This is a genomic window from Synechococcus sp. BDU 130192 (assembly GCF_963876085.1).
Lineage (GTDB): Bacteria > Cyanobacteriota > Cyanobacteriia > Cyanobacteriales > MRBY01 > MRBY01.
This window is the reverse complement of the sequence record NZ_CAWNNO010000055.1, coordinates 114556-172226: the sequence shown is the minus strand read 5'-3', so window position 1 is coordinate 172226 and position 57671 is coordinate 114556. Positions and strand designations below refer to the sequence as shown.

Below are 57671 nucleotides of genomic sequence, written 5' to 3'. Positions count from 1 at the left end.
GATCGCCATTTGCAGATGTTGCTGGCTAGACTGCTCCAAAAGGAGCTGATTTAACCGGGGCAAAATAATCTCTAGATCTGCATCCGGTTCGCTAAAGCTTTCAATTAGTTCCGTCAGCATTGCTTGGAGTGGCGGCGTGCTTTCGGCCAGGAGCGATCGCCAGGGGGTTGCTAAGGCCCCTAAAGTGACAGGCGCACCAGGGGGATCGGCCAATAATTCCATCAGTCGGAGTCGCCAACCATCGACCCGGATATTTTCTAACGGCAAAAGGCTAGTGCCCATGGCCACGGCTGCCAAATCTTCCCAGAGATCGAGCATTTGCCACAGCCAATTTAACTGTTGCAGGGGAGAAGCATCGGCCCAGACCGATCCTAGGGCAGGCAGCAGTTCCCCTTGATTGTTAATTGGGATGTTGTCGAGGAGTAAAATTTCCCCTTCCGGAAGAGACAAAATATCGTAAATGCGGGGCAGGTGCAGTTGACGGGAATATAATTTGCCATAGCGTTGGGCCAGGTCATTGGGGGCTGTGCAGTCCGGTGGTGCTTCGGGCTTGGTGTCTTGCCAAATTTGCGGCGCAACCACCCAGTAGCGATCGCCAACAAGATCCGCTGCCTGAAAGGTTAACGCCAAGGAACCCGATGCTCGGAGATAAGGAAGAGTAATAGACATAAACTTTAGAAAACAGTACAGCGCACAAACAGCCCAGGCCCAGTAGTCAAGCTATGATGAAGTCAGCGGTCAATGGTGCTGACCCACGGAGGCCATCCCTGATCGAATTATATGGCGAAAAATCCCCAGTATTAGGGTCTCGGTGAATGCTCAATCCTTTAATGATCTGGTTAATTATTGGCGCGGTGCTTTGCTCCCTAGAGTTTATTTTTCCCACCGCCTTCATGGAGTTTATGCTAGGGCTTGGGGCCGTGGCCGTGGCTGTCATTGTGTATCTCATTCCGAGCCTGAATCCGAATATACAAATTTTTCTATGGCTGCTGTTTTCGACCATCGCCATTGTGAGTTCCCGCCGTTTTTTTACCCCCAAAACTTCCATGCGGACCCTCAGTGATGCTGCCGATGCCGAAACCCTAACGGCGATCGCCCCCGGTGAAGCTGGCCGCGTTTTGTACGAAGGCAACTCCTGGCGCGCCCGCTGCGCCGACGAAACCGTCACCATTGATCCCCATCAGACCGTTTATGTGCTACGTCGGGAAGGCACAACCTTGATTGTCATGCCCCGGCATCTCCTTGAACCCTAGGCCCATGTCCCCAACTCAAAAGAGGTTTAGTTAAGCTCAGTTAACCTGTAAGCAATTCTATAATTTGAGAAGTTTTTCACCGATAAAATACATTTAGATTGCAGCTTTTTTCCGACACCATTTCTTACCGCTCTAGCCATATCTATGTACCAGTCCCTTGCTGCCCTATGTGCCGCTTTGATGTTAACGGGCATTGTCTATGTCCTCGTAAAACATGATCAAAAAATCGCGATGCGGCAACAGGACTATCGCTACATTATTTTTGGTTGCATCCTGTTAGCTTTAGGACGTTGGTTATCTTTTTTGCAATTCTCTCAATACCTCGCCGCCCAGTGGCAATCTTTAGGAACGGTCTGGCAGTTCGGTGAGCGATTTATTAGTGAAGGTGTTGGGCTGATCTTCGTTGGCGTTGGACTGGTGCGGTGGTTGCCAACTTTAACGACGTTCCAGCGTCGAGCCTCTGCCTACAGACAGACCAGTGAAGCCTTAGAATCCGAACGCAATATTCTCCAAGGATTATTTAATAGCCTCCAAGGCGCGTTGTTCGTCTGTGATGGTGCGGGCAACTTTATCCGTTGGAATCGTTTTTATCAAGAAGTGCTCGGTTTTAGTGATGCAGAAATGTCTCACCTCAAGGCGATCGAGACGGTTGTGCCTGAAGATCGAGAGTTTGTGCAGCAACAGTTACTAGAAGTTTTTAGTCAAGGCTATGCAGAAGGGGAATTTCGAGTCCGGACAAAACAGGGTAAAACCTTAAGACTATATGGATTTGCGTCGCGGGTTGAACTTGATCTCGATCAAAATGCTTCGGGATTTACGGGCATTGCCATTGATATTTCTGCCCTCAAACAGGTCGAAGCGGAACTGCGACGTTCCCAACGGTCTTTGCAGATGCATAATTGCTTCTTGACCTTGGCCCATGCCCTTACCCAGCGTTTACATGGCTCCCTAGAAATTGAAGATATCGCCCGGGAAACCACGACAACGCTACATCAATATTATGGGGAAACTTGTATTGGTTTTTATTTATTAGAAGGTGCAACTTTTGAGGATGGCCTACTCAAGCTCCAGAGCCATGCGGGTTTTTCGTCGGAAAGGCGCGTTGCCCTCAATCAACTCACCGCCAGCCATCGTCTTTTTCGCTATGCTTTGCAGGATAAAACGCTCCAAATTTTAGACGCTGCGGAATTAGCTTGTTTTTGTGATGATCTCAGTCCCCAAAGTGTTGCCCTGAGCAATGCGGCGAAGGTTTTAACGATTCCTTTGGTTTTCCATGAACAACAGTTTGGCTTGCTGTTGATGCTATTCCAAGAGGATAAAACCTTAGCTTCCTATGAAATTGATACCCTCCGCGCCCTGGGTCAGTCGATTTCTTTGGCGATCGCCAATGCGCACCATTTCAAAGAACTGCGCTACCAAGCCCGCTACGATAGTTTGACGACCATCGGCAATCGCAATCTATTCCATGACACGATTCAGGAGTGGTTAAATGCGCCCTCCTTGGGGTACGAATTAATCATTGTGATGCTCATTGACCTAGACCGTTTTAAGGATCTCAATGACACCCTGGGTCATAAGCTTGGGAATACCTTTCTGCAACAGATTGCCCTGCGCTTACTCTCGGCCCTCAGTCCCTACCAGGGGATTGTCTGTCGTTTGGGGGGAGACGAATTTGCCGTTGCCTGTCCGATGATGCACAGTGAATGGGAAGAAGCCTGCCAGCATGCGGTGGAATTGGCCGATATTTTGCAGGCGGCAATCCAGCAACCCTTTGTCACGGCGGGCAATGTGATTCATATTACGGCGAGCCTGGGGATTGCGATGTTCCCCAACCACGGGACAGATAGCCACGCCGCCCTCCGCAGTGCCGAAGTGGCGATGTATGCGGCAAAGCAAAAACGCACGGCCTACGAGATTTACCACGAAGATATTGACCACTACACCCCGCGTCGCCTCGCCATTCTCTCTAGCCTCGGAAAGCCGAGCGCCCGCCAACAATTCTTTTTATGCTACCAACCGAAGTTTGATCTCCGGCAAAAAAGACTGATTGGCGTAGAGGCTTTAGCCCGTTGGCACCACCCCACGTTTGGGCTTATTTCCCCCGCCGAATTTGTCCCCCTCGCGGAACAAAGCGATGCAATCCACGCGCTGACCTACTGGATTTGGGAAGAAGCTTTCCAACAAAAAAAAGCCTGGCAAAACCAAGGTCTTGATTTGGCGATCGCCCTTAATCTATCGGCCTGTAGCTTGTTAGATCCAAACTGCCTGACCACCTTTGAGTCGCTCCTCCAGCAATATGAAATCATCCCTGCACAGGTTGAACTCGAAATTACAGAAACCGCCCTCATGAGTGACCCGCGCTATGCCCTAGAGCTATTACAATGCTTCGCTAATCTGGGGGTGCATTTATCCATTGATGACTTTGGTACCGGGTATTCTTCCCTGAGTTATTTACAGCGGTTTCCGGTTCATGCCCTAAAAATTGATCAATCCTTTGTGGTGGATATGCTCACCAACGAACAAAGCCTGGTGATTGTCCGCTCGACGATTAATTTAGCCCATAGCCTCGGCCTAGAAGTGGTGGCAGAAGGGGTCGAGAATCAGGCCATCCTGGATTTACTCAAAGAAATGGGGTGTGACATAGCCCAAGGATATTTTCTCGGGCGTCCTCAAAGGGCCGAACAGGTCCATCGCTTCTCCGCTGAAGGCCTCAAGCGAGTTGTTTAGAAAGACACTACTTGGGCTTGCCGAAAACCTGAAAAATAAAGTGGTGAAATGTAAACTTTTTCGACTTTCTTGTAGCCACCACGACAGGCACGCCGTCCCAAAGAGATATATTGTTACAATAACTTAAAGAAAATACCAGTAAATTTAATTTGTATCAGCTATGGGTCGTGTTGGGGTCTTATTACTTAACCTAGGTGGGCCAGACAAATTAGAGGATGTCCGTCCTTTTTTATTTAATTTGTTTGCTGACCCCGAAATTATTCGTTTACCCGCGCCATGGATGCAAAAGCCGCTTGCTTGGCTCATTTCCACGCTCCGGGCCGGCAAATCCCAAGAAAACTATAAAGAAATTGGCGGTGGTTCGCCCCTCCGACAAATCACCGAAGCCCAGGGGACAGCCCTCGCCCAAAAGTTAGCGGAGTGGGGTCAAGAGGTCAAAGTTTATGTGGGGATGCGCTACTGGCACCCCTTTACTGAAGAGGCGATCGCCGAAATCAAAAAAGACGACCTTGATCAGCTTGTGGTATTGCCACTCTATCCCCAGTTTTCCATCAGCACTAGCGGGTCTAGCTTCCGGGTGCTCGAAGAAATGTGGCGCACCGACAAAGACCTCAATCAACTCGATTACACCCTCATTCCCTCCTGGTATGACCATCCCCAATACATTGCTGCGATGGTCGATCTCATTCGCCAAGAGCTGGATCAATTTGATAACCCAGACCAGGCCCATATTTTCTTTAGTGCCCATGGCGTCCCCCAAAGCTATGTCGAAGAAGCAGGAGATCCCTACCAGCGAGAAATCGAAGAATGCACCAAATTAATCATGGAAGCCCTTGGTCGTCCCAATGACTACACCCTGGCCTACCAAAGTCGTGTTGGCCCCGTAGAATGGCTCCAACCCTACACCGAAGATTCCCTCATTGCCCTGGGCGAAAAAGGCGTGAAGGATTTGGTGGTGATTCCCATTAGTTTCGTGTCTGAGCACATCGAAACCCTCCAGGAAATCGATATTGAGTATCGGGAAGTTGCCGAGGAAGCTGGCATTGAAAATTTCCGCCGCGTTCCGGCTCTGAATACTCATCCATTGTTCATCGAATCCTTGGCGAACTTGGTCACCGATTCCCTCGAACAATGTCCTCGCACCTTTGGTCAGGTCACCCACCCCAAAGAAAATATGAAAATGTATCCCCAAGAATTGTCCTGGGGCATGAATACCAGCGCCGAGGTTTTAAATGGCCGCCTCGCCATGATCGGCTTTTTGGCGTTGTTGTTGGAGTTGATTAGTGGCCAAGGCCCGCTCCATTTTGTTGGCATTATGTAAATAACATCCCCCTAGCTCCCCCTGCGGAAGGGGGACTTTGTTTATATTTAGATGACGCGCTCGTTGCCGCCATCAAGGGGAATTTGGGCGGCGGTTGTTTTAGCGAATAGATCACTGCAAAGGGTTACGGCACATTCGGCGACGTCCTGGCTAGTGATTTCCACCTGGAGGAGATTGTTTTTCTTGTAATCTTCAATGGTCAGGCCGTAGGCTTTGGCGCGTTTTTCGAGGACTTCGGGTGTCCAAATTCCTGTATCGAAAACGGCATTGGGATGGACGGTATTGATCCGAATCCCGTCTGAACCCCATTCGAGAGCGGCCACCCGTGCCAGTTGGTTGAGGGCCGCTTTGGAAACGGAATAGGCGGCGACCCCTTGACCTGGAGCAGCAACATTTTTCGAGCCAATGAGCGCAACCCGACCCCCTTTCGGTGCCAGTTTCAGGAAAGGATGGCATTCCCGCAACAGAACCAAATTGCTGTCGAGATTAATGCCGAGTACCTGTCGCCAGTGGTCGGTGGGAAGATTGGCGATCGCCTGACTGGGGGGGAAAATACCGGCATTGAGGATTACCATGTCCAGACCACCAAAATATTGGACTGCTTGCTCTAAGGCGTTTTTAATTTGGATTTCGTCCGTCAGGTCACAGGTCAGGCCAAGAAAATCAGGGCGATCGCAGAGGGTTTCGATGGCGGGGTTAATATCCAGAGCTACCACTGCAGCACCCCGTTTGAGGAGAGATTCAACGCAGGCTTTACCAATGCCAGAGGCAGCTCCTGTCACCAGGGCAATCTCGCCGGTAAATTCTGGTGGATTGCCCCCTTTTTTCAGTTTGGCCTGCTCTAGATCCCAATATTCCATATCAAAAATATCTTTTTGGGACAGGGCTTGGTAGCGACTGAGCCGTTCAGCACGGGTAATAATCTCGATGGTGTGGCGATAGATATCTGCGACAATGTTGGCGGATTTGGCGGTTTGGCCGACGGTAATTAAACCCAATTCCGGATCGAGGATCACCCTGGGGGCTGGATCAAGCATGGTTTTGGGTTCCTTGGCCTGGGGCGCTTGGTTGGTGAAATAGGCTTTGTAAGCGGCGGCGAATCCTTGCACATCGCGGCCAATTAGGGGCACAGGTTTGGTGCGGATTACATGGTCAGGGGTGGCGGGATTTTGTTGGGAAATGCGCCCTAAGTCTTCCCGTTGGGTAAAGTTTAAAATTTCCGGGCGGTGATCGCCTTTAAGAATCACGGGGAAACCTGCCACCTGGGAAACGTCGTAACGGAGTTGGGCTAGGGTTTTCGCGATGGGAGTGTCACTGGTTTTTACAGAACGTTGGGGAATCTGCCAAGCCCCTTGCTGCTGGAGATAGGTTTCTGCTTCCTGGACAAGGGCAATCATCCGCTCATAGGATTCTTTAGCCGTCGCCCCAAAGGAGAAAATCCCGTGGTTTAACAAAATCATCCCTTCGGTTTGGCCATGGGCGGCGGCGGCGAATTTTTCGGCACAGAGGCGGGCCAGGTCAAACCCCGGCATGATGTAGGGAATGATCACCAGGCGATCGCCATAAATTTCCTTGATTCGCTCCAGTCCCTCCGGTGTGTTCGTAATCGTCACAATCGCATCGGCGTGGGTGTGATCGACATATTTGTAGGGCAAAATCGCGTGCAAAATCGTTTCTACCGAAGGGGTCGGGGCGGTGGCGACGGTCATTTGGGTCTTTAGTTCGTTGACCATCTGGGGGTCACTTAGGCTGGGTAATTGAGCCAATTTCAACAAATGCTGCAGCCGCACCGGGGCAAAACCCGCCGCCTCGATGGTTGCCAAATCCCAACCGCTCCCTTTGACGTAGAGGATTTCTTCTGTTTCGCCAACTAGGTTCGTTTCCGTGACTTTGACGGAGGTATTACCACCGCCATGGAGTACCAAAGAGGGATCTCGCCCTAACAAACGCGACGTGTAAACCCGCAGGGCCAAATCCCCCTGGTAGGTGGCTGCTTCTTGATCATTCCAAAGGCTTTTCATGTACTGACTTTCCGTGAATCTGCTCAGTACAAATCTTAGGCCGCTTCGGGTTGCAGAGCTAAAATTTACGGCGCTAAGCGTTGCCGTTGCCAGGTGCGATCGCCTTGTAAGGTAAACACAAGCCGGTCATGGAGCCGACTGGGACGTCCTTGCCAAAATTCAATTTTTTCGGGCTTCACCAAAAAGCCGCCCCAATGGTCTGGCCGGGGAATCTCTTTATCGGCGTACTCGGCTTCGAGGTCTTTGAAGCGTTGTTCGAGGACTTCCCGATTGGCGATCGCCTGGCTTTGGGCAGAGGCCCAGGCCCCAATTTGGGATTTACGGGGGCGGCTGGCGAAATATTCATCGGAGCGTTCAGGAGGCAGTTTTTCGACGGTGCCTTCGATGCGTACTTGTCTTTCTAGGGGTTCCCACCAAAAGACCAAGGCTGCGTATTGGGTTCCTGTTAGTTCCAAACCCTTTTGGCTGGTGTAGTTCGTAAAAAATGTAAACCCTGCTTCACTAAAATCCTTTAGGAGCACAACCCGTGAACTCGGTTTCCTATCAGGGCCGACGGAGCTAAGTACCATCGCATTGGGTTCACGAATTTCATCAATTTCCGCTGCCTGTTGGAACCAAGTGGCAAATTGCACCATGGGGTCATCGCTCACATCATCTTCATGGAGACCCGCTTTGGTGTAATTTTGGCGGAGATTGGCAACGTGCATAATCATCGGCGGCACCAACGAACTAACGGTAATGGACTCAAAGGACAGAACAAAAGTCGCTTTGTATTGTAGTGGAATTTTTTCCAGCGGGTGGTGCGCTCAAAAAATTAACCACCACTGACGGGAGGAATCAGAACCACCTCATCGCCCTCCTGGAGCACTGTTTCCGGGGAGACAAATTCTAAATTCACGCCAAAGCGGGTGACGGCCTGCCATTCTGCCAAACTGGGATGTTCACTGAGAATGCGCTGGAAAACGTCCATAACCGTGCTGCCAGGGGCAACTTGCCAATGTAAAACTTCGGTGCCGTAGGTTTCTTGGTAGATTGCGAAGAGCTTAATGGTGATTTGGAGCGGAGCAGACATTAAATGTTTTCGGGTGAGGGGGAGTTGTGAGGACATTTTCAGAGGATCATAGCGGTGTTGTTGGGGTTTCGCCAAAGGAATCACGCTGACAGGATTTTTTTGGGGTATCCTTGGGTTAAATTTCGCCTCCTTCCAGATAACAACCATCGATGAATCTCCTTGAGTGCTACAAAATTTTAGGGTTACGGGTTGATGCAGAGCTGGAAGCAGTAAAGGCGGCCTATCGTCGTTTGGCGCGGCAATGTCACCCGGATGTAAATCGTGGCGATCGCCAAGCGGAATACAAATTCATCCAGATTACCCAAGCCTACAAAGTCCTGGCCGAAATCCACCGTTCTCCGGACAAACAAACTTGGCTCCCATCCCCAGAACCACAGCAGCCCACGGGGAGGGCGATCCTTTCTCCTTTAGATCAGCGGCTGAAGTGGCAGAGCTACCAACGGCTCCAGGACTGCTTACAACAACAACGCTATGCTAGGGCGATCGCCTTAATGGAAGGTCTAGCCCAGCGGCTCCCCCAAGATCTAGAGGTGCGCCAATGGCAAGGGATTACCTACCTCAGTTGGGGCCGCCATTTACTCCAACAGGGGCAACACCACAAAGCCCGCACCTATCTCCACAAAGCACTCCTGGCTGACCCCCACAACCGCAAGCTCCGCCAACGGGTAGAGGAACTTTTGCAAACTATTTTGATTCCCGCCATCTGAAAACTGGCCTGGTTGGTTAGGTTTCAACATATTGGGCGATCGCCTTCAGGAAGCGCACCGGGTGAAATGGTTTTGTGAAGTAATCATTGGCACCGAGATCCTGGGCTTTCTGACGGTGGAGATCATTATCGCGGGAGGTGAGCATTACGAAGGGTAAGTGATCCCATTGGCTTTGGCCCCGCACCATTTGCAAGAGGGTAAAGCCATCATAACCAGGCATTTCCAGGTCACAAATTGCGAGATCAAAGGTCTGTTTTGAGCGGTTGAGGAGGTTCCAGGCCTCTTTACCATCCCGGCACTGCTGCACTTGATAGCCGACTTGACTCAACAGTTTATTGAGGGTACGGCGGACAGCAACAGAATCATCAATGACCAAAATTGTCGGTTGGCGCTTGGGTTGCTCAGGGGCGGGGCTGGGAGCTTGGGGTTGGTCTGGGCTGGCCAAGAGTTGATCAAAGGCATCGGGCAAAAGCACCGGAATCACCTCCCCAGAACCCAAAACGGTACACCCTGCAACGTAGGGAGGATAGGCCACGGTATTGTCCAGGGATTTCAGCACCAGTTCCCGTTCCCCAAGGATTTCGTCCACGGCGATCGCCAAAGATTTTTTCCCCTGACGCACGATCAGACCGATGGTGGGGGCTGGCCGCTGTTCCGGGGGCAAGAGGAGATTGCTTTGGGGATAGGGCAGTAGTTGATCGAGGGCATGGAGTTTAAGGGGGGTGCCCTGCCAATCAAGAAATTCTGGATACTCTAAATTGTCTTTGTTAACCAGCGAGAGCACAGCCTGGACAGTCACCGAAGGAAAGGCGATCGCCTGTTGCTGGCAGCGGCAGAGGAGCAACGGCAAAATATTAAAGCTCAGGGGAATGCGGATCGTAAATTGTGTGCCCTGGTGCCGCTCACTACTGGCGGTAATGGTGCCCTTGAGTTGGGCCAGTTCGAGGCGGACAATATCAAGACCCAAACCCCGACCAGAGAGATCGCTGACGGTGTCCCTCGTCGAAAAGCCTGGGGCAAATAGATATTCAAGGATTTCGGCTTCGGTCGGTTGGTGATTAGGCGCACAAAGTCCCTTGGCGATCGCCTTTTGTTGCACCCGGTTTAGATCAATGCCCCGGCCATCATCCTGCACCAAAATTTCCACCATATTGCCCCGCAATTGCGCACTGAGGCGAATGGTTCCCGTCTTGGTTTTTTGGGCTTGGCGGCGTTCCTTGGGCGGTTCAATGCCATGGTCAAAAGCATTCCGGATTAGGTGGGTCAGGGGCGTACGCAATTGTTCCAGAATTGCTTGATCCACCAAAACCTGTTCCCCCTCAATCACGAGCTGTGCCATCTGGGGATAGCGTTTGCTTAAGGTCTCCAAGGACTGACGGAAACGGCGTGCCAAGTTGCCAAAGGGCATCAGGCGCGATTGGGTCAGATCCTGGTTGAGATACTCTAGCTGTTGCCGCACTCCTTCTAAAGATTCTTGGAACTCCCACCGCATTAGTTCCAAATCTTCCTGGATCTCCTGCACCTGCACCATTAGTTCTTGGAACTGCTGGAGTTGGGAATGGGCCTGGGTGTATTGGTCAAAGTGGAGGGTGTCAAATTCCGTATGGGTCGCAGTGGCCAATTCTAAGGACGGTTTCTGGCTGCCACCATTTTGGCCAGAACCAGCGGTAGCCACAGCCAATTTATCGTAGAGGGCTGTCACTTCATCGCGGATCGGGTTGAGTTGCTGGGTTCTTTTTTTAAGATTGCGGCTGGCCCGGAGGAGTTGATCTTGGTGCCGGGTGAGCTTTTCGTAGCCAATAAACAGTTCCCCAACGGCATTCCCCATGCGGTTGAGTTGCTGGATCGGCATCCGAATTTGCAGGCTAGAGGTTTGTTTGGGAGCAGGTTTTGGCGTGGCATTAACCGGCGTGGCAGGAACTGGATCGGGACTGGGGTCAGCCTCGGCTGGGATCTCAAGTTTTGGTGGCTCTGGAACGCTTAGGAGAGCTTGGAATGATTCGCTAATCTTGGCCTCATCAGGGTTGGCTAGGTATGCCTGGGTCAGACGACGGATTTCAGCGATCGCCCCTTGGCTGAGGGTAACAGAATCAATGGCCGCACTATCTAGGGCCGTTTGGATCAGGGTGGCAATGGCCTTCAGCCAGGGAACCCCAAGGGCATCCCCTAGGAGGCGGCATTCTTCTTCGAGGGTTTTGAGTTGGCGGGCGGCACTGCGGGGGGTCGGATCGTGGGTGAGGAGTTTTTCGAGGCGCTGCACACAGGCTTCGAGGTCCACCTTAAGGGCGGTGGCGACAAATTTACTGGGGGCATTACCAGCAGGAGCAATGGCTTCGGGTGCAGGGGTCTGGGCCTGACCGAGAAATTCTTGGAGGGCGATCGCCATTTGTGCGGCCCCCGGACTGTCCCCTGGGTGATCGTCGTCCCGGGCTGCCAAGTCGAGGCAATGTTGCACCTCCTCCATGGCGAGGCTGATCAAATCGAGTGCAGTCTGTTCTTCTTTAATCCGGCCGGCGGCGATCGCCTCTAAGAGATCCTCCATCTGGTGGGCTAGGTTGTGCAGGGTCGATAATTCTGCGATGCCAGCGCCCCCTTTGATGGAATGGGCAGCGCGCACCAGATCTTGGTATAGCTTTGCCTGATCGTGGCCTGCGGGTTGTTGGAGTTCTGCTTGCAACAGCCCCATACTTTGATGGAACAACTCAACAAAATCCGGGGCATCTTCCAGCAAAAAGCAGTGGCGGGCTTCGAGGGCGATCGCCTTTAAACTAGCAGCATCCAACATGGCAAAGATAGTAAAAGAACATTAAAACAGCCGAAAAATACAAACGTTACTCAATCTCAAAGCGGGACGAAGAATCCTTCAGGGCGATCGCCACCTGGGTTAGCGCATCCAACTGACCAGACATCGTTTGGGATTCTGCCGCCGTCTTTTGGGCCACCTCCGCCGCCGATTGCATAATTTTCGTGACCTTCCCAGACACATCCCGCTGGGAGACCATTGCCTTCGAGATCCGCGCCAGCACTTTGTCAATTTCCTCACTAATGCGGGACACACTCTGGAGCGTCGTTTTTGTCTTTTTCACCAATTCTGTTCCCGTGACTACTTGGGAAGTACTTTCCTCCATCATCTGCATCATCTGAGCCGTTTCTTCCTGAATCCCGCCGATCAACTGCTCCACTTCCTGGGCTGCTGTGGTGACCTGTTCTGCCAAGCGACGTACTTCATCAGCGACCACCCGGAAACCCTGGCCATTTTCCCCGGCTCGCGTTGCCTCAATGGAAGCATTAAAGGCCAGGAGGTTCGTCTTTTCGGAAATGTCAGAAATGATGTTAACGATCTTCGAAATTTCCTGGGAAGATTCCGCCAGACGTTTTGCTTTCTTCGAGGTATCTGCCACTGAACCCCGAATTAGATCAATACTTGTCACCGTTTCGTCCATGGTTGCCTGGCCTTCCTGGGCCGCCAAACGGGATTTTCGGGCAATTTGGGCTGCCCCCTGGGCCGATTTCGCTACCGCTTGAATGGATTGGGCAATGCCTTGTACCGAACGTTCCGCCGATTGGATCGCCTGTTCCTGGACTGTGGCTTCCGTGGAGAGGCGCGTGATCAAGTCATTGTTGACGATCGCCAAATCATATACCTCGTCTGCCGAAGATTTCACCTGGGAAACCAAGGCCCGCAGACTCCGGAGGGTGGCATTGAAGGCATCGGCAATGGAACCCACTTCCCCTTCGTCTACCATCGCCTGTACCGTGAGGTTCCCCTGGCGCACCTCTTCAATTTGGAGCAGCAACCGAATCACCCCTTCCTGGAGACGTTCCCGCTCCTGGCGTTGGAAGGCCGCCTCTTGATCTTTAGCTTGAGCTTGGGCTTCGACGGCATCGGTAATGGAGCGAATTTGCGCTGCCATATTATTAAACGTGGTGGCTAACTGTCCCACTTCATCCTTGGCAAAAACCTCGGCCCTCGCATCAAGGTTCCCGGCCCCAAACTCGGTGGTTACCTTTTGAAGGCGCTTGATCGGTCTTGTGATCGTGCGTCCCAGGAGCCACGCTAGACCAGCCGCCACAAAGACCCCAATTAAACCCACCGTTGTCTGAAGCAGTAAGCTGTCCTGGATCAGGGCATTGAGGGTATTTTCATCGGTGCCCCGGACAATGATCGCCACGGGTTCCCCGGCGCTATTGAGAATGGATTCCGCCGCGAGGGTATAGGAGATGCCATCGATCACCTGGGTATCGACCACGGTTTCCCCCCTAGCGTTGACGGCGGCCGTCAGGAAAGAGAAATCCGGTAGCGTGAGCAGATCAGGGGCATTAAGGGAGGTCTGGATCACCTTACGGGTACTGTCTTCCCCTTCTTCCTGGGCATCCTGTTGGTAGAGGGCACTGGCGAGCTGGAAACCACCATCGGGGTTGACTTGGTAAATCGCACTGTAACCGCCATTGAACGCGCTAACAGTATTCGCGGCAATATCCAATTTGGCATTGAAAATCACATCGCCGGAAACCAAGGCTCCAAGAAGATTATCGTTACTGCCGATCACGGGGGTGACAGTGTAGCGGACGAGGGCAAATTCGCCTTTTTTGGTGCCAATGGGGAATCTGGTTACTTCTCGATTCAGGTCATCCCAAGAGAGTAGTTCGCTGGTTTTGAGTTGCTGTCTCGTCTGGAGGGCTTGGGTGACGAGGCCATTGGGGTCAAACACTTCCCCTTGGCGATCGCCGTTGCCGTTGGTGATAATCCGGAGATTCGTACTGACCAGGGTGGCATATTCGATATTACGGGCTTGGATTTCGTTTTGGAGAATGGCCTGCACCTGGGCGAGCTGCTCAGGGGGAACGGTACCTGTACTTTGGTAGGCCGCTGCGGCGGCGATGATTGCGGCGTTATCCGATTGGCCCCGGAACCCAAAACCCATCTGGTCAATTTTGACGTTGTAGTTAATGTCGTTGACCGCGAGCTCTGAGGTGGCCTGTTCCCGCAGCTGCGATCGCCCAGAAGTAACAATAATCACCGCCCCTGCTGCCACCACTCCGGCGATCGCAATGGCACTGGAAACAAAAATACCGATAAATTGTTTCTGGGCAATGGAAAGATTTTGTAATCGCTTCAGGGGAGGGGAGGTGACATCGACATCGGTATAGTCAACATCGTCGTAAACCAGGGCAACGGGTTTGGGGGCTTGGTCTGGGAGCGCGATCGCCGAGGGGTCATCGGTCTCTGGATCGGACTGGGGCAACTGTGCCTGGAGATCTCCAAGGGCTTTGGCGGCACTGGCGGCAAAAATGCCTTCGGGATCTTGGTCAATGATTTGCTGATAGATGGCGATCGCCTCTGGAAAAAAGCCTTCACTTTCGAGGGCACTGGCAAAGCTAATTTGGGCGACCATGTCTGTGGGGTCAGCGTCGATCGCCGCTTGCAATGCCAAAATCTCTGGGCTGTAGTCTTTAGCTCCTGAGACTTCCACCGAGAGTGGTGCTTGGGCCTCTTCTGGAGGGTTTGTCGTAGCGACGGTGCCGTTCCCGTTGGTTGACCCTGCCGGGCGATCGCCATTGTTACCACTGCCGTTACTTGCTGGCACATCCATCGCTTCCCCTAGGGCAAGGAGCGCCTGTTGGGCACTGGCCGCAAAGACACCATCGTGATCCGATGCCACAATGTCGCGGTAAACTTCCGCTGCCTCTGCCAAAAATCCTTCTGTTTCTAGTTGGCTCGCCAGACTGATTTTCATCACGATGTCCGTCGGGTCAAGGGCGATCGCCGCCTGAAGTTCTTTGATTTCCTCAGAAAAAGCCGGAGAAGTTGCCGTGTTCATGGTCTGTTCTGTTGTGCCCATAGGTAGTGATTCTGTGAAATTGACGTTGAAAAAACTCAAAACTTACTGATTGACCAGGGTGCCCTGTAGGTAGTGGGATAAATGGGCCATGGCCAACGTAAACCCCGTCTCTGACCCCCTGACCAGTTGGCGATCGCAATGGGGATAAAAATCTTGCCAAGCCGTCGCCACCGGAGCCGCAGCCCCTAAGTCAAACGGAGCAATTCCCTCAAGCTGGGTCACCACAAAGCCCACTTGCCCTGCCTCCCCCTGACCCAAAAGCACCACCCTTAACTTTTCCTGGGGATTGGGTCGCGCTGCTGACGTTCCTAATCCCGCTGGCGATCGCCGATCCACCACCCAAATGAGCTGCCCCCGTTGGTTCGTCACCCCCAATACCCCTGGGGCGACCCCTGGTACCGGGCAAATGCCTTGGCGAGGGAGGGTCATCACTTCCAACATATTTTCTAGGGGGATCAACAAGCGCGTTTGGGCGAGGGGGCCAGTCCCAGAAGGATACAGTTGAACCCGGAAGAAATCGGCTTGGGTAGGGGGAGCGACCATGGCAAAATCAGACCTTTATCGAAGAAAAAACAGCACTGTCTAAGCCAAATACTCTTTGACCGTTTTCATAAATTCCATCGGACTGTAGGGTTTCGTTAAATAAGCATTGCCTCCCTGACGTAATGCCCAAAAACGGTCGAAATCCTGGCTTTTGTTAGAACAAAAAATAATTGGCACTTCTTCGTACCCTAGACTTTCGCGAATTTCTCGGCATAAATCGAGGCCATTGAGTCCGGGCATCACAATATCAAGAAAAATCAGATCCGGTTGGTCATGGTTGCGCAGCCAAGCCAAGGCTTCATCGCCGTTGTCCGCGAGGCTCACCTCCAGGCTCATTTTCTCCAGGAGTGCCCGGACAAGGGTTTGTTCCGATTTAGAGTCATCAACAACTAAAACTTTTTTCATTGTATTTTCCTGATCAGTACTAGAACTTAGCGCAACTTATTCTGAAATTAGTTTAGAGATTATATGAAATACAACCTCTACCCCTAGGGCGTAGATTGCGCTGATGTTTGCTCCACATAGGACTGCACCATCCGAATCAAATCCTGGGGATTGAACGGTTTAGCGATGTAGTCAGAAGCACCCACCATCTTGGCACGGAGGCGATCAATAATTCCATCACGACCTGTAAGCATGACCACGGGAATATTTTTGAGCATTTCGGATTGGTTAAACAGGCGACAGAGCTCATAACCGTCGATTTCGGGCATGTTGATATCCATCAGGATTAATTCTGGTCGTTGGCGGGCGAAGGTACTGAGGGACAAGGCAGGTTCAGTGACACCAATGACCTCAAACCCACTGGCTTCCAGTGTCATTTTGACGACTCGCTGAATTGATTTGCTGTCGTCGATGCAGGCGATGCAGGGTTTGGGTTTTTGTGGAACGCCCGCATAGGGAATAACCTCAATTAAGCCTGTTTTGACGAGGGGATGAAAGAGTTGGCTGAGTTCGAGGGTGGAACGGCGGGTGTGGTGACTCAGTTCATAGAGAGTGACTTGTTGGTCGAGGGGCTCCCGGAGGCTTTCCATAAATTGATAGTCCTGGAGGTTGAGCCAGGAGCGGCTCCGGATTTCACGGAAATCTTTGATTTGCAGGCGTTGGAAGGGGGAAGCGATTTCGGGGCGGAGTTGTACCCATTGGCGAACGGTCGGCTGGATTGGGCGCACCATTTCTTTGAGGGACAGGGACAGCAACAGGGGATCTAGATTAAGGGCGCGTTCAAATTTAATGGCAGCGCGGGGCAGGGATAAAAACTGGGCGATCGCCTCTTGGGTCGTAAAAAATAAAACTTGGCGGACTTGCTGAAGGGATAATTTTCCAGCTTTCCAAATTTGACAAATATAATCATAATCTTGGGAAAAGCTATCTCCCATGGGAAATTTCGCTTTCGGAAACAGTTGCCCTAAAAGATATGTTAAGCGCTCCCGTTTACCCATACCACTGGTGGCAAAATGCAGCTTCCCGCCCCCAAAATAAAGCTGCCAAAATACCGATTCATCTAAGGGATCGTAAATGGTCATGGTCCCCGACATTTGCCGTTGGATCAGGGATTGGAGGACTTGGCCCGGAATCACAACGTTTTTGGTGATGGCATCTTGCACTTTCATATGAAACACACTAGCGGGAATTGATTTGAAGAGGGTTTAGCGCCTTTGGTCTTTACCCATGGCTGGGAAACATGGATCGGGAGGGTAGTGGGTGAGCGCAGCGACAAAATTATGTCAGGGGCAATTTATTCTAGATCGACTTTATCGCCTGAAAAATATGGATTTCATAGTTTTATCGGGTTGCCTGGTGACTAGGCTCAAATCGCAGTACAAAAAGCTTGAATAAATGGGGCTAGGGCAAGATTGAAAATTCATGGTGCTTGGGGGCAACTCTATTAGTTAATCTGAGCAATACTAATGCTACAGAAAGAGATTATTTTCTTACCATAAAGACTTGGTTAAAAGTAGTATGTTTAGCTACGAAAAGACCTTGACCCCACCGATCTTGACGCCCCATTAATATGCTTCAATCCTAGATATAGCAAGGAATTTCAGGACTTTTACCCCGTGCTGTTCCAATGGTGTCTAAATTGAAATCGGGGGAGCCTATTAACGACGGATTAAGTGATCGAGGCGTTCTTGGATGAGCAGTTGGAGGAGGGCGCGGAGGGTTTGGAGGCCAAAGAAAAATACGGTGAGGGCGATCGCCCCGATGAGGAAGAGAGAGGCCGCCTGACTCCAGACTAAAATACCGACCACGCTACTAAAGCCCCAGAGGATGCCGTACATCATGGTTTTAATCGCGAGGTAGATGCGGCGCAATTGGCGATCGCCTTCAACGGATTTAACGCGAAATTGCAGTTCCCCTAACTCAATGCGTGATTCGAGGCGTTTAATGGCCATTTCGGTGCGGCTGGGTTTCTGGAATTGGTACAGGACAAATTCTTTAGTCTGTTGAGCGAGGCTCCCCAGGCGATTTTCCCCAGGTTTGTGACTCACGGCCAAGCTACGAATAAACGGTTGGGCCGCCGCCATGAGATTGTATTGGGGGTCGAGGGCGCGGGCAATGCCATCGAGGGTGGTGAGGGCCTTGATGATAAAAGTCATTTGGGGCGGCAGACGAAACGGTTGCTGCTCAAACATCAGGTAGAGCTCGTTACTAATCTGCTCAAATTCCTGGAGATCAATGGGGCGATCGCGGAACCGATCCAAAAGAAACGCAATCATCCGTTTCACCGGGGTCATATCTGCCATCGGCTCGATAAGGCCCATGTAAACCAGAGTTTCGACCACCTCGTCCGTATCCTTGCGCAGCACCGCAAAAAACGTACGCATCATCTGGGTTTTTTCCATGGATTTGACTTCGGTCATCGTGCCGAAATCATAGAAAATCAGCTTCCCTGTGGCATCGACGGCCATATTGCCGGGGTGGGGATCGGACTGAAAAAAGCCATCCTGGAGCAGTTGTTTGAGGTAAGAAGAAATGCCGAGGCTGATCACGTGGTCTGGGTCAATATTGCTCGCTTCGAGGGCGGCCCGGTCGTCAATTTTAATGCCCGGTAGATATTCGAGGGTTAAGACTTTGCGGGTGGTGTATTGCCAATAAACCTTGGGCACGAGAATTTGCTGATCGTCGGCGAAATTTTGCCGAAAATGATCACCATTTTTTCCTTCATGGATGTAGTCAATTTCTTGGTAGAGAAGCTCGAAAAATTCCCGGTAAATCTGATTGAGATTGTATTTTTTGAGGTCTTTTAAAAAATAACTGGCCCAATGCAAGAGTTTTTCGAGGACTTGCATATCCACTTGGAACAGACGACTCAGGCCGGGGCGCTGAACTTTTACAGCCACTTCTTCGCCGCTGTAGAGGGTGGCCCGGTGTACTTGGCCCAGGCTAGCGGAGGCGAGGGGCTCTAGTTCAAAATCCTTAAAGAGGGCGTAGATAGATTTGTTAAATTCTTGCTCGATGACGGCGATCACCGCTTGACCCTTAAATGGGGGCACCCGGTCTTGGAGTTGGCTCAGTTCTTCGATGTATTCGATGGGAAATAGATCCGGGCGGGTTGACATGGCCTGGCCAATTTTGATGAAAGTCGGCCCCAAATCCAGGAGATGATTGACGAGCCAGCGGGCTTGGCGATGGCGTTTGCGGGCGGGGTTGCCACCGGGGAGTCGGTCTTTGCCGAGCCGGAGGATAAACTGGGCGGCCACGGTAAAGATTTCTAGTTGCCGTTGCCTGAGACTCAGTTTGCGCCGTTGCCAGCGGGGAGTTTTCACGATTGATTTTGCCCTAGATTTCGACCATCCCTCATCATACAGAAAAGCTGTGACATCATCCTGATGCTTATCCTAATGAGTCAAGCGTAGTTTTCCCTTTTTCATGATTGAGATTTCCTCTTTATTGAAGTTCTTTTGCCCGGACAATCTTCTTCCACAGGAAGAATCAACAATATAGGGTTTAGACAATAGCAGCTATTACACCGCGTCGATAGACTGACAGAAATCAGGGCTAAGCTTTTGGTGTTAAAATAGGACTATCTCTAGGACAAAACAATGGACAAACAAAATATCCTCAAGAGTTTTGCTGAGGAGTTAAACAGTCTAATCGATAGCACTGATTTAACTTGTGAGCTTTCTCCCTCAAATGCGGTGCTGACGATATTCCTTGATTCTATTGATAATGGTGATCCAGAGTATTCAATGGCGACGGAACTAATCATTGTAGAGCTGAAAAAGCAGCCATTGATCGGGATCAAGTTGGTGCAGTTTCATGGGCGCAATCAGTCCAAACAAATTGTTTGGAGTAAAACTAAGAAATATCCATATTTAGAACCTATTCAAAAACGATTCGAAAGAGCAGCATTGGGTGTTGGCGCTGTAGTTGGCGTCTACTTGGGTGCGCTTTTTTTAGTCATGGTAATTTTACCTAGTCTAGAAACCAACACCACAGAAAGCTATTCAAATCCTACGGTACCTATATACGAGCCAAGAAACTCAACGTACAGATCTGACTATGACAGCAAATATACAACTTACGACGACTACAATTCGTCTGACTATCCATCTGGCTGCGACAGTGCAGCAATTGAACGCCAATTTAAGGAGATTGCCGGAGATACTGTCGATAACCTAACTGAAGTGGCTGTCGCCGAAACAATCATCAGAAATAACTGTAACTTTTAGTCATAAAAGCCAAAACTATTGGTGTATAACTTGGCTATCTTAATCAGTCGCTTTTTTGTGACTACTATCTACATCTGTTGGGTCATACTTTTCTAGCGGCAAGAGTGATGGAGCGGATGATCTCACTGTTTTAGCCTAGGAACATTTCGAGATAGAGTTCGATCAGGCGATCGCCCCAAAAGAGACTACTAATCGCCCCCAGAGCAAGAAACGGCCCAAAGGGTAAATGTTGTCCCCGTTGGTGTTTACCGAGGCCCATAGCCCCGCCGATAATCATTGTGCCCAGGGCGCAGGCCAAAATTACCGTTAAGAGGACGTTTTGCCAGCCCAGCCAAGCGCCAATCATCGCCAAAAGTTTCGGATCGCCGCCCCCCATGGCCTCTTGGCCCAGCATGGCCGAACCAATGACACCAATGCCATCTAGTAACCACAGTCCCAATACCGCCGCCCCAATGCCACCCAGAAGGCCATAAATCGCGCCAGGGAAGCCGTTCGCCTGAAAACCCAGCCCCATCTGGAAGAGGAGACCGAGTACGAGGCCCGATTGGGTTAAGGGGTTGGGCAGGGTAAAAGTGTCGTAATCAATGAGGGCCAAGGCCACCAACCAAAACAGCAGGGTAAAGGCGGCGATCGCCTCTAGGGTCAACCCAAATTGAACCACCGTGGCGACACAGAGCAAACCCATCAGCGCTTCGACGAGGGGATACCGGGCGGCAATGGGCGTTTTGCACCAGCGGCATTTGCCCCCCAACAGGAGCCAACCCAATACTGGAATATTTTCCCGTGCGCCCAGTTGGTGGCCACAGTGGGGACAGCGGGAGGGGGGATGTGCCAGGGATAAACCCGCTGGCAGCCGATAAACCACCACGTTGAGGAAACTGCCGAAACAGGCTCCCCAGATGAATAGAAAAATAAAGGCGATCGCCAACAAACCGGACTGTTGTAAAAGCGCGAGCATGGTGATGTCTCTCAAACCCTAGCCAACCAGCCCCATTATCCCCTTAGGCGATCGCCAAATTTTCAAAAACCCTAAAACAATCTTTTTCCTAGGGATTGACTTGAAGAATCAAGTCATTGGCCAAGGTGAGATCAAGATCCGTATTGGTTTCTACCACCAACAGATCCACACGATCAAGGCCCAAAAATTGGGGGATCAAGGTGGCAAGGATGCCAGCACCAGCACCAATTAAGAGTTCCTCTGTGGCGATCGCCCGGTCTCCAGTAATGGCGGCGATCGCGGCGGCGGCCCCCGTACCTAAAGCCGCATTTCTCAACAGATTGCCCACATCAGTGCCCCGACGCACACTTTCCGTATCTGTGATCACCTGGGAGGCCGCGTTGATATTGTACATTTGGCCGTTGGGTAACTCTAGGCGTTGGGCGACAAAGCGCGTCCCATTCCCTGACGGTCGGAACTCCCCTTGAATTTCACTGCCCTGGGGAATCAGCACTATCCCCTGGGTATTGACAATATTGGCATCCACCGTGAGGGTCACCGGTAAAATTTCATCCTGGGTTAAGAGGATTTTGTCGGCGGTATAACTAATTGGAATAATCGTGCCCGCTGTAATGCGATAGTCCACAGCCACCACATCCTGGGTAACGATATAAGGGGAATTTAGTGCCTGTACCTGACCCTGGGAAAAGAGAGCCTGATAAATAAACGCGGCCACCTCAGCCCGTGTGGCATTGCGCTTAGGATTGAGTTGTTGCAAATTGGCATAGTTCACCACCATTTTTTGTTCTGTCGCGGCGGCAATGGGGCTCCGGGCAAAATCAGCAATATTCGCCGCATCCTGGTAATAGCCGAGGGTGGTATTGATGTTGTTACGGGCTGAATAATTTAAACCATTGGCTAGGGCGACTAAAACCTGCTCCCGGGGAATATTTTGTTCGGGGCGGAAAACCTGACCTGGATATCCCGAAAGAAAGCCCATCTCGTAGGCATTATTAATCGCATTAAAAGCCCAATAGCTGCTGGGGACATCCACAAAATTAATCGCATTGCGGTCTTGGCTCTTGGGGAGGGCTTTCTGCACCATGGCCGCAAATTGAGCACGGGTCACAGGTGCATCGGGCCGAAAAGAACCATCAGGAAAACCGGCAATGATCCCCCGGTTGACCAATTCATTAATAAAGCCTGTGGCCCAATAGTTACTCGGAACATCTGGAAATTGGCTTGTTTGGGCCACCACCGCTGCGGGTTGCAGCAACGATCCCTGGAAGGGTAATGTACTTCCTAGTCCGAGGGATAAGGCCAAAAGAAGAGCGGTGGATTGCTGAGTTCGCTTCATAGAAGGCATATTATTTTTCCTTGCGTTTCAGATTAGGGTGACTGCTTATTTTCAGGTTAGCGTTGTTACCGTCACTTCTCACTTAAAAAATGCTTAAATCGAATTATTTAAGCTAAATTTACTGGGTTTTTAGACGACTTGTTCCCGTAAATGTTCCGCTGATTTTTTCGTTTTCAATTGCTTGGAAATGTTCTGGACAATAATGGGGATTGCTAAATTTATGCAGGGATTATTGAAGACTAGCCCTGCTTAAAAAATGTTTCCAGCTAGTCAAAAACAACATAAAAAGGCGATCGCCTTTGGATCGCCCGATGGTAATTTTGTGAAAATTTTGATTGGGTTGTAGGGCTATTTCGGCATGTCGTTGAGATCAAAGATAAAGGGGGCACTGGAGCGTTGATCGCCCATGACGAGCACCTTCGGCATTTGTGCGCCTCCTTCTTTCCAGGCTTCGATGGCTTCTTTTTTGAGTACGAGGTCTCCCCCCTGGGCCTTGAGGGTTTCCGCGAGCAAGCGTTGGGCTTCGGCTTTCCCCTTGGCTCGGTTGATATCTGCCTGGGCCTGCTGTTCGGCTTCTTGGGCGACGTAGATAGCCCGCTGCGCCCGCTGTTCGGCGATTTGTTTTTCTTCGACGGCGCGGGAAAATTCTGCGGAGAAGTTTAAATCAACGACGCTGGTGTCGAGGACAAGGATGCCATATTTTTCGAGGCGGGTTTCGAGGGCGGTATCAAAGTCATCCTTAAGTTCGGTGCGTTTGGTGATCGCTTCTTCGACGGTGCGCTTGGCGGCGGCAACCTTAAAGGATTCTTGGGTTTGGGGGGCAATAATTTTCGAGACGATATTTTGTAGGGTGCCCTGGGTACGCCGAATTTCGACGACTTTCACGGGATCGAGGCGGAAGTTAATGGCGAAACGGGCGGTCAAATCTTGCAAATCCTTGGTTGAGCTTTGGGCTGGGACTTCAAATTTTTGGACGGTCACGTCATAAACATCCACGCTGGCAATCAGGGGTGGTTTGAAATGAATTCCTTCTAGGAGAGCACCGTCCTGGGCTTTCCCAAGAACGCTCAAGACACCGGCTTGGCCAGGATTAATGATGACAAACGCATTGAGCACGATGAAAAATAACAGGGCGATCGCCACCCCAATCAGTGAGAGGGGAAAATTTTGGTTGGGAGTAATGTTACGCACGCGGTTTTGGTCTCCAAATCAGTTCTAGCGGCTCGGTTTTCCATCCCATTGTAGTGAAGACGACCAGGAGGCAAAGGGCAAAACCCAAAGGCGATCGCCCCAAGGAAATGTAACAATTCGTTAAGCTAAAAGCACTGACCCCAATCATTCCGTCTGAAATTTCCTTTTCTAATCTATGGTTGCAACGTCCCTCCCTGAACCCACTGCCGACACGACGCCTGCCTTCGATTGGCACGCAGCCTGGTATCCGATCCATTTCGTGCAGGATCTCGACAAAACCAAACCCACCCGCTTTGTGCTGCTGGGGGAACCCCTCGTGATTTGGTGGCAACCCAAAACCCAGCAATGGCAAGTCTTTAGCGATGTCTGTCCCCACCGCCTCGCGCCCCTATCCGAAGGTCGCATTGTCGATGGCTGTTTAGAATGCCCTTACCACGGTTGGCAATTTGCGGAGACGGGCGCCTGTACCAAAATTCCTTTCCAAGCCCCAGACGGTGAGGCCCACCACAGTCCCAGAGCCCAGGTAAAAACCTATGCCAGTTGCGTTGAACAAGGGTTGCTGTTTGTCTATGGGGGCGATCGCCACGAGGCAGCCCAAACGCCGATCCCGACGGTGCCCCAGTTAGACCAACATCCAGGGGAATGGGTGATGGCCGATGTGTTTCGTGATATTCCCTATGACGCCACAACCCTCTTAGAAAATGTCCTGGATACGAGTCATGTGGCCTTTACCCACCACCCCCGGGTCGGTAACCGTAAAAATGCCAAGGAATTTATCCTCGATGTTTCTGAGGTAGAAAAAACAGGCTTCACGGGCAATTGGGAAGAAGGCCCCCGGCGCGGTACCCTCGGCTCCCAGAAAACAACCTTTTTTGCGCCGGCTGCCATGTGGCACGACATTCCCGAAAGTCCCTTTGGCCAGGTGATGACCGTTGTTTACGCGACTCCCACCGAAAAAGGACGCTGCCGGGCGATTGTGCGGCTCCCCTTCCGTTTTAAAGCGGCCATACCCCGCCTCGCGTTTAAATTTACTCCCCGGTGGTTTTCTCATCTCAATCAAATGGGCATCCTCGAAGATGATCAAATCTTTTTGCATCTCCAGGAACGGGAACTGGCAAAATCGACCCAAAACTATGCCAAAACCTGTTATTTGCCGACCAGTTCAGATTTGTTTGTGTTGGCCTATCGCCAATGGGTAGAACGGTATGGCGCACCTTTCCCAGACGAAGATTTTTCGCCCGCAGAACCACAACAAAGCCAATTGCTAGAGCGTTACCATTCCCACACCAAAAATTGCGCCAGTTGTACCCAGGCTCTTCATCGAATTCAGAAAGGGAAAAAAGGCGTCATTGGTTTGGGATTTCTGCTGTGGTTGGGTTTGCCCTTCGCGATTTTTTCTGGTTTGCCCACTTGGAGCCTTGGGGCGATCGCCACGGTGATCATTGTCTTAGCGGGACTCTGGTGGCAACTCCATCGCCTAGAATGTCGATTTTTTGAAGGGGAATATCCCCCAACGCGAAACTATCAGCAGTGATCAGGACGTACTCTCTTTAGGGAAAAATTTCTTGTAATCAGCCAGAAAACCTAGGTCACCTCCCCAAGAGCTGCCTATAATTCAGCTAGAGTCGGCTATTCCGAGAAAATCTGCATCAGTTCTTGGCCTCAGCAACTATCTCTATCTAACGGACTTGTTTGCCCAAGACCCAACTGAAATTTACTTCGCACACTACTTTTTCCCTATCTTTTCCCTCTAAAAATCCCCATGAAATCCACCTTACGGCCCCTGTTCTCTTGTTTACCCGTCCTCCTCGGCTTTTGGGTTGAGGGGGCGATCGCCAATCCCAGTCCCACGGTTCCCACCACTATCCCTAACGCCTACCCGGTGCTGGTGAGTCAAGTTCCAGTTGGACGACAAGTTGCCACCCAAAAAACAACCTACGCCCCCAGTGAGCCAATTATGGTGAACTACGCCAATCTACCGGGCAACTCTGGAGATTGGATTACCATCGTTCCGGCCAATGCCCCCGACAATAGCTACGAAGAATGGTTTTATACCGATGGTCAACGCTCTGGCTCCCGTCAGTTCAAAGGTCTCGCTGCTGGCAGCTACGAAGTACGGGTTTACCACAACTGGCCCAATGGCGGTTATGTCGTCCAGGATCGGTATCGTTTCACTGTCGGGACACAAGCGGCAACACCAATTAACAACCGTCATATCTCTACCAATAAAACGGTCTACCAAGCTAATGAACCGATTATGGTGAACTACGCTAATCTCCCTGGTAATCGCCAGGATTGGATCACCATTGTTGCGGCCAATGCCCCCGACGACAGCTACGGTGAATGGTTTTATACCCAAGGGCAGCGCTCAGGTTCCCGTCAATTCAGAGGTCTCACCCCAGGCAATTATGAAGTACGCGTCTACTACAACTGGTCTGCGGGTGGTTATGTCGTCCAAGATCGTTACGCCTTTACGGTGCGCTAGCCAGCCACCAATCTAGGCCAAATTTAATTGATTCTTGTCTTCCAATGCTTAAGCTCCCCGATAGAAACGTTCACCAAGCTTAAGCAGCGGAAGATTTTTTTAGCCTTTGCTTATGAAGACGGCATCGAACAAATAAAATCGACTTGGGTCTAAACTCAGACTAAATTTGCTTGTCTAGGATGGGAAAATTTGTTTTCCAACACTCAAGTCTGACATATCAACGCAGGATCATCTTCTAAAAGAGTACCGTAGACCTGCTGGATTAAACTGCGGGCGTGGTTATTCTGAGCATCTACAGAGCTATTAAATAGAGCAGAAATAATCACTTGATTACAAGGGAAATACACATAAAATGAACGATAGCCCAGTGTTTCGCCTTGATAAAACCAATAATTGCCCCAACGTTCGTCGTAACCCTGGATAATCCCCAAACCAAAACCATAGGGATCTGTCGCTGTTGTTTGGGCGATCGCCTCTCTTGTCTGTAAAGAAACGATTTGCTGCATTTCTTCTTTTTCTTCAGCGGACAGCAAATTGTCTTCAACGAATAATGTTCGTACCCAGTGGATAATGTCTTCTGTATTTGAAACTAAGGCCCCCGCCGCCCCTGCCCAAGACAGGTTGTTACGGCTAACATCTTTTCCCACAAGTTCTGGGTTGGTTTGACACTCCCCTGCCTAAAGGCGAGGGGATTCTTTGCTCAACGACTCAACTTGCCCTGACAGAACGGATTCAGCCAGAGTAGTGGTCAAATCTCCCAAAGCGTACATTCCGGTGTGCCCCACCGTACTCAATCCCGAACGCAAGATGTTTATCGCCGCATTATGGTCACGGTCTAGCTCACAGCCACACTCACACACATGAGTCCGCACTGAAAGAGACTTCTGCACCGTTTGACCACAGGCGCTACAGTTCTGGCTGGTGTAGTGGGGTGGCACAGCAATGGTAATCTTCCTAAACACCTTACCGAAATACTCTAGCCACACCCGGAACTGATACCAACTTGCATCGTTGATCGATTTCGCTAGGCAATGATTTTTCACCAGATTTTTCACCCGCAAGTCTTCATAGGCCACTACATCGTTAGATGTGATTACGCACCGTGCTAATTTCACCGCATGGTCTTTACGTTGCCTACTTATCTTCAGGTGAACTCTCCCTAGTTTATTGATTGCCCTGCGTCGATTGCTGCCTCCTTTTTGCTTGCGAGAAACAAGACGATGCGCTCGTTTGAGACGCTGTTTCCCTTTTCGTAAAAAGCGAGGATTTTCCACGGCAAAGCCATTGGAGTCAGTGTAAAACTCTTTTAAGCCTACATCTAACCCAATTGCTTTACCGGATGGCATTACTGATTCTTGACGGTCTACACTTACCGGAAACTGAGCATAGTAGCCATCGGCACGGCGCACTAATCGCACCCGCTTAATTTGCTCTGGTTGGTAAAAGTTCAGGTCACGGCTTCCCAAGAGTTTCAATCGACCAATCTTATTTTTGTCAGTGAAGACGATGTATTTACGATTGTCCTCTAACTTCCACCCTGAGGTTTTGTATTCCACAGAGCGGCAGTTCTTTTGGAATTGGGGATAACCTTTCTTCCCTGAGACTTTCTTCTTGCAGGCTTCGACGTGAGCGCTCAGCCGAACGTCTTCGTAGAAGCGACTGATGGCCGACCATGCTCGTTCAGCGGCAGATTGTCTAGCCTGAGAGTTCAAGTCATTGGCAAAAGGAAACTCCTTAGCCAATACTGCGCATTGTTTATTGAGGTCGTACTTCGTGACATTGGGGTTATCCATCCAATAGCGGATAGACTTATTCCGGATGAACTGAGTTGTCCGAATAGCCTCGTCAATGGCGCTGTATTGAGCAGGTTTACCCTTAACTTTAAACTCAAGAATCAGCATTAGTTCGAATGTTCTAGTGTTTATACTGAATATTTTAGAATAAGACAGAAAGTGTGGCTTGCTTCTTCCCGTTGGTCAGACTTCGGCGAGCTCAGTCGAGTCGTCGCTCGGCTTATATCCCCGCTCTAAAAGAGGCAGGGTTTTACGCCGACTTTCCGATAATTTGGCAAGCCAGATGTCATATTCAAAAGCTGCGTGGTTGTAATACCAGACCAGTGGGAATATTCAGGTAAATATTGGGTAAAGTCAGCATTTAGATCAAGGGCTTGGTTACGGTTGTTTTGAAGCAGTAAAGCCGCCGTAAAAGATTTCGTGATGCTGCCGATGTGAAAGAGGCTTTCGGCTGTAATGGGCGCACTGTTGGGGTCGTGACTTTCCCGACCGATGACGTAGGTTTGGGTTGGGGCTTCGTTAACTTTAACGGATAATTGAATCCCAGAAAAATTTTCTCGTGTTTGGTATTGGGTGTAGTGTTCTGCTAAATATTGATTAATTTTTTGATCGGGTAGCGCTTTAGCAATGGTTGGAAAGGTCATGGAAGTGGTAATTCCCAAGAAGGCTAAAGCCAGCATTTTAAGCATGATAAATATTTAATTTTATTTGACGCCGCATTCATTATGAAATGAATATTCAGAGGCGAGTCCAGTGGTTTAAAAATATTGATGTGAAACTTTATTGGGGATTTTGATTTGTTTTTTGGAACGATTTTTTTAAGGTGAGGGAATTCGTCACAACTAATACAGAACTCATGGCCATTAAGCCTGCGGCCACAGCGGGACTGAGGGTGAAGTTAAATTGCGGCAAGAGAATCCCTGCGGCGAGGGGAATTGCGATGAGGTTATAGCCAAAGGCCCAGATTAAATTTTGGCGGATCACTTTGACGGTCGCTTGGCTTAGATGAAGAGTCTGGGCAAAATCCATCAGGCGATCGCCCATGAGGATAATGTCAGCGGTGGCGAGGGCAACGTCGGTACTCCCCTGGAGAGAAATGCCAATATCGGCGGTAGCGAGGGCTGGCGCGTCGTTAATGCCATCACCGATCATCGCGACTACTTTTTGTTGAGCCTGGAGGGTGCGGAGTGCGGCGGCTTTTTCGATGGGGGAAAGGGCACCTTGATAATGATCAAGCTGGAGAGTTTGAGCGAGATTTTTGACGACGGGTGCTTGATCGCCACTGAGGAGGATCACCTCTAAATTTCTGGCGCGTAGATTTTCGATTAGAGCGATGGCATCGGGACGAATTGGATCGGCGATCGCCACTAAACCAGCCACCTGGTGATCGATGGCAATAAAAATGGTGGTTTTGCCCGTGGCTGACCAGGTTTCGAGATGGCGCTGACAGGCTTCCGGGATTGTAATTTGGGCGGTCTCAAGCCAGGCTTGGCTACCAATATGTACCGACTGGCCATTTACTTGACCGACAATGCCTTTACCCAAAGCGGTTTCAACCTGATCGGGGGCAAAGAGTTCTCGGTTTTGCTGTTGGGCGATCGCCACAAAGGCTTGGCCATAGGGATGGGTGCTGCGCTGTTCCAGGCTCGCGGCCCATTGCAGCAGGGAATCTTGCGACCAAGGGGCAAAGCTAACCCACTCGACAATCTGCGGTTTGCCCTGGGTGAGGGTGCCTGTTTTATCGAAAACAACGGTGGTCAGTTGATTGAGGCGTTCGAGGATATCTCCCCCTTTGATCAAAATGCCCTGCTCAGCCCCAAGACTTGTCCCCACCAGGAGAGCCGTGGGCGTCGCTAACCCCAAGGCACAGGGACAGGCCACCACCAAAACGGCGATCGCCAATTTCAGGCTTAAGATTTCTGGGTTCGTCGCCCCTGGGTCTAACCAGAGTTGGCTGCCGATCAGATCCCAAAATAAAAAGACCAACACCGCCAAAGCCATCACCCCATAGGCAAAATATCCCGCAATGGTATCCGCCATTTTTTGCACGGGCGCTTTGCGGGTCTGGGCGGCCTCTACGGTGCGGATAATCTGGGCGAGCATCGTATTTTGGGCCGTTTGGGTGGCTTGCACAATGATCACTCCCAGTTGATTGAGGGTGCCGGCCTTCACCGATGCGCCGACCGTTTTTTCCTGGGGCAGCGCTTCCCCCGTCAACATCGATTCATCCACAGTGGTTTCACCGCGAATAATCGCTCCATCCACAGGGATTTTTTCGCCGGGTAAAATGCGCACCCATTCGCCAATCTGTACCTGGGCCACGGGAATTGTAATTTCTTCAGTTTCGCCCTTTTGTTCTCGACCCATCAGGCGCGCCCCCTGGGGTTGCAGAGCGAGGAGGGATTCGAGGGCGGCGATCGCCTTGAGTCTGGCATTACCTTCGAGGGTGCGGCCAAGGAAGATAAAACCCAGTAACATCACCGGTTCATCAAAGAAACATTCCCAACCCAACTGGGGCATCAGCCAAGCCACACAGCTTGTCAGGTAGGCGCTCAATGTGCCTAAACCCACCAGAGTATTCATATTGGCATGGCCTTTAATCAGTCCTGTCCAGCCGTCCCGCAAAATCGGCAACCCCGGAATGAATAAGGCCAAGGTGGCGATCGCCCAATGGACACCCATCAAATGAAGCAGGGGAATTTTCAGGCCCGTCAGGTGATGCAAATGGCCCAGGCTCGACGCGAGGAGCAAGACAATCGCCGCCCCCAAACGCCAATATTGTTCCCGCTGGGATTGAGCGCGTTTTTCTTGGTATTGGTTAAAGGTTTCAACTTTTGTTGCCCTGGGTTCGCTCGGAAAGCCTGCTTGGGATAGACGGTTGGCGATCGCCTCTGGTTGAATTTTTTCTGGCTCATAGGTAACCACCGCCACCTCCGTAATCAAATTTACCACCGCCGAGAGCACCCCAGGCTGCTGCGTTAACTGGCGTTCTACGGCCTTAACACAACCTGCACAACGCATCCCCTGAACATCAAAGGTCGTCGTGGTTTGTGGCGCAAGGCGCGATTCGGGAGAAAGAGAACGGGAAGTCATACCAAAGGCCCCAACTGCAACAGGCTGTCCCCTGAGTATGCCAAAAATTTTTCGTCCCAGGGCTGATTATTACCGTTGTTTGCAACCTAGGGCCGCCATAATCACTTGAAACTGTTCAAAATGGGGTTTTTGTTTGTAAAGTCTCAGGTGCGGCATTAATCTTTGTCGCTGATTCACCGGAAAATCCGGGGCAAAATAGTCTGCTAAAGCACTCCCCCACAGCAGTCCCTGGAGCGCACTGGTTAGGTTTTGGGGGCGGCGGTTCAGGCTAGCACCACTAAAATCTAAAAGCACGGGCTGGCATTGAGCGTTAACAATCACATCCTGGGTCAAACGCCCCATGTCCCCGCGATCTAACCCCACCTGATCGAGGGCAAAGGCTTGGGAGAGGATATTTTCCATCACCGTCCATCTCAAGGTTTGATGTGCTTGACCTTGGTGGGTCTGCAACCAAGCCAGGAGCGATCGCCCCGCCACAAATTCCATTAAGAGGAAATCCGCTGCCCCCTTGAGCAAACGGGGGCCAATGCCGATCTGATTGGCCTTTGCTAAACAGTCAATTTCCGGCCACAAGCTGTCGTGGTTACTATCCAAACGGCGAATTTTCAGCGCACGGGGCTGCCCCCGCCAAAGCACCATGACCACAACCCCCACGTAACCCAACCCTAGAATCGGTAAAGTACCGAGGTTTTTCGTCCCTACCGCAACCATCGCCTCAATGCCCCACTGTTTCAAATGCGATCGCCGCCGTTCGATCTCCGGTGTTGTCGCCTGGGGATAACCCAAAATCTCCGGGAGCAGTGGCAGCAAAGAACCAGTCAAGACCATTCCAAAAAATTTCCTATAGCAGAAGGGAACCAATGTGGGAGAATATAGCCCTATCCCTTGCCCCCAGGAGTCGAGATTATGCAAGAAGCCGTGGGAGTCATTGAAACCCTAGGTTTTCCCGCCGTCCTTGCCGCCGCTGATGCCATGGTCAAAGCGGGCCGTGTCACCATTGTGTTTTTTGACAAAGCCGAAAGAGGTAATTTTATCGTTGTCATTCGGGGTCGTACCTCAGAAGTGCGCCCTGCCATGGAAGCCGGTCTACGGGCCGCCGAGGAAACTGTCGGTGGCCAAGTGATGAGCCATTACACTGTGCCCAATCCCCCCGATAATGTTGTCGGGATTTTACCCCTGGAATATACCCAGGCCTCCCTCGAATTTCGCTCCTAGTGCAGCGAAGATCTTGGTGTTTTGCCCAGTTTAGAGAATAATATGTGCTTGGGTGAAGAACCAAATATGAATAAGTTTTACTAATCACAAAGATAAAGGAGACCCCCTATGCCCGCTCAAGCTGCGGTTGGATCACTTGAAACAAAAGGCTTTCCCGGAGTACTTGCCGCTGCCGATGCGATGGTTAAAGCCGGTCGTGTAACCCTGGTGGGTTACATTCGGGTTGGTAGTGCCCGCTTCAATATCAACATTCGTGGCGACGTTTCGGAAGTCAAAACGGCAATGGCTGCGGGTATTGAAGCCGTTGAGAAAGCCCATGGTGGCGTTTTAGAATCCTGGGTAATTATTCCCCGTCCCCATCCCAACGTCTGTGCGGTACTGCCCATCGACTACAGCGAAGATGTAGAACCCTACCGGGCCGCCGTAGAAGGAACCCGCGTTTAAATTAACCTTCTCAAAACCGCAGATTCATCACAGAAAAGCCTATTTTGATGGGCTTTTTTCGTTGTTGGGTCGGGCTACGGGTGATGTTAAATAGAACCATAGGACTGGATAAATTTGGAGGGAATCATGGCAACTCAGCTAATTGACTTGGCGCAACAAACGCGGGCGGCGGCTCAAAAACTAGGCACCTTAAGCCTGGCCCAGCGCAATGATGCTTTGGTAAAAGTGGCCCAGGCCCTCGCGGCCAATCAGGCGAAAATCGTCGCGGCAAACCAGGCAGACTGTGAAGCGGCCCAGCGAGATGGGATTGCGCCAGCCCTCTATGCCCGTCTAAAGTTGGGAGAGAGCAAATTACAAGCGGCGATCGCCGGTATCCATGACGTGATTAATCTCCCTGATCCCGTCGGCCATCTCCAGCTACACCGAGAATTAGATCAAGATTTAGTGCTGAAGCGGGTCACTTGTCCCCTGGGGGTTTTAGGGATTATTTTCGAGGCCCGCCCGGAAGCCCTAATTCAGATCACCAGCCTCGCAATTAAATCGGGTAATGGTGTGATTCTCAAAGGGGGCAAAGAAGCGATCCAATCCTGCACTGTGTTGACAGAAATTATCCAAACTGCCCTCCAGGACACGGCTGTTTCCCCCCAGGCTGTCACCCTCCTGACCACCCGCGAAGAAATTAAAACCCTCCTGTCCCTCGATGAATATGTGGATTTGATCATCCCGCGCGGTTCCAATGCCTTTGTGCAGTATGTGCAGCAAAATACGAATATTCCCGTGCTGGGCCATGCCGACGGCATTTGTCATTTATATGTGGGTGCTGCCGCAGATTTAAGCAAAACCATTCCGATTGTCGTCGATGCGAAAACCCAGTATCCGGCGGCTTGTAATGCGGTGGAAACGCTGTTAATTCACGAAAAAATTGCCCCGGAATTTTTACCCCAGATCGCCGCGGCTTTAACGGCGAAACAGGTCACTTTGCGCGGCGATGCGGCAACCCAAAAAATTATTCCTGTCCAACCTGCGACGGCAGAAGATTGGCGTACAGAATATAGTGATTTAGTCCTGGCAATTAAAATTGTGCCCGATGTCGAAGCGGCGATCGCTCACATCAATACCTACGGCTCCAAGCATACCGACGGGATTATCACAGAGGATGCCGCCACGGCCCAGATTTTCCTCAATGAAGTGAAAGCAGCGGGCGTTTACCATAATTGCTCGACCCGGTTTGCCGATGGTTTCCGCTACGGCTTCGGTGCAGAAGTAGGCATCAGCACCCAAACTCTGCCGCCCCGTGGCCCCGTGGGTTTAGAAGGACTTGTGACCTACAAATATCATCTCGTCGGCAATGGTCAAATTGCCGCGACCTATAGTGGCCCCGATGCCAAGCCTTTTACCCACCGAGATCTCTAGCGATTATGGCGATTATGGCGATCGCCGGATAAGTGGAATTCCAATTTGCCCCTAGCTTTGGGGCATTTTTTTTGTGATCAGTGAGATTAATTGACTTTATAAGCAGCTTCTTGATTTTTTGTGAAGCATCAGTGGTCATTGTCAATTTAATAGTGATTTAAGAATATAAAATATTTCTTTAGATATAGATCATAGATCGTTTTGTAAAAACAACTTCATCAAAACTGATTGCAATTATTTTTACTCTAAATTTATTTGAATTTGTTTTGTTTTTTGTTGCGGCACTGATCGTATCTTTGAATCCTTTAAATTCATGCTTTAAAATCCATATTAAATATGTAAAATACTTTCGTCGAAAATAAAGAATCGTTTGTTTAAAGCTTTTATAAAGGGTCTTTGTCGAGAATTCCAAGTAAATTTTAAAGACGAAATTCATTGTTTGGATTTGTCAAATTTGAAGCAAGCACACACAATTCTTTTATTGCTTAATTTTCAAGAAAAAACGAATTGCAAAAGAAAATTTTAATGTATTAAATCTAAGTAAGCAATGACTTTTTGATTAATTTCAAAATCTGATTCTACGCCATTAAATTTATTGGAGGTCTGTTTAAATACATGAAAAATTATTTAAGGCTGACTTTTCTCAAACTAATAACCTTAGGATTGTGCTGTATTTCTCCTATGCAGTCTAGTCTTGCCCACAGTCCGACTAATTTGCAAAATGACCCGGCCTCTACCAAAACATCTGGGCTTGAATTTCTCGTCGGCGAGTCAGATCTAATCATTTTCGGCGAAGTTATTGACATTCAATATCGCAACTCCCAACCCACACGGGAACAACCCCAAGGGCTACCCCATACTTTTGTAACTTACAAAATTCGTGAAACCTTACGGGGCAGAACACCAGGGGAAACGATTACCTTGCGAGTGCCCGGTGGTGCCGATGGCAGTGGTGGCATCTACATGGAGACGACTGCACCGATATTTGCTCGCAACCAGGCAGATATTTTATTTCTAACCGGAGACCCCGTAACGGGATGTCCCTTGGTAAATTGCGTTGACGGTCGCTTTAGGGTTGTAGACAATCGTGTGTTTAATGGTTGGGGAATTCCCGTGGTTGAAGCGACAGAAAGACTAAGGATTGGGGGGAAACCCCGCTTTGATCTTAATGTGATCGAATTACCAAGGCCTTCTTTTGAGCTGTTATTGAAACAACCAGAAACCCAAAGAATTATTCAGCAAGAAAGCCAGAGAACGGGTCAAAGCATTGCCGAGCTACAACGACGCTACGAAACAGAAGCACCTGCTGCTTATCGGGTGGGTTATGGTTTTCAGGCGGCAGTGGCAGCTGGTGATAATTTCGATTCTCCTGAAGCAGCTCCCATAGAAACCTTTGGGCCGCCCCTCAGTTTGTCTGCTTTTTTTGAAGCTGTGCGCCAGTGGAACAACCGGGTACAACCGCCTCAGTCTTCAATCCCATCGGCGGATCCGAACAAACCATTCAATGTGGCCGATCCAAGGTTAGAAGAAGTCAGAGCTGTCACAGTTCCGGATCAGATTACCGAAGAAGAAAAAAATGATGTGCAGGCTCGGGAAGGAGAAGGACAAATTCGTGATCTTTCGCCTAATTTGAGAGACCTTTCACCGCAACCCATTTCACCTGAGCTAAGACCCGACTTAAGACGGATAAACCCCTAATTCAGCCAGAATCACAACCAATTATTACAGGGACTTTTGCTATGAAGTTCAACTTGTTTAATCCCTATCTACTTGCGGCCTCAGCCATTATCTCTGCTTGTTTTATCCTGCCAAAACCCACCCAGGCAGCTTCCTGGCTGGAGTGTAATGGTGATAGCGGTAAGAAATTACGGTGGAGTGGCAATTCGACAACAGCCCGTATCAATACCATTAGTTTTCCGCCCGGTAGTTTACTGCAATCGGTGGAGCGGGGCATTAACGCGACCAATACCAACCCCTCTCCCTTTGTGATCAACACAACAACGGAAACAGGAGGAGTTGGTAGTGGCAATGGACAAAATGAGATTTACGCGAGTAGTATTTCTCCACCTGGGGTCGCCCGGATGCGGTACCACTGCTACTGGTTATTTGGTTGGCACTATGGTTTAGATGAAGTGGATATTGTCCTTGATTCATCGGGCCGTTCTTGGACGACTTCCCAGAATAAGAGCTCTAATACGGTCTACACGGGGTCTCGTTTGCCGATTGATGCAGTAATTAACCATGAAGCGGGGCATTACCTCGGCTTGATGCACGTTAATTGGGAATATAACGTGATGGGAGACTCTTGGCGGCATCACCATACCAATGGTGCCACGGCACGTACTTATTTTGGAGAAGATGCTTCCCATGGTTCCCGTGTTCTTTACGGCAGTCAAAATTCTACGTTTAATGATGTTTCTGCATCCCACTGGCGCAGAACGGGTGCAAGTGGTGAGTATTCAAGTCATGGGCGGGTAAGGATTCGTAATGCGGCGAATACAGCTACCTTAAGTGGGATTACGATTGCGGGGGAGCCGGGCTATCGCGTCAATCGTGGCAGTACAGTTCGTCCTGAATTTACGATTGAGAATAATGGTAAGCAGACCCATAATAATGTTTCCTATGGGATCTACATTTCAACCAATGACTATATCAGTTATGGTGATACCCGTATTGGCGGTGGGTCGTTTGGGTCAATCCATCCGGCGGACGTTTATACGACGACAATTCCAGTCACGATTCCGAGTAATCTGAATCCTGGTCAAAATTACTGGCTTGGGATCATCGTGGATGAGAACAACACCATCTCTGAGGTCAGTGGTTCTAATAATCGGGCTTACATTCCAATTCGCGTAGACTAAACAAGCGTTATTGACCTTCTTCTAGGCGTCGTTCCCAATCTTTGGCGAGGTCATCACGCCCTTGCAGTTGTTGATCGAGGAGATCTTGATCAGTGCCATAGGTGATGGTTTCGCCGGTGAGAATTTTCTGGGTTGCAAATCGCTGGGCATAGGCTAGTTTTTGTTGCAGTTCAGGTTCGCCAGTGTTGAGTAGGGCCGCCCGTTCTTGCCGCTGGGCGTTGCGATTTTCGATGGTTTGGTTGCGGCGCTGGAGCCAAAAGTAGCGGCCGAGGGGAACCGCCAAAAAGGCGATCGCATAGGCGAACAAGAGGGGATAAAGGGCCTGGGCAAGACCCACCAAGCCACCGAGTTCGGCCACCAGGGCTGAATCCTGTAACAAAACCCCTAGCATCAGGGCCAAGACTAAGTTGACACCCCCAAGGGCGATCGCCAAAAATTTCTGACCTGTAGGAGCAAGGGTAAATGTCCAGCGCTGTTCTTCTAAATAGTTGGGGACAGATTTCTGACGGCGTTCCTGGGCTTTGACCTGGAGTTCTGGGAAATAATAAACCAAGTCTCCCGTGGGGGACACTTCCGGGTAGCCATTGAACCGGGCCAAGACCGGTAACATGTAACTTTCTTCTGTCTGTTCCGTGGATGATAGCTTATCGAAATAGGGGGAAAGTTGTTCGGCGATCACGGCTCCATCATTGTTTTGGATGACTTGACCGATGGTTTGCCAGCGACGTTCCTCCAGGTTTGGATTGGGATCACCATCGCCGAATAGAAACGAAAAAACGGCTTCGAGGAAATTCATTCCCCCCTTCTCGGTGTTGCTCGCCGTGTTTTTTAAAGATGTTGCAGAACCATAGCGTCGGGGGCCGTAGTAGTTGGGGCTAAAGACACGAAACGGATTAGGCCCCCACCAAACGAGCCAGGGCAGATTAAAAGAGGAACTACGACGACGGGAGGAGTTGTTATTATCCTGACTGCTAGCGGCTGTCACTAGAGCCAGAATGGCGATCGTCATCAAAAGAATCGAAAGAATCAAGGCGATGCCAAAGGAGATCCGAATTAGGAAAAAGACAACTCGCCAGGTTTTATCGAGCCATTCCTGGAGCCGAATTTTAAAATATTTATTGCGGAGGATTGTCCGAAAGTTTTTGGGAAACTCAAAGACAACATCCCCCGTTTCTGCCACCTGGAGGTGCCCACCGGCATCGGCCGCGAGATTATAAAGACCGTTTTGGGCCACATTGAGTTCTAGGCCAGCCTGGGTCGCCACTTCCCCGACAGTCGCTCGATATTGGAGGGTTTCGACGGCGCGCATTAGTTGGGGCGAGAAGGTCATGGCTCTTTGGATCGTTAGAAATAATCTGGGGGGCTTCTGTTACCAGTATAGAATTGGGTTGAAATTCTGGGGGACAGAGAAATGCTGGGAACGGGATTATTGATCACCTTGGTGGCGATCGCCCTTGGGGTGTTGCTCAACCGAGCGATTCGCGCCGATCAACGCTGGTTTTTCCAATTGCGCCGTCCGGCCTGGCTCACCTTTGAAGGCATTATCCCAGTGGTGTGGACGAGTATTTTTATCTGTGGGATTATTTCCGCTAACTATGTTTGGCATGCAGATCCCCAGGGGTTTCGCACCTGGCTATTGATGGCGGGCTATGGTCTGTTGGAGTTGGTGATCTTGGCCTATACCCCTGTGATGTGCAAAACCCGCAGCCTAACGGTGGGAACCATTATTGGGGCTGCGGGTTTCGTAGTGGGTTTATTGTTGGCGATCGCCGTTTTTCCCGTCTCGAAAACGAGTTTTTGGCTTTTGTTGCCTTTTTTGCTGTGGAGTCCAGTCGGCACCTACATCACCTGGGAAATGATTTGGCTTAATCCTGGCAAAAGTTAATCCCTAGCGTACGTACCACCAGTAAGTAGCCATGGGAATGATTGTCGCCAAGAGAAGCAATACCACAACCCAAATGGTTGAACTGGTTGTTTTTGTGTCTTCGGCCTTGGTGAAAGTGCTTTCGATGTTAATTTCGGCGATGTCTGGGGGGCCAGGATCTGCTTCCCCGTTCAAAATGGTGCCAATGCGGGCCTCCGCATCCAGGAAGGCTTGGTTATAGGAACTGCTGCGCAGGGGGTAACCGATCGTTTCTCCGGTAATACTCTCGGCTGTCTCCGGTGGAATCAACTCCTGGATATTATTTCCCAGGGCGATCGCCACATTATTCGTCAACACATCCATCGCCACCACGATTTCATCGGCCCCCGCTTCTGGTGTCGGAAACCACTTGGCAAAGACCTTGTCGGTAAATTCTTCCATGGTCTGACCATAATCAAGGCGACGAATCGCGACAAAATGCAGACCCTTGCCCGTTGTTTCAGCTAACTCGCTGAGCTCTCGATTTAAACGCCCTTCGTTGGCACGACTAATTGCTTCTGCTTGATCCACAATCCAGATCGGTTCATCCCCCGTGGCGTAGGGCACATCATAAACACCAGTGGCCTGGGCTGCCGAAACAAAACTCCCAAAGGTAAACAATACCGTTGCGAGCCACACCCCCAGTTTTTGCCACCATTGCAAGCTTTTGGGTTGAGATATCATCTTAAAAACTAGTCCAAAAATTGTGCGTATCTTTTAGGTTCTAGAATAAACCAAGGGCGATCGCCACCGAAACTAACTGACCTTTGAGCCGCGCCGATTAGCCCAGTCGCGCTTTTCCTTAAGTCTCTTAAATTTTAGGCATTGAATTCTGTCAGACACAAAAAAACCCAGTGAATTTTCACCGGGCTTTACAAACAACAAACTCAATTGACCAGATCTACTAATTTGTAATTTTTAAAGTCATATATTGTGGCGGCCGTCGAATAACCAAATAGAACGTTAGATTACCCTACAGAACACCTTGTATAAAAACTTATCAACCAATCCCTAGATGGTGTACATCATCGGTAAGGCAATACAGAGACCATAGGCAACCAGGGCACCACCACAGCCGCCAATCAAGAAGCCAGCCGCAAACTCGCTCCAGCCTTCTTTGGTTCCTAGATTTTCAGGAGGATTGGGCGTGGTTAGGGTTGCAGTGGGTGTGCTGACGCCGACACTTCCGTAGAGGGAAAGGGCAAGGGTCAACAGGGAAATCAAGCCAACGGTTCCTAATAGGCCAGCAACTCCAGCAAAGTCTGCGTTCCGCAGCGGGCCGAGGAGAGCAAAGGGGCCATAGAGGAAATAACCATGGGCCATGCCAATTTCTAGACCACGGCGCTGTGCCGAAAGTCCTTGACGATAACCCGGTAGATTATTAATGAAAGCTTTACTAAATGCAGAAGCATTAATCGGAGTCGCGAGGTTTCCTACTTGAGGATCTCCACCATGTTGAATAATGTCCATTTAATGTTTAAGCTCCTCTCAAAACAAACTTACAATTTAAGTTCAGATAAACACTTGTTACGGATTATAAGAGATATTGCTAGATTTACTGGCTTTCTTAGTATTTGGCAACATTTAGGGCAAGTCCTGGGAATTTCGGCCATTTATGTTAAGAATCGTAATGTCTGTTCCCTCCCAAGACCTCTGGCAGTAATATCCAAGGTATTGTGAAAACCAGTTTGTTAATAGCATTTAGGAAAGATTTAATATGAACGGCGCCTACGCAGCTTCTTTTCTGCCTGTAATCCTTGTCCCCTTGGCGGGTGTTGTTTTCCCGGCTTTAGCGATGGGACTTCTGTTTAACTACATCGAATCTGACGCTTAAGTAAAAAATTCTGGGCGATCGCCTCAGGAATTTACCTCACATCTAAGATTGTTCTCATTTCCCCATGCACCGTAACTAGAGGTTGTGTGGGGAATTGTTTTTGGGGTGTGGCATCCTGGGATCAGGGCAAGCTTGGCCCATTGCTGGCCATTGTCGTTAAGAATAGAAAATGGCTGCTGCGTGTTCCAGCACCATCATCTCCCAGGAGGAAAAGTAATGGAACTATATTTTTTTCGCCATGGCATCGCCGCTGACCGGGCTGATTATGCAGAGGATGGCGATCGCCCTTTGACGACCAAAGGCGAAACCCGAACAAAACTTGTGGCCCAACGATTACAGCAGCTTGGTCTCCACTTTGAGGGGATTTTAACCAGTCCTTTGTTACGGGCCAGACAAACCGCAGAAATTTTGGCCGCCGCAGAGCTAGGCCCCCACCCCCAAGTTTTTCAAGGCCTAGCACCACGGGGTTCCCTGGGAGCGTTTTTAGCCTGGCTAGAACGTTGGGAAGCGGCTCCGGATGCAAAATTAGTCCTTGTGGGCCATCAACCAGACTTGGGCGAATGGGCTGAGGCGATCGCCTTTGGTCAGACAGGCCACCACCTCAACCTCAAAAAAGCAGGCATCATTGGCCTTCGTTCCGGTGCCGCCCGGATCCAAGCCCACACCGATAATGAGCTATTTTTGTTGACCTCGCCAAAATGGCTACTGCCATAATCCCCGTGATAGGCTAAGTTAGCCACGGGCATCAAGAAATTAGCCTCAATATTATTTTTAGGATCTAATCAAGGTACACAGTATGACGACTGGTTGCGAATTTAAACCCGGCTTAGAAGGAATTCCTGCAGCCCAATCCAGCATTAGCTTCGTCGATGGAAAAAATGGCATCCTCGAATACCGGGGGATCCCGATTCAAGAATTGGCCGAAAAAAGTTCTTTCCTCGAAGTTGCCTACCTCCTGATCTGGGGTGAACTGCCGACCTACCAGGAACTTGAAGATTTTAAAAACGATATTCTCTATCACCGTCGGATCAAATACCGCATCCGGGACATGATGAAATGTTTTCCGGAAACCGGTCACCCGATGGATTCTCTGCAAACGTCGGCGGCGGCCCTGGGGCTATTTTATTCCCGGCGTGCCTTGGATGATCCAGAGTACATTCGCCACGCCGTTGTCCGCTTACTAGCTAAAATTCCCACCATGGTTGCGGCGGCCAATTCGATGCGCAAAGGAAATGATCCGGTTCAGCCCAACGATAGCCTTGATTATGCGGCGAACTTTCTCTACATGATGACCGAGCGTCGCCCCTACGATCTCCAGGCGAAGATTTTTGATATTTGCTTGATGCTCCACGCCGAACACACGATCAATGCTTCCACTTTTTCGGCGATGGTGACGGCTTCTACCTTGACGGATCCCTACGCGGTGATTGCGTCTGCTGTTGGCACCTTGGCCGGGCCGTTGCATGGAGGGGCGAACGAAGAAGTGCTTTTGATGCTCGAAGAAATTGGCTCCGTCGAAAATGTTCGTGGGTATGTCGAGACCTGTGTCGCGAATAAACAAAAGATCATGGGCTTCGGCCACCGGGTTTATAAGGTTAAAGATCCCCGGGCGGTGATCCTCCAGAGGTTAGCGGAGGAACTGTTTGAACTCGAAGGGGAAGACCCGTACTACAAGATTGCCCTGGAATTAGAAAAAATCGTTGAGGAAAAATACGGCCACAAGGGAATTTTCGCCAACGTTGATTTCTATTCGGGCTTGGTTTACCGCAAGTTAGGGATTCCGAGCGATCTATTCACGCCCCTGTTTGCGATCGCCAGGGTTGCGGGTTGGCTTGCCCACTGGAAAGAACAACTGGGTGTCAACCGGATTTTCCGGCCGACCCAGGTCTATACCGGTGTGCATAATCAAATCTATATTCCAGTAGAAAAACGCGGCTAAAGGGACAGTGTTCACGATGAAATTACGCCAATGGCGCAGCTTAGGACTGGGGGTATTGCTGCTCTTTCTGTGGGGCTGCGGGGCAAATCCCCCTGGCCTGGAAACCGAAACCCTGACCCCCAGCAATCAATGGCAAACCCTCACTACGGAACAGGTGCAGTTGGACGTTCCACCGGGCTATGTGGGCGGCAATCCAGGCTTAGATCTCCCCGCCCTGGCAGCCACCTTAGAGGCCTGGGATAAAGGCGATCGCCTTGAGTGGCTTAATCAAAATGCCGAAACCCTAGAATTGCTCGCTTTTCAAGCAGAGGGCGATCGCCTGAACAGCATCACCATCGTCCAAGAAGAACGCCCGGAAACCCTGACCTTAGAGGATTACCTCCAACAACAGGTGGCGACACTCCAGGCCGCTGGCATTACGGTGAGCCTTACCCAAACGGCGGATCAAGGGCGCTTAGAATTGAACCGAGGCGACCTCACCCAGGTGAATTATGTCTATCCAGAAACGACCACCTTTTGGGTAATTACCTATAGTAGTGATAGACCCACCGCTGCCTTTACGGCTGGGGTCGAGCAAAGCCAACAAAGTTTTCAGGTGCGCCCCGAGTCATCTTAGAAATGCCGTGAACCTTGATCAAGTAATCATTGCCTATAAAGCGGGTGACCCCTTCGCTAAAAAATGGGCCGAACGCTGTGCCCACGAATTAGAAGCCCAGGGGAGTCGGATTTTGCTCGGCCCCAGCGGCTTTAAGGATAATCCTTACCCTGTGTTTTTGGCCTCAGTCAGTGAACCCATTGATCTCGCCATCGTCCTGGGGGGAGATGGCACCGTTTTAGCAGCAGCCCGCCACCTCTCTAAGGAAAATATTCCGATTTTGGCGGTGAATGTCGGCGGCCACCTGGGCTTTTTGACTGAACCTTTTGAGCAGCTTGAAAATAGTCAGGCCCTTTGGGAGCGACTCCGCAACGACACCTACGCGGTGGAAACTCGGATGATGTTAGAGGCCAAAATCTGTGAAGGCGATCGCCAAGATCCAGAAATTGTCAGCGAAACCTTCTATGCCCTCAATGAAATGTGTGTCAAACCTGCCGCCGTTGACCGGATGCCCACAGCCGTCTTTGAAATGGAAGTCGATTGCACCATTGTGGATCAGTACCACGGGGACGGGTTGTTGGTGGCGACTTCCACTGGGTCAACCTGTTACACCGCTTCTGCAAATGGGCCAATTATGCATCCTGGCCTAGAGGCGATCGTAGTGACGCCCATCTGTCCTTTGAGTCTGTCGAGTCGCCCGATTGTCTTGCCAGCCCGTTCCAATGTCGATATTTGGCCCCTCGGAGACTACGATCTGAATAACAAGCTCTGGATGGATGGGGCCTTGGCTACTTCAGTTTGGCCGGGCCAGTGGGTCAATGTCCAAAAGGCCCATTGCTACTGCAAATTCATTATCCTGCGGGAAACCTATTCGTTTTACCAAACCATTCGCGATAAGCTCCAGTGGGCCGGATCGCGGATCCGCTACCAGAATAATCACCGCAATTGAGCTTAGAGTCCATTTATGAAGCCCCCAGCCCCCAATTTGGGGAGATTTAGGGGACAAATTAAAAAATTCATTTACTTTATAAATAGCCTCTTAGGCCGAAACAAAAAAGATGGCGAAAACCTCTCCATGGATTTTCATTAAAAGAAGAAGCGCAATAGCACGGAACTAATGGCGCTGAGGATATTGCCAGCAGTATTTCCAGAATCTTGTTTCGGGTTGAGGGCGAGGTCAATTTCATCGAGTAATCTCTGGCTGGCATCTACACCCACGGTCGATCCTTGGCTGGTAAACAGGGTTTGGGCAAAGGTGGCATCCTGTTGGGCCTGGGCAAAATCTCGCAGTTGGTAGCGGGCGATCGCCCGGGATAGATAAATGGCCCCATTGTCGGGTGCTTGGTTGGCGGCGGCATCATAGTAGGCGATCGCCATGCGGTGATTTTTATTTTCCCCTTCCACAAAGCCCCATTGATAAAGCTGCTCCGCCGAAACAGGAGCATCCAACAAACCCACCGCCCGCGCAATGTAGAACGTCCGCAGGGAAGTATTGGTAAAATTCGCCCCGGCTAAATAGGCTTCCCGGAGATCCGCGCCGTCTAAATTGGCCCCTTCTAGGTCAGCCCCGGCTAAATTGGCCCCCACCAGGGAAGCTCCCGTCAAATTGGCCCCCCGCAGATCTGCAAGGCTCAGATCCGCTCGACTCAAGTTCGCTTGACGCAAATCCGCCCCCCGCAGGTCAGCCCCATCTAAACGGGCATTGGCAAGGCCGCTCCGGGTCAGTTGACAATTCTGACATTGACGACTTGATAGCAGTTGGCTGAGGTGGGTTAGGTTTTCGGCCCGTACCTGGGGGGCGATCGCCAAAGGCAAAAAACAACAGGCGGTAAAGAGTAGCTTTTTCATCGGGAATTGGGGAGGGAGGACTGGAACTGTAGACCATCAATCAGGGCAAAACGTTTCCGGCTACCACCGATTTTTCTGCGTCCATGGTAGCAGTCAGGTTCTCGCGAGATGACAGATCCATAAAATTCTTTGGGGTTGGGGGACGAAACAACGGGGATATGATGGGGATTAGCGTTTGTCACCGACAGTCTACCCATGACGCCCCTAAAACTTACCCTGAAAAATTTCCTCAGTTACCGTGATGCTGTTCTAGATTTCACGGGCTTTCACACGGCCTGTATTTGTGGGCCAAATGGAGCTGGGAAATCATCCCTATTAGAAGCGGTGACTTGGGTGATCTGGGGCAAAAGTCGCACCAGCAGTGCCGATGACGTGATCCACATGGGCGAAATGGATGTACGGGTTGATTTTGAGCTACTTTGTCACCAACAGGTTTATCGCATTATTCGGATGCGATCGCGGGGGCGAGGGGCGACTTTACAATTCCAAGTGCGATCGCCAACGGGGGACTTTACTACCATCACGGGTAAGGGGATCCGGGAAACCCAAGAGCTCATCGACCAAGAGATCAAACTAGACTACGACACATTTATCAATTCCGCCTATCTACGCCAGGGCCACGCCGATGAATTTATGGTGGCCAAGCCCGCAGACCGCAAAAAGATTTTGAGTGATCTCCTCAAGCTTGACCGTTACGAAAGCCTCGCCCAACTCGCTAAGGACAAAGCAAGATCTTTTAAACTCAAGGCCGATCTTCTCGAAGAAAGCCTCGCGCCTCAAACTGAACAACTCCGGGCGAAACCCCAGCTAGAAGCAGAACTCGCCGCCATCGAACAGACCATTAGCGAGGGCAAGCAGCAGGAAAACCAACTCCAGGAGCAGCTCCAAAAAATTCAGGTGATCGCCCAACAACGGCAATTCCTGAAAAACCAAGTCGATACGTCCCAGCAACAGTACCAGCGCCGCCACCAAGACCTGACGCGCCTCAGCACCCAGGCCCAACAACTCCAACAGGATTTAGCGCAAAATACAGCGATTCTGCACCAGACCGACACCATCGAAGCCGAATACCAACGTTGGCAAACCCTCCAGCAGCAGGAAGAACAGCTCAACCAAAAATCCCAGCAATACCAAGACCTCCAGCAGGAACAACAAACCATTCAGCAAACGATCCAGGCCGAAGAAAACGAGGGACAACGACAGATTCAGCAACTAGAAGTACAGATCGAGACCCTCACCCAGCAGCAAGCCGCCATCCAAGAAACCTTGGCGATCGCCCCCGACTTGACCACCGCCCTAGACCAACTAAAGCGCACCCGCAACCAGCTCAATCGCCTCGAAGCCGCCCACCACCAAGCCCAACCCCTCCTCCAGCAACGGCAACAGCTAGAAAACCAAATTAGTCAGGCCGCCGAAAAACTGAAGTTACAATTGGCCGCATCTCGACAGCAACAGCAAAACCTCGCGGAAAAAATTGCCCAAATTCCCCAACAGCGGGCGGAATTGCAACGCCTCGATCAAACCATGGCCGATCTAGACCGCCAAAAAAAACATCTAGACCAGATTCAGCAACAACACCTTGATGTTTCAACCCAACAAGTCCGTTTCCAGGACGCTAAACGCAACTGTCAAACGCAACTCCAGGAGCTCCAACAAAAACTTGCCCTGCTGCAACAACCGGGGGCGACTTGTCCCCTCTGCGAACAAAACCTCGACCATGACCACCACCAAAATGTGATGGCCAAAACCCAGGCCCAATACAGTGCCACTGAAGCAGAAATTCTCACCTTCCAAAATGAACTTAAACGTTGTGATCAACTGCTGCGCGACTACAACCAGAAACTGACGGCCCTCGACCAAGTCCGGAGTAGCTATGAAAGCTATGACCAACAGATGATCCGCCTGGAGCAGGCCATTGAAACGAACCAAGCCCTCGAAAAGGAATTGAAACAGGTAGAACAGGAATTACTGAACCTAGAGCGCGCCCTCCGCCTGGAAGCCTACGCCGATGATCTGCGGGCAGAATTGGCAGAAGTGCAGCAACAATTAGAGACCCTGGAATACGATGAATCCCAATTGGCGATCGCCAGGGAAACTGAAAAAGAATACCGTTGGGCAGAACTCAAAGAGGTGGAATTAAACCAAGCGCGCCAACGCCTGGACACCCTCCAACGGGAAATCCCCCAACAAGAAGCAGAACTTGAAACCCAGCGCCATCAACTCGACCAGAATAGACAAACATCTCCCTGGCAAGTCCGCCTCGTACAACTCCAAGAACAGTTAAACGGCCTCAACTACGACCGCAACGCCCACCAACAACTCCGCCAAGCACTCCAGCAGGGGCAAATTTGGCAACAGCGTTACCTCGAACTGGGCCAAGCCCAACGGCAACAAACCAGCCTCGAAGCGCAACTACAGGATCTAAACCAACGTCAAACGGTCGCCCAAACGGAGCTGGCGCAACTCGAAGAACAAATTATGCAATTGCAGGAAAATTTAGACAATCTTCACGCTGATCAAGGGGAGATTAACCACCTAGAGAATCAATTGCAAACCTGTCGCCAAGCCCTAGAAACAGCAATTACCCAACGCGGCCAACGGCAACAATCCTTAGAAAATCTCCAGGCGATCGCCACCGCCCAGAAAAACAGCAAAACAGAACTCAAGGAACTGCGGCGCCAATACCGAATCCACCACGAACTCGGTCAAGCCTTCGGTAAAAATGGGATTCAGGCCTTGATGATCGAAAATGCCCTGCCCCAACTAGAGGCCGAAACCAACCAAATCCTCGGTCGCCTCACAGAGCACCAATTCCATGTGCAGTTCCTCACCCAAAAAGCTAAGAAAGGCAGCAAAAAAACTGCCGCCCAGATGATCGACACCCTTGATATTGTCATTGCCGACGCCCGGGGCACCCGCGCCTACGAAACCTATTCCGGGGGGGAAGCATTCCGGATCAACTTTTCAATCCGCCTCGCCCTCGCAAAACTCTTAGCCTACCGTTCAGGCACCACCTTGCAAATGCTGGTCATCGATGAAGGCTTTGGCACCCAGGACACCGAAGGCTGTAACCGCTTAATCGGGGCAATCAATGCGATCGCCACTGACTTTGCCTGCATCCTCGCTGTGACCCACATTCCCCAGTTCAAGGAAGCCTTTCAAAGCCGCATCGAAGTCTACAAAGATCAGCAGGGCTCCCAACTCCAGGTCAACAACTAACCCCCATATTGCCAACAACTATGCCTAGAATAGAAGCTGTAACAAATCGCAACAGTTGCCCCTGGTATGTCCTTTCACCTCTCTGCCTGGTCCATCAAAAATCCAGTGCCGACCCTCGTGGCCTTCATGATTATGACCATCGTGGGGATCTATTCGTTTTTGAATCTTGGCATTGATAATACGCCAAACATCGATATTTCTGCCGTGACCGTGAGCGTCAGCCAGCCAGGGGCCGCCCCAGAAGAGATTGAAACGGAAATCACCAAGAAAATTGAAGATTCCGTCGCGAGCCTCGCCAATATTGATCAAATCACCTCCACCGTGACCGATGGCAATTCCCAGACGGTCGTGAATTTTGAGTTGGGCACCGACACCGACCAGGCGACCAATGATGTGCGCAATGCGATCGCCCAAATTCGCTCATCTCTACCCCAGGACATCACTGATCCCATTGTCCAAAAACTTGATTTCGCTGGGGGAGCCGTGATGACCTATGCCCTCTCCTCTGGGGAGCGTACCGTCGAAGAACTCAGTGATCTCATCGATCGTCGCATTGGCCGAGAACTCACCAATGTAGAAGGGGTGGCCGAAATTCAACGGCTGGGCGGTGTTGACCGGGAGATTCGCGTCGATCTCGATCCTGATTTGCTACAGAGCTTGGGGATCACGGCAACCCAAGTTAATGACCAGATTGCTCAGTTTAATCTCAACCGTCCGGGGGGCCGCCTCGAACTGGGGGGCAATGAGCAAAATGTCCGGACTCTTGGTAGCGCAGAGAGCATTCAAGAATTGCAGCAATACCCGATCACGTTACCCAACGGAGATCTGGTGTCTTTAGAAAACCTTGGCCGCGTGGAAGATAGCTTCCGGGAACCCAGGGTGGCAGCGACCCTCAACAACGAACCAGTGGTGGCATTCTCCGTACTCCGGAGTCCTGGGAGTACCGTTGTCGGCGTTGATCAAGGGATCCGAAAGGCGATCGCCGAGTTGCAAACCACCCTCCCAGAGGATCTCCGTTTCGATTTGATTTTTACCCGCGCCACAGAAATTCAAGCCTCCTACGACGGCACCATTATGGCCCTGTGGGCGGGCTGTATTTTAACGGTGATTACCGTGGGCTTTTTCCTCAAGGACTGGCGGGCTACTTTAATTACCGCCGCCGCCTTGCCCCTCTCCATTGTGCCGACGTTCTTTGTAATGCAGGCCCTCGACTATACCCTCAACGGGATGACCCTCCTCGCCTTGGCCCTGGCGATCGGTAACTTAGTCGATGATGCGATCTGCATGATTGAAAATATCGACCAACACCTGCAAATGGGCAAAAGACCTTTCCAGGCTGCCATCGATGGCGCCAGGGAAATTGGCCTCGCTGTAGTGGCAACCACCGCAACCATTGTGGCTGTATTTCTGCCTGTGGCCTTTATGGGGGGCGTGCCAGGGCAATTCTTCCAACCCTTTGGGGTCACCGTCGCCGTCTCAACGATGTTCTCGACCCTGGTGGCCACCACCATGACGCCGATGCTGAGTGCCTACCTACTAAAATCAAAACTAGGGGCTTTTAATGGCCAGAAACAACCCGGTTTTTACCGGAATCTGCTCGGCTGGGCGCTGCGCCATCGTCTCACGACCCTCCTCGTTGCCCTGGCCTTTTTTATCGGTAGCCTCCAGCTGATCCCCTTTATTCCTACAGGGCTTTTTAGCAGTAGCGATACGGGCATTAGTACGATCGCCTTTGATCTGCCCCCCGGTGCCACCCTGGCTGATAGCGAGCAAGTGATGACGGAAGTGAGCGATCGCCTCCAGGCCAATCCCGCCGTGAGTAGTGTTTTGGCAACGGCGACCAACGTCAACAGCGGCACCATTTACGTCAATCTTTTGCCCCAAGCGGAACGGGTTTCCCAGGCAGAATTTGAACAAACCCTACGGCGTGATTTCCAAACGATTCCGGGGGCAAGGGTCTCCTTCCAAAGTACGGGCGGGACAGGCAACTCTAAAGATCTCTCCATTGTGCTCAAAAGTGAAAATGCCCCGCTTCTATTAGAAACAGCGACGACCCTAGAGCAACAGATGGGCAGCGTACCGGGGTTAGTGGACATTTCGTCGAGCGCAAGCTTGGTTAAACCCGAACTAATCATTCAGCCTGATCCGCAACGGGCCGCCGATCTCGGTGTTTCTGTGGCGGCCATTTCCCGCACCGCTTCCCTGGCCTTAATTGGCGACAATGATTTTAATTTGCCCAAATTTAATTTGAGCGATCGCCAAATCCCGATCCGCGTTCAACTCGATCCCGCCCAACGCAGCAACATTGAAACCCTGAAAAATCTCCAGGTACCGAGTAACACCGGTGAATTAGTCCCCCTAGCTGCTGTGGCTGAATTAAAGCTTGGTAGTGGTTCGGCCCAGATTGACCGCTTTAATCGCTTCCGTCAAGTGGAAGTGGGTGCCAACCTAGAAGGAACGTCTCTAGGGGATGCCTTTGCTGCTGTGAATGCCTTACCGGTGATGAGCCCCTTACCTTCTGGCGTGACTATTGAACCCGCGGGCGACGCAGAAATTATGCGCGATATTTTTAGCCGTTTCCTCACGGCGTTGGGGGCGGCTGTCCTGTGCATCTATGCAATTCTGGTGCTGCTTTACAACAACTTCCTCTATCCCTTTGGGATTCTAACCGCTTTGCCTCTCTCCATTGGGGGGGCTTTGTTGGGGCTGATGATTACCCAAAAGGAACTGGGTTTATTTGCCCTGATTGGCATTGTGTTGTTGATGGGTCTGGTGACAAAAAACGCAATCTTACTGGTGGACTTTACCCTCTCTGGCCTACGGGAAGGTAAAACCCTGAAAAAATCCCTCGTCGAAGCTGGGGTCTCCCGGTTACGGCCCATCTGTATGACATCCCTCTCGACCATTGCCGGGATGTTGCCCATTGCCCTCGAGTTGGGAGCCGACGGTGCGACCCGGAGTCCGATGGCGATCGCCGTGATTGGGGGCTTTAGTACCTCCACCGTTTTGACTTTGATCGTCGTACCTGTGATTTTCACCTACATTTATCGCTTTGTCCGCTGGCTCGTTAAACCCTTCCAAAATGCCCAATCTGCGCCCCTATGATTTCCTGCCACAAAATTACAGATTTTATCGGACTTGCTCGGATCACCGAAATTTTGTGTCACCATAGTACATCCGAGTAATTTTTATCGATATTGCGGGCCTGACCCTTAAACCATTCCAGGCCAATCCGAATTAGCTCCTACAGAAGAAGAACACCCTATGACCACGACGACAACTCCCAAAACTTGGAAAGAGGTCCTTGGCGATCGCATTCCGCCCCAGATGGCCGAAGAAATTGACACCTTTGAAAACCAAATGGCCCTCCGCTGCCAGGACAAACTCGACGAAAAAGTGTTTGCCGAACTGCGTCTTCGTCGGGGCGCCTACGGTCAGCGTTACGATAACGGCTTCCGGAATGATGGGGTCAAAGCCAAAGCAATTCCTTTTCCCAAAACAGAACTCACCAAAGGCCCCGATACCAAATGGCAGGCCCCAGGCATGCAGCGGATCAAAATTCCCTATGGGGGGATGACCGCCGAACAAATGGATGTTCTCGCTGACATTTGCGAAGAATATTCCGACAACATTCTCCACATCACTACCCGCCAGGACATCCAACTCCACTTCATTTCCCTCGATAATGTCCCGGATATGCACCGTCGCCTAGCGGCAGTGGGTATTACGGTACGGGAAGCCTGTGGTAACTCCGTACGCAACGTTACCGCTTGTCCCCTCGCTGGTGTTTGCCACGACGAAGTCTTTGATGTCACAGGCCATGCCCAAGAACTAACGGACTTTTTCCTCGGTCACCGGGATATCCAGGATTTTGGCCGCAAACTAAAGATCGCCTTCTCTGGTTGTGAAGATCATCCCTGTGGTCTGACTTCCATGCATGACCTTGGGTTCATCGCTAAAACCAAAGAAATTGATGGTGAAATTGTCAAAGGGTTCAAAGTTTATGTCGGTGGCGGCTTAGGTTCTGTACCCTTCCTGGCGAAACTCTTTGAAGATTTTGTGCCCCTTGAGGAAATTTTCCCCCTCTCCCAGGCCATCTTCCGCGTCTTTGCCCGCCTTGGGGAAAAGAAAAACCGCAACAAAGCCCGGATTAAGTTCCTCGTGCAGAAACTGGGCCTAGAAGAATTTAAACGTCTGGTTACCGAAGAACGGGCGACTCTCGAAGCTGATCCCGGTTGGACAGCCTGGGTTGAGCGCCTCACTGCCTACGAAGAAAAAGGGAAGCCTGCCCCCGTAGCCGCAGATCAAACTTTTGATCACGGGGAAGAATTTACCAAGTGGAAAACCACCAATCTCTATCCCCAACGGCAAGCGGGCTTCTATACCGTCGCGGTTTCTCTGCCCCTAGGAGATGCTACTTCGCCCCAATTCCGGGGTCTGGCTGATATCGTCCGCAAATATACCAATGACACGGTACGGACAACCGTTGAGCAGAATATCTTGATCCGTTGGGTACATGAAGCAGATCTTCCCGCCCTCTATGCGGATCTCAAGGCGATTAACCTCCATAGTGGTGGTGCCCATTCGATCATTGACATTACCGCTTGCCCGGGTACAGATACCTGCAAATTGGGGATCGGTAGTTCTCGCGGTTTAGCTGGGGAATTACGGCGTCGCATGGCCCTCAAGGGTTGGCAGTATGACCAGGCGGTCAAGGATATCCGCGTCAAGATTAGTGGCTGTTTCAACTCCTGCTCCCAGCACATGGTGGCAGAAATTGGTTTCTATGGCTCTAGTCGTCAGGTGCAACGGCGACGGGTGCCCCACTTTAACCTGGTACTGGGTGGGGAATGGGCGAATAATGCATCTACCTACGGCAAATCCATGGGGGTTTTGCCCTCGAAACGGATTCCCGATGTGGTGGAATTTCTCATTGATACGTTCATGCAGGAACGCCTGGAGAATGAGAAATTTACAGAATTTTTCAACCGCATTGGCCGTAAGGAAATGAAGGAGCGACTCCAGCCCTTCACGGAAGTGCCTAGCTACGAAGAAGATCCTTCGTTCTATTCTGACTGGGCCGATACCCGCGAATTTACCCTTGGGGATATTGGTGTCGGTGAATGTGCTGGAGAAGTGGTCACCCTCACGGACTTTAGTATGGCCGACGCAGAAAGTCTCCACTTTGATGCAACGGTGCTGCTTGACAATCCGCAAAATGGGGATGTTCAACTGGCGGCGGATAAAGCGATCGCCGCCATGGTTAGTGCGGCCCAGGCCCTGTTGAAATTCCAGAACATCGATATTAGCGATGATCCAGAAGTGGTGAGTGCCGAGTTCCGCAAGTATTTCTACGATACGGAACTGTTCTTTGATCCCTTTGCCAAGGGGAAATTTGCCCAGTTCTTCTTCTCCGCCCTGAAGCATAAAGACAAAGCCGCCAGCCTTGAACAGTCCCAGCGCTTGGTGGAAGAATCCCGTCTCTTTATTGAAGCGGCCCACGCTTGCAACGGTCGGATGATCGAGGCAGGGATTACCAGCCCAGTGAGCTTTAAGCAATGGCTCCTGAAGCAAGGATTTGGCATCAACTAAACGGCACAATGCTGCGTTAGGTTCCTCAGAGAAAACCGGGTGGGCAAAGTTGCTCACCCCATTTATGTCCGCCTTGATCTGCTTTAATGTTGCTCGAAGCAATTATTGTCTAAGTCGTCACTGAAAAGTAAAAAAGCTTGTGTATATTGAACGTTTTTGTGTAAAATTCCCGGCCCAAATGCCCGCTGGTTTTGATGAGGCATCGTTAATTGGCGTTTTTCAAGGATGGATCCGGGATGAAAAAATTGGGGGCACCTTAATTGATGTGGTGGACTACCGCCATGTGCCCGACGGCCCAGGGATTATGCTCGTCACCTACGAAATCAACTACATGATGGAGCACCAAGGGGGTTATGGCCTATATGCCCAGCGGCGCTGGAGTAGCGTGGAAAATCAACCCCACACCGAGGCGATCGCCGATTTAGTCCAGTCGGCGGCTAAATTTGGGAGCTTGCTTGAACAAGAAACAGAGATTACCCTCAAGGGCAATGAATTTCTCTACATCAGCAATGACCGCCTGAACGGGCCAAATACCGATGAAGGATTTGCGGCGGTGAAAGCAGATCTCAGTGCTGCCTTAACTCAAATCTATGGTGGGAAAGCCTTCACCATTGAGCGGGTACAAAACAATCCCAAAGAGCGTCTGACCCTTTCTGTCAAGGTGGATAGTCCGGTGGCGATCGCCGAACTTTGTACGGTTGCATAAGGATAAAAAAATCCTTTAAGATGACTTCTAACAGGATCAAGCCTACCGCGTTGGTGACTACCAATATTGTTTGTTGATCTATGCTTGAGCTAATTGGGAAGCCGATTAAGTTCTCGCGGCAGTAAACCGAGCTTGTACTCGGAAACGAAAGCTGAGAGCTGTTCTTCCCCCCTGGATTTTCCAGGTCAGAAGCTGAGGTAAGACGGCGTGGCGGGTGCAAGTCCTGTATTTTTTTTGCTCAATTTTTGCCGCCCAAGGCTAGGGTGCTTCGTGGCGGAGCTTCCAAATCAGGCTTGAGGTGAAGTTTGTCACGATATGGGCAATCACAGGCACAAGTAAATTTCCGGTGGCGATCGCACTGTAACCGAGAATAAACCCAATTACCGTCGCCCAAACAGCGTAGGACCATTGCTGGGCGCCGCTGATGTGGAGTACCCCAAAAATCAAGCTCGATAAACAGAGGGCACCCCAACCCAAGCCCAAGCCCGGTAGCATAATCCCCCGAAACAGAAATTCTTCACTCAGTCCCGGCAACAGTCCCAACCAAATGGCATCGGGCACGGCCAGGGGTTTGAGGACAAATTCAAGGTAAGTATCGACACTGCGACGGTATTCCGCCCAGACAGCGTAGAGGAGACTGCTGGCGACAATGATCCCCAAGGCGATCGCCACCCCCTGGATAAGAGCCAGTCCCGAAAATTCCCAGGCCAAAAGTTCTACATTGCCGATTAACCGCCAGAGATTTCCCACAATAAACAACAACAGCGCAGTGATCCCCATAAGAAGGAGCACCTGTTGGCGGGATAACGGTTCTAAGGGCGGTTGGTTGGATTGATTCACAATAAATATCGATCTAGATTGCATTGAGGGGGGGCACAGTGGGTCGCAGACTCGAAAAATCTAATCCGGCACGGTGGGCGACCATGATCCCAATTGCCTCCAAGTATGAGTCTACCCGACGGGCTTTAATCCCAACGGATTCTGGAAAAATGCTTAATGCAGTGTCATTTTCGTTTACAGCAATGATCAATGTTTGGGTCTGGGCGAGGCTCAAAACGGCACTACCGCCACAGGCACTGGCGGGGATCACTAGGCTATCGACCTGATCCGCCCAGATCTCCCCGGCTTGGCGATCGCCTTTTGTCACAAATTGGGGCGCGTAGCTCAACCCGGCCAGGATACAGGGCAAAAAAGTGTAGCCTAATTCCTCGGCAGCAGCTTTTGGGGAAAGTTCCGGTTCAATGGGTAAAGGCGATAAAGCTGGGGCATGGGCGCAGGGAATCTGAAATTTTTTCACGAGCAGGTGGGAAATCACTGCTTCAGCACCCGCGAGGGCATCGACCCCAGATCCCTGGCGATACTGGGCAAGTAACTCACTATCTTCATCGTCAGGAAAGCGAGCCACAACGGCGATCGCCTCTACTTTGGCCTGGGTAATTAGTTTTTCCGCCGCCCGCAACAAACTGCCCACATTTTCAATCGTCCCCCAACTGACCCTCGTTTCCGAAACTTTGAGGGTGACATTCAAGGGCGCATCCGTCACAACATAATCTGTGATCGGCAAACCTAAGGTCGCGCGGCAAGCTTCGGCCCCCTGGATATGGCGGGTTTTTAATTCTGCTTCAATGCCTTGATCGAGGAGTAATCCCACTTTATTTTGTCGCACGGGTCGTAACCCCCAGTTCCCCGCAGCGAATTGATCGAGGCCATAGCCTTCTACATAAAACGTATTCGCCATGGGCCAAAACAGTTGCGCCCCGTTTAACACGTTGGGGTGGGTAATCAGGCGATCGCACACCTGGGCCATCAGCCGTGCAATGGGAATCCCGTCCCCCGCATAGCCACCAATTTTCGCGCCGATCCCTGTGGGGATGATCAGCATTGAGGTGTAGGGAGCAGTGCGGCTTGGGGTCGGTGCGAGGAACATAAAAATTCACTGGAAAAGAACGTTTGAGAAATTTAGCACTAATCCGGTAACCGCTTCAGCCCCCAGGTTTTTGGGTGTAAACAAGAATCTTCTCCGGCACCGATGCCGGAAGTCCCAAACAATACGATATACTCCACACTGAAACGATGTCAGTCAATCGAACACAGCAAAGGCAATGGTAGCGGTAGCAATTTTGGCAGCAGGCAAAGGTACACGGATGAAGTCGGATCTCCCGAAAGTCCTTCATCCCCTCGGCGGGCGATCGCTCGTGGAACGGGTGATTGAAAGTTGTGCCCTCATTAAACCAGAACGAATTTGCACCATTGTCGGTTACCGCGCGGCTGAGGTAAAAACGGCCCTGGCCCATTTGCCCCACCTAGAATTTGTTGAACAAACGGAACAACTCGGCACCGGTCACGCTGTCCAACAGCTCCTCGAACCTCTCAAGGATTTTGCGGGCGATGTCGTGATTCTCAATGGCGACGTACCGCTACTCCGCCCCGAAACCATTGCAGATCTCGTTAAAACCCACCAGAAAAATAATAATGACGCAACTCTATTAACGGCCCAACTGCCAAATCCCACGGGTTATGGTCGTGTGTTTTGCGATGGTGACAACCTGGTCACCCAAATCGTCGAACATCGCGACTGCAACGATGCCCAGCGCAAGAATAATCGGATCAATGCGGGTGTCTACTGTTTTAAGTGGGGGGTGTTGGCCGAGGCGCTACCCAAATTAACCACCAACAACGATCAACAGGAATATTACCTCACGGACGTTATTCTCCATTGCGATAAAGTGATGGCGATGGATGTGGCGGATTTCCAAGAAATTAGCGGTATTAATGACCGTTTTCAGCTTTCGGCAGCCTACGAAATTTTGCAAGACCGCATCAAGGAAAAATGGATGAAGGCCGGGGTCATGATCCACCAGCCCGATACAGTCACCATTGACGACACCGTGCAGCTCGAACCAGATGTGCTGATCGAACCCCAAACCCATCTGCGGGGCAATAGTTTGATCAAGACTGGTTGCCGCCTAGGGCCGGGCAGCTTGATTGAAAATAGCGTCATTGAAGCCAATACAACAATTCTCTACAGCGTGGTGAGTGATAGCCAGGTGGGGGGGAATACCCAAATTGGCCCCTATACGCAC

The 57671-nt window shown here is 50.8% G+C and carries 47 protein-coding genes and 1 other RNA gene (2 of these 48 only partly in view); 24 read left to right on the top strand and 24 right to left on the bottom strand.

From position 1 onward, the window contains the following. Window positions 1-669, bottom strand: the 5' portion of a protein-coding gene (locus AACT35_RS12150) for a protein phosphatase 2C domain-containing protein (protein WP_099239703.1). The gene continues 1137 nt to the left of window position 1, outside the view; only the first 669 of its 1806 coding nucleotides appear in the window; its start codon is at window positions 667-669; the stop codon falls past the left edge of the window. Between the two features lie 146 nt (window positions 670-815). Here AACT35_RS12150 and AACT35_RS12145 point away from each other — a divergent pair, with 146 nt between their 5' ends. From AACT35_RS12145 to hemH, 3 genes are all read left to right on the top strand, one after another. Beyond that, window positions 816-1253, top strand: a complete 438-nt coding sequence (locus tag AACT35_RS12145; protein ID WP_099239701.1) for an NfeD family protein — start codon at window positions 816-818, stop codon at window positions 1251-1253. Between the two features lie 144 nt (window positions 1254-1397). Next, window positions 1398-3980: a sensor domain-containing protein gene (locus AACT35_RS12140; protein WP_099239699.1), complete on the top strand. Its 2583-nt coding sequence runs from the start codon at window positions 1398-1400 to the stop codon at window positions 3978-3980. 160 nt (window positions 3981-4140) lie between these two features. Further along, entirely contained in the window at window positions 4141-5301 is a 1161-nt protein-coding gene (hemH, locus tag AACT35_RS12135; RefSeq protein WP_012308184.1) for a ferrochelatase, read from the top strand. A gap of 47 nt (window positions 5302-5348) precedes the next feature. On the opposite strand, the gene AACT35_RS12130 is transcribed toward hemH, so the two are convergent. From AACT35_RS12130 to AACT35_RS12120, 3 genes are all read right to left on the bottom strand, one after another. After that, window positions 5349-7322: a bifunctional aldolase/short-chain dehydrogenase gene (locus tag AACT35_RS12130; RefSeq protein WP_099239697.1), complete on the bottom strand. Its 1974-nt coding sequence runs from the start codon at window positions 7320-7322 to the stop codon at window positions 5349-5351. Between the two features lie 65 nt (window positions 7323-7387). After that, on the bottom strand, window positions 7388-8035 hold the full coding sequence (gene pdxH / locus AACT35_RS12125; RefSeq protein WP_099239695.1) for a pyridoxamine 5'-phosphate oxidase: 648 nt from the start codon (window positions 8033-8035) through the stop codon (window positions 7388-7390). A gap of 101 nt (window positions 8036-8136) precedes the next feature. Continuing rightward, on the bottom strand, window positions 8137-8541 hold the full coding sequence (locus AACT35_RS12120; RefSeq protein ID WP_339374616.1) for a MoaD/ThiS family protein: 405 nt from the start codon (window positions 8539-8541) through the stop codon (window positions 8137-8139). A gap of 2 nt (window positions 8542-8543) precedes the next feature. Here AACT35_RS12120 and AACT35_RS12115 point away from each other — a divergent pair, with 2 nt between their 5' ends. Further along, a complete protein-coding gene (locus AACT35_RS12115; RefSeq protein WP_099239693.1) occupies window positions 8544-9101 on the top strand; it encodes a J domain-containing protein in 558 nt (185 codons plus the stop codon). Between the two features lie 16 nt (window positions 9102-9117). Here AACT35_RS12115 and AACT35_RS12110 read toward each other — a convergent pair whose 3' ends face one another. From AACT35_RS12110 to AACT35_RS12085, 6 genes are all read right to left on the bottom strand, one after another. Next, window positions 9118-11886 carry a hybrid sensor histidine kinase/response regulator gene (locus tag AACT35_RS12110; protein ID WP_099239691.1) on the bottom strand — a complete coding sequence of 923 codons (2769 nt, stop codon included), beginning with the start codon at window positions 11884-11886 and terminating at the stop codon, window positions 9118-9120. Between the two features lie 46 nt (window positions 11887-11932). After that, window positions 11933-14944, bottom strand: a complete 3012-nt coding sequence (locus tag AACT35_RS12105) for a methyl-accepting chemotaxis protein (protein ID WP_254048031.1) — start codon at window positions 14942-14944, stop codon at window positions 11933-11935. A gap of 42 nt (window positions 14945-14986) precedes the next feature. Then, complete coding sequence (locus AACT35_RS12100) at window positions 14987-15487, bottom strand: chemotaxis protein CheW (protein WP_099239687.1); 501 nt, start codon at window positions 15485-15487, stop codon at window positions 14987-14989. A 39-nt stretch (window positions 15488-15526) separates the two neighbouring features. Continuing rightward, entirely contained in the window at window positions 15527-15892 is a 366-nt protein-coding gene (locus tag AACT35_RS12095; protein WP_099239685.1) for a response regulator, read from the bottom strand. 83 nt (window positions 15893-15975) lie between these two features. After that, window positions 15976-17100: a response regulator gene (locus AACT35_RS12090; RefSeq protein WP_099239683.1), complete on the bottom strand. Its 1125-nt coding sequence runs from the start codon at window positions 17098-17100 to the stop codon at window positions 15976-15978. Between the two features lie 489 nt (window positions 17101-17589). Next, entirely contained in the window at window positions 17590-19257 is a 1668-nt protein-coding gene (locus AACT35_RS12085; protein WP_099239682.1) for an ABC1 kinase family protein, read from the bottom strand. A gap of 276 nt (window positions 19258-19533) precedes the next feature. Between AACT35_RS12085 and AACT35_RS12080 the strand changes: the two genes are divergently transcribed. Next, on the top strand, window positions 19534-20163 hold the full coding sequence (locus AACT35_RS12080; RefSeq protein WP_099239680.1) for a hypothetical protein: 630 nt from the start codon (window positions 19534-19536) through the stop codon (window positions 20161-20163). A gap of 130 nt (window positions 20164-20293) precedes the next feature. On the opposite strand, the gene AACT35_RS12075 is transcribed toward AACT35_RS12080, so the two are convergent. The 3 genes from AACT35_RS12075 to AACT35_RS12065 form a co-directional block, all read right to left on the bottom strand. After that, window positions 20294-21121, bottom strand: coding sequence for a prepilin peptidase (locus AACT35_RS12075; protein WP_099239678.1), 828 nt, complete (start codon window positions 21119-21121; stop codon window positions 20294-20296). 88 nt (window positions 21122-21209) lie between these two features. Continuing rightward, the gene (locus AACT35_RS12070; protein WP_198158664.1) at window positions 21210-22457 is read right to left on the bottom strand and encodes an S-layer homology domain-containing protein; all 1248 of its coding nucleotides are present in this window, start codon (window positions 22455-22457) and stop codon (window positions 21210-21212) included. Window positions 22458-22805: 348 nt separating this feature from the next. Next, window positions 22806-23639, bottom strand: coding sequence for a prohibitin family protein (locus AACT35_RS12065; RefSeq protein WP_315862046.1), 834 nt, complete (start codon window positions 23637-23639; stop codon window positions 22806-22808). Window positions 23640-23823: 184 nt separating this feature from the next. Between AACT35_RS12065 and AACT35_RS12060 the strand changes: the two genes are divergently transcribed. Continuing rightward, window positions 23824-25182, top strand: coding sequence for an aromatic ring-hydroxylating dioxygenase subunit alpha (locus tag AACT35_RS12060; RefSeq protein WP_099239676.1), 1359 nt, complete (start codon window positions 23824-23826; stop codon window positions 25180-25182). Between the two features lie 228 nt (window positions 25183-25410). Further along, a complete protein-coding gene (locus tag AACT35_RS12055) occupies window positions 25411-26133 on the top strand; it encodes a hypothetical protein (protein WP_065717088.1) in 723 nt (240 codons plus the stop codon). Between the two features lie 203 nt (window positions 26134-26336). On the opposite strand, the gene AACT35_RS12050 is transcribed toward AACT35_RS12055, so the two are convergent. The 5 genes from AACT35_RS12050 to AACT35_RS12030 all read right to left on the bottom strand — a co-directional run bounded on the left by AACT35_RS12050 (window position 26337) and on the right by AACT35_RS12030 (window position 31847). Next, a complete protein-coding gene (locus AACT35_RS12050; protein WP_254048030.1) occupies window positions 26337-26780 on the bottom strand; it encodes a serine hydrolase in 444 nt (147 codons plus the stop codon). A 30-nt stretch (window positions 26781-26810) separates the two neighbouring features. Further along, window positions 26811-28034 (bottom strand): RNA-guided endonuclease InsQ/TnpB family protein, encoded by a 1224-nt coding sequence (locus AACT35_RS12045; RefSeq protein ID WP_099239674.1) that lies wholly within the window; start codon window positions 28032-28034, stop codon window positions 26811-26813. A gap of 125 nt (window positions 28035-28159) precedes the next feature. Next, on the bottom strand, window positions 28160-28570 hold the full coding sequence (locus AACT35_RS12040; protein WP_254048029.1) for a serine hydrolase domain-containing protein: 411 nt from the start codon (window positions 28568-28570) through the stop codon (window positions 28160-28162). 136 nt (window positions 28571-28706) lie between these two features. Further along, window positions 28707-31019: a heavy metal translocating P-type ATPase gene (locus AACT35_RS12035; protein WP_099239672.1), complete on the bottom strand. Its 2313-nt coding sequence runs from the start codon at window positions 31017-31019 to the stop codon at window positions 28707-28709. 69 nt (window positions 31020-31088) lie between these two features. Beyond that, entirely contained in the window at window positions 31089-31847 is a 759-nt protein-coding gene (locus tag AACT35_RS12030; RefSeq protein WP_099239670.1) for a serine/threonine protein kinase, read from the bottom strand. A gap of 78 nt (window positions 31848-31925) precedes the next feature. On the opposite strand from AACT35_RS12030, the gene AACT35_RS12025 reads away from it, so the two are divergent. From AACT35_RS12025 to AACT35_RS12005, 5 genes are all read left to right on the top strand, one after another. Then, window positions 31926-32234, top strand: a complete 309-nt coding sequence (locus tag AACT35_RS12025; protein WP_062436057.1) for a carbon dioxide-concentrating mechanism protein CcmK — start codon at window positions 31926-31928, stop codon at window positions 32232-32234. A 108-nt stretch (window positions 32235-32342) separates the two neighbouring features. Further along, complete coding sequence (locus AACT35_RS12020; RefSeq protein ID WP_012308208.1) at window positions 32343-32678, top strand: carbon dioxide-concentrating mechanism protein CcmK; 336 nt, start codon at window positions 32343-32345, stop codon at window positions 32676-32678. Window positions 32679-32804: 126 nt separating this feature from the next. Continuing rightward, window positions 32805-34091: a glutamate-5-semialdehyde dehydrogenase gene (proA, locus tag AACT35_RS12015; protein ID WP_099239668.1), complete on the top strand. Its 1287-nt coding sequence runs from the start codon at window positions 32805-32807 to the stop codon at window positions 34089-34091. A 681-nt stretch (window positions 34092-34772) separates the two neighbouring features. Beyond that, window positions 34773-35789, top strand: coding sequence for a hypothetical protein (locus tag AACT35_RS12010; protein WP_099239664.1), 1017 nt, complete (start codon window positions 34773-34775; stop codon window positions 35787-35789). 41 nt (window positions 35790-35830) lie between these two features. Then, the gene (locus AACT35_RS12005) at window positions 35831-36952 is read left to right on the top strand and encodes a CARDB domain-containing protein (protein ID WP_099239662.1); all 1122 of its coding nucleotides are present in this window, start codon (window positions 35831-35833) and stop codon (window positions 36950-36952) included. A gap of 7 nt (window positions 36953-36959) precedes the next feature. Here the strand turns inward: AACT35_RS12005 and AACT35_RS12000 are convergent, their stop codons facing one another. Next, entirely contained in the window at window positions 36960-38282 is a 1323-nt protein-coding gene (locus tag AACT35_RS12000; protein ID WP_099239660.1) for a hypothetical protein, read from the bottom strand. Between the two features lie 81 nt (window positions 38283-38363). Between AACT35_RS12000 and AACT35_RS11995 the strand changes: the two genes are divergently transcribed. Further along, entirely contained in the window at window positions 38364-38837 is a 474-nt protein-coding gene (locus AACT35_RS11995) for a TspO/MBR family protein (protein WP_062436067.1), read from the top strand. Between the two features lie 3 nt (window positions 38838-38840). Here the strand turns inward: AACT35_RS11995 and psb32 are convergent, their stop codons facing one another. After that, window positions 38841-39539: a photosystem II repair protein Psb32 gene (psb32, locus tag AACT35_RS11990; protein WP_099239659.1), complete on the bottom strand. Its 699-nt coding sequence runs from the start codon at window positions 39537-39539 to the stop codon at window positions 38841-38843. A 327-nt stretch (window positions 39540-39866) separates the two neighbouring features. After that, the gene (locus AACT35_RS11985) at window positions 39867-40325 is read right to left on the bottom strand and encodes a photosystem I reaction center subunit XI (protein WP_030007435.1); all 459 of its coding nucleotides are present in this window, start codon (window positions 40323-40325) and stop codon (window positions 39867-39869) included. Between the two features lie 247 nt (window positions 40326-40572). Between AACT35_RS11985 and AACT35_RS11980 the strand changes: the two genes are divergently transcribed. The 5 genes from AACT35_RS11980 to AACT35_RS11960 all read left to right on the top strand — a co-directional run bounded on the left by AACT35_RS11980 (window position 40573) and on the right by AACT35_RS11960 (window position 44172). Continuing rightward, window positions 40573-40689 carry a photosystem I reaction center subunit VIII gene (locus tag AACT35_RS11980; protein ID WP_012308216.1) on the top strand — a complete coding sequence of 39 codons (117 nt, stop codon included), beginning with the start codon at window positions 40573-40575 and terminating at the stop codon, window positions 40687-40689. A 216-nt stretch (window positions 40690-40905) separates the two neighbouring features. After that, entirely contained in the window at window positions 40906-41403 is a 498-nt protein-coding gene (sixA, locus tag AACT35_RS11975; RefSeq protein ID WP_012308217.1) for a phosphohistidine phosphatase SixA, read from the top strand. 82 nt (window positions 41404-41485) lie between these two features. Then, on the top strand, window positions 41486-42628 hold the full coding sequence (locus AACT35_RS11970; RefSeq protein WP_012308218.1) for a citrate synthase: 1143 nt from the start codon (window positions 41486-41488) through the stop codon (window positions 42626-42628). A gap of 16 nt (window positions 42629-42644) precedes the next feature. Next, window positions 42645-43244: a hypothetical protein gene (locus tag AACT35_RS11965; RefSeq protein WP_099239657.1), complete on the top strand. Its 600-nt coding sequence runs from the start codon at window positions 42645-42647 to the stop codon at window positions 43242-43244. A gap of 7 nt (window positions 43245-43251) precedes the next feature. Next, the gene (locus tag AACT35_RS11960; RefSeq protein WP_012308220.1) at window positions 43252-44172 is read left to right on the top strand and encodes an NAD(+) kinase; all 921 of its coding nucleotides are present in this window, start codon (window positions 43252-43254) and stop codon (window positions 44170-44172) included. A 137-nt stretch (window positions 44173-44309) separates the two neighbouring features. Here the strand turns inward: AACT35_RS11960 and AACT35_RS11955 are convergent, their stop codons facing one another. Continuing rightward, window positions 44310-45071: a pentapeptide repeat-containing protein gene (locus AACT35_RS11955; protein ID WP_099239655.1), complete on the bottom strand. Its 762-nt coding sequence runs from the start codon at window positions 45069-45071 to the stop codon at window positions 44310-44312. A gap of 195 nt (window positions 45072-45266) precedes the next feature. Here AACT35_RS11955 and sbcC point away from each other — a divergent pair, with 195 nt between their 5' ends. From sbcC to ssrS, 5 genes are all read left to right on the top strand, one after another. Continuing rightward, window positions 45267-48290, top strand: coding sequence for an exonuclease subunit SbcC (sbcC, locus tag AACT35_RS11950; protein WP_099239653.1), 3024 nt, complete (start codon window positions 45267-45269; stop codon window positions 48288-48290). Between the two features lie 66 nt (window positions 48291-48356). Then, on the top strand, window positions 48357-51395 hold the full coding sequence (locus AACT35_RS11945; RefSeq protein WP_099239651.1) for an efflux RND transporter permease subunit: 3039 nt from the start codon (window positions 48357-48359) through the stop codon (window positions 51393-51395). A gap of 159 nt (window positions 51396-51554) precedes the next feature. Then, window positions 51555-53882 (top strand): nitrite/sulfite reductase, encoded by a 2328-nt coding sequence (locus AACT35_RS11940; RefSeq protein ID WP_099239649.1) that lies wholly within the window; start codon window positions 51555-51557, stop codon window positions 53880-53882. A gap of 139 nt (window positions 53883-54021) precedes the next feature. Further along, window positions 54022-54588, top strand: a complete 567-nt coding sequence (locus tag AACT35_RS11935; RefSeq protein WP_030007427.1) for a hypothetical protein — start codon at window positions 54022-54024, stop codon at window positions 54586-54588. Between the two features lie 36 nt (window positions 54589-54624). Continuing rightward, a non-coding RNA gene (gene ssrS, locus AACT35_RS11930) (6S RNA) lies at window positions 54625-54807 on the top strand. A gap of 39 nt (window positions 54808-54846) precedes the next feature. On the opposite strand, the gene AACT35_RS11925 is transcribed toward ssrS, so the two are convergent. Together AACT35_RS11925 and AACT35_RS11920 are read right to left on the bottom strand one after the other, a co-directional pair. Further along, complete coding sequence (locus tag AACT35_RS11925; RefSeq protein ID WP_030007426.1) at window positions 54847-55428, bottom strand: CPBP family intramembrane glutamic endopeptidase; 582 nt, start codon at window positions 55426-55428, stop codon at window positions 54847-54849. Window positions 55429-55441: 13 nt separating this feature from the next. Continuing rightward, window positions 55442-56515 (bottom strand): DUF3326 domain-containing protein, encoded by a 1074-nt coding sequence (locus AACT35_RS11920; protein WP_099239647.1) that lies wholly within the window; start codon window positions 56513-56515, stop codon window positions 55442-55444. Window positions 56516-56690: 175 nt separating this feature from the next. Between AACT35_RS11920 and glmU the strand changes: the two genes are divergently transcribed. Next, window positions 56691-57671, top strand: partial view of a bifunctional UDP-N-acetylglucosamine diphosphorylase/glucosamine-1-phosphate N-acetyltransferase GlmU gene (gene glmU / locus AACT35_RS11915; RefSeq protein ID WP_099239645.1) — the 5' portion only. 369 nt of this gene lie beyond the right edge of the window; only the first 981 of its 1350 coding nucleotides appear in the window; it begins with the start codon at window positions 56691-56693; its stop codon lies beyond the right edge, outside the window.

Excerpts from the sequence above, each read along its gene's own strand:
- AACT35_RS12145 (WP_099239701.1), top strand. The coding sequence starts at position 816 with ATGCTCAATCCTTTAATGATCTGGTTAATTATTGGCGCGGTGCTTTGC.
- AACT35_RS12140 (WP_099239699.1), top strand. The coding sequence starts at position 1,398 with ATGTACCAGTCCCTTGCTGCCCTATGTGCCGCTTTGATGTTAACGGGC.
- hemH (WP_012308184.1), top strand. The coding sequence starts at position 4,141 with ATGGGTCGTGTTGGGGTCTTATTACTTAACCTAGGTGGGCCAGACAAA.
- AACT35_RS12130 (WP_099239697.1), bottom strand. The coding sequence starts at position 7,322 with ATGAAAAGCCTTTGGAATGATCAAGAAGCAGCCACCTACCAGGGGGAT.
- pdxH (WP_099239695.1), bottom strand. The coding sequence starts at position 8,035 with ATGATTATGCACGTTGCCAATCTCCGCCAAAATTACACCAAAGCGGGT.
- AACT35_RS12120 (WP_339374616.1), bottom strand. The coding sequence starts at position 8,541 with ATGGTTGTTATCTGGAAGGAGGCGAAATTTAACCCAAGGATACCCCAA.
- AACT35_RS12115 (WP_099239693.1), top strand. The coding sequence starts at position 8,544 with ATGAATCTCCTTGAGTGCTACAAAATTTTAGGGTTACGGGTTGATGCA.
- AACT35_RS12110 (WP_099239691.1), bottom strand. The coding sequence starts at position 11,886 with ATGTTGGATGCTGCTAGTTTAAAGGCGATCGCCCTCGAAGCCCGCCAC.
- AACT35_RS12105 (WP_254048031.1), bottom strand. The coding sequence starts at position 14,944 with ATGGGCACAACAGAACAGACCATGAACACGGCAACTTCTCCGGCTTTT.
- AACT35_RS12100 (WP_099239687.1), bottom strand. The coding sequence starts at position 15,487 with ATGGTCGCTCCCCCTACCCAAGCCGATTTCTTCCGGGTTCAACTGTAT.
- AACT35_RS12095 (WP_099239685.1), bottom strand. The coding sequence starts at position 15,892 with ATGAAAAAAGTTTTAGTTGTTGATGACTCTAAATCGGAACAAACCCTT.
- AACT35_RS12090 (WP_099239683.1), bottom strand. The coding sequence starts at position 17,100 with ATGAAAGTGCAAGATGCCATCACCAAAAACGTTGTGATTCCGGGCCAA.
- AACT35_RS12080 (WP_099239680.1), top strand. The coding sequence starts at position 19,534 with ATGGACAAACAAAATATCCTCAAGAGTTTTGCTGAGGAGTTAAACAGT.
- AACT35_RS12075 (WP_099239678.1), bottom strand. The coding sequence starts at position 21,121 with ATGCTCGCGCTTTTACAACAGTCCGGTTTGTTGGCGATCGCCTTTATT.
- AACT35_RS12070 (WP_198158664.1), bottom strand. The coding sequence starts at position 22,457 with ATGAAGCGAACTCAGCAATCCACCGCTCTTCTTTTGGCCTTATCCCTC.
- AACT35_RS12060 (WP_099239676.1), top strand. The coding sequence starts at position 23,824 with ATGGTTGCAACGTCCCTCCCTGAACCCACTGCCGACACGACGCCTGCC.
- AACT35_RS12055 (WP_065717088.1), top strand. The coding sequence starts at position 25,411 with ATGAAATCCACCTTACGGCCCCTGTTCTCTTGTTTACCCGTCCTCCTC.
- AACT35_RS12045 (WP_099239674.1), bottom strand. The coding sequence starts at position 28,034 with ATGCTGATTCTTGAGTTTAAAGTTAAGGGTAAACCTGCTCAATACAGC.
- AACT35_RS12040 (WP_254048029.1), bottom strand. The coding sequence starts at position 28,570 with ATGACCTTTCCAACCATTGCTAAAGCGCTACCCGATCAAAAAATTAAT.
- AACT35_RS12035 (WP_099239672.1), bottom strand. The coding sequence starts at position 31,019 with ATGACTTCCCGTTCTCTTTCTCCCGAATCGCGCCTTGCGCCACAAACC.
- AACT35_RS12030 (WP_099239670.1), bottom strand. The coding sequence starts at position 31,847 with ATGGTCTTGACTGGTTCTTTGCTGCCACTGCTCCCGGAGATTTTGGGT.
- AACT35_RS12025 (WP_062436057.1), top strand. The coding sequence starts at position 31,926 with ATGCAAGAAGCCGTGGGAGTCATTGAAACCCTAGGTTTTCCCGCCGTC.
- AACT35_RS12020 (WP_012308208.1), top strand. The coding sequence starts at position 32,343 with ATGCCCGCTCAAGCTGCGGTTGGATCACTTGAAACAAAAGGCTTTCCC.
- proA (WP_099239668.1), top strand. The coding sequence starts at position 32,805 with ATGGCAACTCAGCTAATTGACTTGGCGCAACAAACGCGGGCGGCGGCT.
- AACT35_RS12010 (WP_099239664.1), top strand. The coding sequence starts at position 34,773 with ATGCAGTCTAGTCTTGCCCACAGTCCGACTAATTTGCAAAATGACCCG.
- AACT35_RS12005 (WP_099239662.1), top strand. The coding sequence starts at position 35,831 with ATGAAGTTCAACTTGTTTAATCCCTATCTACTTGCGGCCTCAGCCATT.
- AACT35_RS12000 (WP_099239660.1), bottom strand. The coding sequence starts at position 38,282 with ATGACCTTCTCGCCCCAACTAATGCGCGCCGTCGAAACCCTCCAATAT.
- AACT35_RS11995 (WP_062436067.1), top strand. The coding sequence starts at position 38,364 with ATGCTGGGAACGGGATTATTGATCACCTTGGTGGCGATCGCCCTTGGG.
- psb32 (WP_099239659.1), bottom strand. The coding sequence starts at position 39,539 with ATGATATCTCAACCCAAAAGCTTGCAATGGTGGCAAAAACTGGGGGTG.
- AACT35_RS11985 (WP_030007435.1), bottom strand. The coding sequence starts at position 40,325 with ATGGACATTATTCAACATGGTGGAGATCCTCAAGTAGGAAACCTCGCG.
- AACT35_RS11980 (WP_012308216.1), top strand. The coding sequence starts at position 40,573 with ATGAACGGCGCCTACGCAGCTTCTTTTCTGCCTGTAATCCTTGTCCCC.
- sixA (WP_012308217.1), top strand. The coding sequence starts at position 40,906 with ATGGAACTATATTTTTTTCGCCATGGCATCGCCGCTGACCGGGCTGAT.
- AACT35_RS11970 (WP_012308218.1), top strand. The coding sequence starts at position 41,486 with ATGACGACTGGTTGCGAATTTAAACCCGGCTTAGAAGGAATTCCTGCA.
- AACT35_RS11965 (WP_099239657.1), top strand. The coding sequence starts at position 42,645 with ATGAAATTACGCCAATGGCGCAGCTTAGGACTGGGGGTATTGCTGCTC.
- AACT35_RS11955 (WP_099239655.1), bottom strand. The coding sequence starts at position 45,071 with ATGAAAAAGCTACTCTTTACCGCCTGTTGTTTTTTGCCTTTGGCGATC.
- sbcC (WP_099239653.1), top strand. The coding sequence starts at position 45,267 with ATGACGCCCCTAAAACTTACCCTGAAAAATTTCCTCAGTTACCGTGAT.
- AACT35_RS11945 (WP_099239651.1), top strand. The coding sequence starts at position 48,357 with ATGTCCTTTCACCTCTCTGCCTGGTCCATCAAAAATCCAGTGCCGACC.
- AACT35_RS11940 (WP_099239649.1), top strand. The coding sequence starts at position 51,555 with ATGACCACGACGACAACTCCCAAAACTTGGAAAGAGGTCCTTGGCGAT.
- AACT35_RS11920 (WP_099239647.1), bottom strand. The coding sequence starts at position 56,515 with ATGTTCCTCGCACCGACCCCAAGCCGCACTGCTCCCTACACCTCAATG.